The following is a 50,654-nucleotide window of genomic DNA, read 5'->3' as shown; positions in this document are numbered from 1 at the left end:
ACGACAAGGCCCGCCCCTTCGGGACGGGCCTTTCGCCTTTGGCGACGCGGGATCGCTCCCGCGTGCGTCAGATCACTTCAGGATCTTCGCGACCACACCGGCACCCACGGTGCGGCCGCCTTCGCGGATGGCGAAGCGCAGCTTCTCTTCCATCGCGATCGGCGCGATCAGCTCGACCGTGAACTTCAGGTTGTCGCCCGGCATCACCATCTCGGTGCCCTCGGGCAGCTTCACCGTGCCGGTCACGTCCGTCGTGCGGAAGTAGAACTGCGGGCGGTAGTTCGCGAAGAACGGCGTGTGACGGCCACCCTCTTCCTTGGTCAGGATGTAGGCTTCGGCTTCGAACTCGGTGTGGGGCGTGACCGAGCCGGGCTTGGCCAGGACCTGGCCGCGCTCGACGCCGTCGCGTTCCACGCCGCGCAGCAGCGCGCCGATGTTGTCGCCGGCTTCCCCGCGATCGAGCAGCTTGCGGAACATCTCGACGCCGGTGCAGGTCGTCTTCTTCGTCGGACGGATGCCCACGATTTCCAGTTCGTCGCCCACGTTGACCGCGCCACGCTCGACCCGGCCGGTGACCACGGTGCCGCGACCCGAGATCGAGAACACGTCCTCGATCGGCATCAGGAACGGCTGGTCCACGGCGCGCTCGGGCGTCGGGATGTATTCGTCGACGGCCGCGATCAGCGCGCGGATCGAGTTCTCGCCGATCTCGGGATCACGGCCTTCCATCGCGGCCAAGGCCGAGCCCTTGATGATCGGGATGTCGTCGCCCGGATAGTCGTAGGACGACAGCAGCTCGCGCACTTCCATCTCGACCAGTTCCAGCAGCTCCTCGTCATCCACCTGGTCGACCTTGTTGAGGTAGACGACCATGTAGGGGATGCCCACCTGACGACCCAGCAGGATGTGCTCGCGCGTCTGCGGCATCGGGCCGTCGGCGGCGTTCACGACCAGGATCGCACCGTCCATCTGGGCGGCACCGGTGATCATGTTCTTCACGTAGTCGGCGTGGCCGGGGCAGTCCACGTGCGCATAGTGGCGGCTGTCGGATTCGTATTCGACATGCGCCGTCGAGATGGTGATCCCGCGCGCCTTTTCCTCGGGGGCGCCGTCGATCTGGTCGTAGGCGCGGAAGTCGCCGAAATACTTCGTGATCGCAGCCGTCAGCGTCGTCTTGCCGTGGTCAACGTGACCGATCGTCCCGATGTTCACATGCGGCTTCGTGCGTTCGAATTTTGCCTTTGCCATGACGGCCTCCTGTCGTGGGGCATGGCGAATTTCTGGCCCCGATTGATGCTGGGCCGCGATGTATTCGGCGGGCCCGGAAAAATCAAGGGCACGCGGCGTCTTGGCAGGGTTTCGTGTCTCTATCACGTGACGGTGCGCGGCATGGCGTCGAGCGGAACCCGGAAACCGTTGATCGCGTTCGCAATCCGGACGTTGCCGCACATCCCGCGGCACCGATGTTGATCGATGTTGGAGGATGAGATGAGCCTGATGAAAACCCTCGCGCGTGTCGCCGCTGGTGTGGTGCTGGCGAAAGGAGTCGGCGCCGTGATGAAAAACCAGCAAAGCGGATCGCGCAGCAGCTCTGGCCGTCAGACTGGCGGTGGGATTCTGGGCGACCTGCTGGGCAACAACATGGGCCGCGACGGCAATCGGTCGTCGGGCTCTGGCGGTCTGAGCGAAATGCTTGGTCAGGTGCTTGGCGGCGGAAATACGGGGGGCGGAAGCCGGTATGGCGGCGCGCATTCGACCGGTGCGCGCGGGGGTCTTGGCGGACTGCTCGACCAGCTGACCAACTCGTCGAGCAGCACTCGCGGCGGGTCCGGCTCCGGCGGACAACTTGGCGGACTGCTTGACCAGATGCGCGGCGGCACCCGCAGCGACAACGCAAGCGCGGGCGGTGGTCTGGGTGATGTGCTGGGCGGCCTTTTGGGCGGTGCAGCGGCCGGTGGCGCGGCCGATCGGTTGGCACGCAAGGACTCTCAGCCTCAAAACGAAGCGAGCTTTGGCGAGTTGTTCAACGACGCCATCGTCCGCGGCGACGAACCGGAAGTTGCGCCGACGCCCGAACAGAATGCGGTTGCCGGTCTGATGCTGCGCGCCATGATCCAGGCGGCCAAGTCCGACGGCAAGATCGACGATGCCGAGAAAGAGCGTCTGATGGGTGAGTTCGGTTCGCTCGACGAGGAAGAGCGACAGTTCATCCGCGACCAGATGGCCGCGCCGGTCGATCCGCAAGGTCTGGCGCGTGAAGTGCCGTCCGGTCTTGAGGCGCAGGTTTACATGATGTCGCTGATGGCGATCGACTTCGACAGTCGCGCCGAGGCCGAGTATCTGCACGCGTTAGCCCAGGCCATGGGTCTGAATCAGCAGGTCGTGAACCAGATCCACGATCAGGTCGGCGTGCAGAATCTTTACGCCTGACAAGGATCGGGCCGCCAACCCCATGAAGATCAACCAAATGTGTGGTCGGCGGCTCGCTGGCAGATTGAATTAGATCGCGTCCGTGGCATTCTTGCCCCGTCAGAAACCCAGCCAAGGAGTGTGCCGGATGAAGATCCTGCTTGCCGCCGCAGCCATCATGTCGATGCCCGTGATCGTTCATGCGCAGTCGGTCGAGGACGCGATCGAAGCGCGTCACGGCTTTTACAAGATGCTTTCGATCAACATGGGCACCCTTGCCGGGATGGCGAAGGGAGAGATCGAGTACGACGAGGCTGCGGCCTCGCGCGCTGGCGCCAATATCGAGGCGCTGGTCGGCTACGATCTGCCGAGCCTGTTCGTCGAGGGATCGTCGATGGACGACAATATGGAAAGCGCGGCGAAACCCGAAATCTGGGACAATCCCGACGATTTCGCAGCCAAGTTTGAGGATCTTCGCAGCGCAGCGGCAGGCGCATCCGACGCAGTGATGGGCGGACAGGAAAACGTCGGTCCCGTGGTTCAGAAACTCGGCGCCGCCTGCAAGGCGTGCCACGACGAATATCGTCAACCCGAGACATGAGCCGGTCCGACCCTGCATCGACGCCCGTGCAGCCGGTCGAAGTGAGATTGTGGGACCCGCTTCTGCGCGGGTTCCACTGGTGTCTTGCCACCCTGGTCGTGACGAACCTTTTTCTGGGACATTTCGGGCCGGCCGTCATGACCCTGCATTTCTGGGTTGGATACGGGATTATCGCCCTTCTGGCGTTCCGGTTGGTCTGGGGTTTCGTCGGGCCTGCCGAGGCTCGGTTCTCGAACTTTCTGCGGGGACCCGGTGCGGTCACTCGCTACGCCAGCCACATGTTCCGCAGAGAGCCGAGCTATTGGCCGGGCCATAACCCGATGGGGGCCCTGTCGGTTATCGCCATGTTGGCGTTGCTCGCCGCGCAAGTGTCGACCGGCCTGATCTCGGACCCCGAAGACTACATCAATGTCGGACCGCTGGCCGGTGAGGTTGCAAGCGCCACCAGCCGCAAGGCGGTCGGATGGCATCACCTGGGTGGCACACTGATCCTGATCCTGGTGATCCTGCACATCGGGATCGTGCTGTTCTATCGCTTCTGGAAGCGAGAGGACCTGATCATGCCGATGATCACCGGCCGCAAGGACGTCATCCGGCGCGGCTAGTCGAATCGGTTGTCCTTCGGAAAGCCGCGCGGAACCGTCCGTCCTACCGATGCGCGGCGGCCCAGCCACTCATCCAGCACCGTTTCGGTGCGCGTCCGTCCGGCGGGGTCCAGCCACGACAGGCCTTCAGCCAACGTGATGCAGCGCGCGTCAGACAGGCGATCGTCGGGGACAAGGCCGCCTCCGCCCGGATATTTCTGCAGACGCACACCCTTGCCCCGAGCCATCTCTGGCAGCTCGGTCAAGGGGAAGATCAGCAGTTTGCGGTTGCTGCCGACCACGGCAACGTGGTCGCCCGCGACGGATCGACACACCGCAGCCTCGCCGTTCAGGACCTGCTTGCCGCTTCGCGTCTGAGCAAGGATGTCGCCTGCGCCCACGACGAAACCGTCACCGGCCTTGGAGGCGATCAGATAGCGTTCGCCCTCGCGCCACGGAAACAGCGCGACGACCTCGGCCTCGTTCGGAAGATCGACCATCAGGCGGACGGGCTCGCCGGTGCCGCGTCCGCCGGGAAGCGTGCTGGCCGGCAGGGTATAGAAGCGACCGTTCGACGCGAAGAGCATGACCTTGTCGGTGGTTTCGGCATGCAGGGCGAAACCGGGTCCGTCGCCGTCCTTGAACTTCTGCTCGCCGTCCAGCGGCTGATGGCCCTTCATCGCCCGGATCCAGCCCATCTTCGACAGGATCACCGTGATCGGTTCACGCTCGATCATCGCATCCATGTCGATGGGCTGGACATCCTCAACCTGGGTGATCGCTGTGCACCGCTCGCCTTCCGGTTTGGATTTGCCGAAGAGGCCGCGCACCTCGCGCAACTGCTCGGCGATACGGGACCATTGCGCATCCTCATCCGACAGCATCGCTTCCAGCGCGGCGCGTTCGTCGATCAGCGCATCACGCTCGGCACGCAACTCGATCTCTTCCAGCTTGCGCAACGCGCGCAGGCGCATGTTCAGGATCGCTTCGACCTGCACGTCCGACAGTCCGAACTCGGCCATCATGGTGGCCTTGGGATTGTCGTCGTAGCGGATGATCTCGATCACGCGGTCAAGGTTCAGATAGGCGACGAGATAGCCTTCCAGCACCTCGAGCCGCGCCGCGATCTTGGCCAGCCTGTAGTTTGCACGACGCACCAGAACCTCGCGACGGTGGTCGAGGAAAGCGCGCAGAACTTCCTTAAGCGAGCAGACCTTGGGCACGCGCCCGTCGATCAACACATTCATGTTTAGGCTGAAGCGGCTTTCCAGATCGCTCACGCGGAACAGCGCGGCCATCAGTTGATCGGGATCGACGGCCCTCGTCTTCGGCTCAAGCACGATCCGGATATCTTCGGCGGATTCGTCACGCACATCGGCGAGGATCGGAACCTTGCGGGTCTGGATCAACTCGGCCAGACGCTCGATAAGCTTGGATTTCTGGACCTGATAGGGGATCTCGGTGACGACGATCTGCCATCCGCCGCGGCCCAAATCCTCGCGTTCCCACCGTGCACGGATGCGGAAGGCGCCGCGACCCGTGCGATACGTCTCGGCGATGCTTTCCGGGCTTTCAATGATGATGCCGCCGGTCGGGAAATCGGGTCCCTTGACGAGGTTCGCGATGGTGTCGTCGCGTGCATCGGGCGTTTTGATCAGATGCAGACAGGCGTCCAGGACTTCGTGCAGGTTATGCGGCGGAATGTTCGTAGCCATGCCGACCGCGATGCCCGAAGCGCCGTTGGCGAGCAGATTCGGAAAGGCGGCCGGCAGCACAACCGGTTCGTCCAGCGTGCCGTCGTAGTTGGGGCGGAAATCGACCGCGTCTTCGGCCAACCCCTCCATCAGCGCCTCGGCCGCCAGTGTCAGGCGTGCCTCGGTGTAGCGTTCGGCGGCCGGATTGTCGCCGTCGATGCTGCCGAAATTGCCCTGCCCGTCGACGAGCGGATAGCGCATGGCAAAATCCTGGGCGAGCCGCGCCATCGCATCATAGATCGCGGCGTTGCCGTGCGGATGATAATTGCCCATCACGTCGCCGGTGATCTTGGCGGATTTGCGGAACCCGCCCGTCGGCGCCAGGCGCAACTCGCGCATCGCATAAAGGATCCGTCGATGCACCGGCTTCAATCCGTCACGCGCATCGGGCAGCGCGCGGTTCATGATCGTCGACAGCGCATAGGTCAGATACCGCTCGCCGATTGCGCGCGACAGCGGCTCGGGGATCAGGTTCGTGGGCGCGGGTTCGCCGGCAGGGTCTGCGCCCGGGACATCGTCGGGATCGATCTCGTCTGACATGGCCCCGGCATAGGACGCGACGCAGTTTCGGTCCAGCGCGAAAAACGGACACAAGCTCATGTCGTCGCAGGAACGCAGGTTCGCCAAATGCGTTAACAGGCCGGGCCTGCCGACGAATCCGTGGTGCGAGGGACATGATCCGGTTGATACTTCTGACCCTTGTGGGTCTGTTCGGCGCGTTCATCCTGTGGGGTGAACCGGGCGCGCGAGACGCTCAGCGTGCAACTGACGCCGAGGTCGCGGCCTCCTCCGAACCCGCCTCACCCGAGGCAACGGAGGCCGAAGAAGAGGCCGTCGATGACTCGGCCGTTAGCGCCGAGACGGCCGAGCCTATCGTCGCAGCAGAAGCGCAGACCCCCGAGCAGGTTCAGGACTACCCGGGTCCGCCCCTGCGCCCATCTCCCGAGCACGAAGGTGAAGGGGAGGAGGCAGTAGCCGATCTCGCCCCAGCCAACGCCGGGGCAGTGCTGTATGTCACCGGCACGCGTGTGAACTTCCGCGCCGGTCCCTCGACGAATGATGCGGTGATCGGAGCATTGAATGGTGGCAGCCCGGTCGAGGCTTTGGGCGAGCCAAGCGGGGGCTGGATCAACATCCGCGACGCTCAAGGGCGCACGGGCTACATGTCGGCTGACTTCCTCTCCGCAGAGCGCCCGAACTGACCGTGCGGGGCCGCGTTCTCATCACCGGTTGCTCGTCCGGGATCGGTCTGGATGCCGCGCGGCACCTTTCCACGAGGGGCTGGCAGGTGGTCGCCTCGTGCCGAAATCCCTCTGACGTGGTAGCGCGGCGATCCGAAGGATTGCAGAGCATCGTTCTGGATATCGCGGATCCCGACAGCATCACTGCCGCGGTCGGTGCGCTGCTGGCCGACGGGCCGTTGGACGGTTTGGTGAACAACGCGGCCTTCGCCCTGCCCGGGGCGGTCGAGGATATCCCGCGCGACGCGCTCCGCTCGATCTTTGAGACCAATCTCTTCGGCACGCATGATCTGACAACGCGCTTGATCCCGCATTTTCGCAAGCGCGGGGCAGGTCGGATCGTCAACATCTCGTCTGTTCTCGGCCTTGCCGGCATTCCGTGGCGCGGGCCGTATGTGGCGACCAAGTTCGCGATGGAGGGTCTGACCGATGTCCTGCGGCTGGAGATGGCTCACACCGGCGTCGAGGTGATTCTGATCGAACCGGGACCGATCACGTCGAAGATACGGCAGAACGCGATCCCGCATTTCGAACGCTGGGTGGACTGGCGCGCCAGCGCGCGGGCCGACCAGTATCGCGAAACGCTGCTGAAGCGGCTTTACGAACCAAAGGGGCGCGATCGGTTCGAATTGCCCGCGCGCGCTGTCAGCACGCGTATCGCCCATGCGCTGGAAAGCCCGCGTCCGCGCGCCCGATATTACGTGACCACACCAACATGGGCGATCGGCGTCGCGCGGCGGGTGCTGTCCTCGCGCGCACTGGACTGGCTCACCCGGCGGGGATAGGGTGGCCGCCTCACCGGAAAACCCCGGAGACGATCATGAGCACCGAACCCCTCTTCCTCCTTGCCGTCATCGCAGTCCTTGCCGTGACGATCATCCTGGCCACCGGCATCGGCGGCTTCGCCAAGGGTGGCGAGTGGAACCGCAAACACGGCAACAGGATGATGCGCTGGCGGATCATCGCACAGGCGGTCGCCGTGGCGATCATGCTTCTGGTGCTGTGGTCGCGGGGTCAGTGATGGTCGTCCTGAACCGCATCTACACCCGCACCGGCGATGGGGGTGACACTGCGCTGTCCGATGGCAGCCGCGTCGCCAAGCACGATCCGCGGGTCGAGGCTTACGGCACGGTGGACGAACTCAATTCGGTTCTGGGGATCGCGCGGCTTCATGCCGAAGGTGATCTGATCCAGCGGCTCTCGACGATCCAGAACGACCTGTTCGACCTGGGCGCCGATCTGGCCCGTCCGAACATGGCGGCGGATGGCGAGGCGGGCTACGAGGTCCTGCGCATCGTCCAGTCGCAGGTCGAACGCCTGGAGGCCGAGATCGACGCGATGAATGCGGACCTGAACCCGCTGCGCAGTTTCATCCTGCCCGGCGGTTCGACCATTTCAGCGCACCTGCATCACGCCCGCACCGTCGCGCGCCGGGCCGAACGCCGCGCGACCGAGCTTGCCGCCTCGACCGGCGATGCCAATCCCGCGGCCGTTCGATACCTGAACCGTTTGTCGGATTGGCTCTTCGTTGCGGCGCGTTCCGTCAATGACGGCGGACGGGCCGACATATTGTGGGTGCCGGGCGCCAGTCGTTAGCTTGACGTGCGCGTAAACGCAGCGTCAGTTCTTTTGACCCTGTAAAACTTGGGCGACGCTGGCTAATTGAAGGTCGAGATGTGATGACGCAATTGAGGGAGAAGGACGCATGAAGGTACTCGTGCCGGTCAAGCGTGTGATCGACTACAACGTGAAGGCGAAGGTGAAGTCCGACGGCTCCGGCGTCGATCTGGCGAACGTGAAGATGTCGATGAACCCTTTCGACGAGATCGCTGTGGAAGAGGCGATCCGGCTGAAGGAGAAGGGCGCGGCAGAGGAAGTGATCGTCGTCTCCGTCGGCGTCAAGCAGGCGGCCGAGACGATCCGCACGGCGCTGGCGATGGGGGCCGATCGGGGCATCCTGGTTGTGGCGGCCGATGACGTGCATCAGGACATCGAACCCCTCGCGGTGGCGAAGATCCTGAAGGCGGTGATCGATCAGGAACAGCCGGGCCTGGTCATCACGGGCAAGCAGGCGATCGACAACGACATGAACGCCACCGGCCAGATGCTGGCGGCATTGCTGGGCTGGGGTCAGGCGACGTTTGCCAGCAAGCTGGACATCGATGGCGACGCCGCCAAGGTCACGCGCGAGGTCGATGGCGGCCTGCAGACGATCAGCGTGAAGATGCCCGCCATCGTGACCGCCGATTTGCGCCTGAACGAGCCTCGCTACGCGTCGCTTCCGAACATCATGAAGGCCAAGAAGAAGCCGCTGGACGAAAAGACCGCGGCCGATTTCGGCGTCGATGTCTCGCCGCGGCTTGAAATCGTCTCGGTCAAGGAGCCCGAAGGCCGCAGCGCCGGGATCAAGGTCGGGTCGGTGGACGAGCTGGTCAGCAAACTGAAAGAAGCGGGGGTCGTGTGATGGCTGTTCTTCTGCTGGGTGAAGTCACGAATGGTGAACTGAACGGCGACGCGACCGGCAAGGCTGTCGCCGCGCTGAAATCCCTGGGCGATGTCACGGTTCTTTGTGCCGGTGCGTCGGCGAAGGCCGCAGCCGGGGATGCGGCGAAGATCGACGGCGTGGCCAAGGTTCTGGTCGCCGAGGATGCGCGCTATGGCCATCGTCTGGCCGAGCCGACGGCGGCGCTGATGGTCGCGCTGGCCGGCGATTACGATCACATCGCGGCCCCTGCCACGACCGACGCCAAGAACGTGATGCCTCGTGTGGCGGCGCTTCTGGACGTGATGGTGATCCCCGATGTCTCGGCGGTGATCGATGCCGACACGTTCGAGCGCCCTGTCTATGCGGGCAACGCGATCCAGACGGTGAAATCGAAGGACGCCAGGAAGGTTCTGACCGTTCGCACGACCAGCTTCGATGCGGCGGGCGAGGGTGGTGGCGCGCCGGTCGAGGATGCGACGCTGGCCGACGATCCGGGTCTGTCGTCCTGGATCGCCGACGAGGTCGCGGAAAGCGATCGGCCGGAACTGACCTCGGCGGGGCGTGTGGTCTCTGGCGGACGCGGCATCGGCTCGAAGGAGAATTTCGAGATCGTCGAGAAGCTGGCCGACAAGCTTGGCGCCGCGGTCGGCGCCTCACGCGCGGCGGTCGACAGTGGCTACGCGCCGAACGACTGGCAGGTCGGCCAGACCGGCAAGGTCGTGGCGCCTGAACTTTACGTCGCGGTGGGTATCTCGGGCGCGATCCAGCACCTCGCCGGCATGAAGGACAGCAAGGTCATCGTCGCGATCAACAAGGACGAGGAAGCCCCGATCTTCCAGATCGCGGATTATGGCCTGGTGGGCGATCTCTTCACGCTTGTGCCGGAACTGACCGAGAAGCTGTAAGGCGCAATTGGCAAAGCACAGGACCGCCCGGGCTTCCGTCCGGGCGGTTTTCATTTGGCGGCGGGGCCGGGGATGCGGATTGATCCTGCCGTCTGACGGCCCTATCGTCCCGGGCGCAAGCCCTACAACGGAAAGCGGACAGATGACGATTCAATCGGTTGGCGTGATCGGCGCGGGACAGATGGGCAACGGCATCGCACATGTCTTTGCGCTGGCGGGCTATGACGTCCTGATGACCGACATCAGCCAGGAGGCGATGGACAAGGCCCTGTCGCTGATCGAGAGAAATCTGGATCGTCAGGTCAGTCGTGAACGCATCAGCGAAGACGACAAGAAGGCCGCGATGGGCCGGATCCGGACGACGAAGCAGCTCTCTGATCTTGGCCAGACCGATCTGGTGATCGAGGCCGCGACAGAGCGTGAATCCGTCAAGCAGGCCATCTTCGAGGATCTGGTTCCGCATCTGAAACCCGAGACGATCCTGACCTCGAACACATCCTCAATCTCGATCACGCGGTTGGCCAGCCGGACCGATCGACCCGAAAAGTTCATGGGCTTTCATTTCATGAACCCGGTCCCCGTGATGCAACTCGTCGAGCTGATCCGCGGCATCGCGACCGATCAGAAGACCTATGATCTGATGCACGGGGTGGTCGAGAAACTTGGCAAGACCGCGGCCACGGCCGAGGATTTTCCGGCCTTCATCGTGAACCGCATCCTGATGCCGATGATCAACGAGGCGGTCTACACGCTCTACGAGGGCGTCGGGTCGGTGAAGTCGATCGACGAGTCGATGAAGCTCGGGGCCAACCATCCGATGGGACCGTTGGAGCTTGCGGATTTCATCGGGCTGGACACCTGTCTGGCGATCATGAACGTGTTGCATGACGGGCTGGCCGACACGAAATACCGGCCCTGTCCGCTGCTGACGAAATACGTCGAGGCCGGATGGCTCGGTCGGAAGACCGGACGCGGCTTCTACGATTATCGGGGCGAGACGCCGGTTCCGACGCGCTGACCCTACTTCGTCGCTGCATCCCACGCGGCGACGATGTCGCTGGCTTTCGCGGCCACGGCGTCTGCACTGTCACCCGGCTTGTAGAGCGACGAGCCGATGCCGAACCCTGCCGCTCCCGCCTCGATCCATGTGGCCATGTTGTCCGCACTGACGCCGCCGACCGCGTAGAGTGGCATCGTAGACGGCAGCACGGCGCGCATCGCCTTCAAGCCTGCAGGGCCGATCAACTCCCCCGGAAACAGCTTCAGCGCGGTCGCCCCTGCCGCGGCGGCGGCGAAGGCTTCGGTCGGGGTCATGACGCCGGGATAGCTTTCCAGTCCCGCTGAAACGGTCGCGGCGATCACCGCCGGGTCGCAATTCGGGGAAACGATCATCCGTGCGCCGGTAGCCGCCACCGCCGCGACCTCGGACGGACGCAGCACTGTCCCGGCGCCGATTCGGGCGACGTCGCCGAAACGGTTCTGCAGCGTGGTGATGCTGGCCAGCGGATCGGGGGAATTCAGCGGCACTTCGATCATCGTGACGCCGGCATCGACTAGCGCTTGGCCGACAACTTCGACCTCGGGTGGGGTGATGCCACGCAGGATGGCGATCAGGGTACGGCTCATGACGTGCCTCCGGTGTTTTTCCAAAGCGCGTGAAGGCCGGCCAGCGTCACGGCCTCGGCGTCTGCCTCGACGACCTCGACACCCTGCGCGCGCAAGGCCCGCGCATAGAGCGCGGCAAGGCGTGAACTGCCCACGATGGCGACCTGCTGGCCCAGCCAGTAGGGTTTGGCGGCGGCAAGCTCCAGCCCCAGAAGCGCACCGGACAGGCGCGCGCCGGCAGAGCCCGGGGCAAGATCGGTCAGCAGGCTTTCGGCGCGCAGACGGAACAGGCCACCGAAGGCGCGGTGAGGCTGCGACAGGGCATCCGACAGGGCGGCATCGAAACCCGCATCGTCGTCCGGATCGCCGACGCTGTGACGCAGGACCGACTGCCGCGACAGAAGCGCAAAGATCTCGCCGGTCATCACGGTCTGGAAATGGCAGATCTCACCGGCTGATACGCGGACCCATTTCGTATGCGTGCCCGGAAGGCAGACCACACCGTCGAAATCGGGTCGCGCGGCAAGAAGTCCGGCAATCTGCGTTTCCTCGCCCCGCATGACGTCGGCCGGATCTGCCTGCGAGACGCCGCAGGCGATCCAGACGCGGTGACCTGGAACCCGCACCATCGCCGGCGTCGCTGCGACAGGTGCGGGGGCGTAGGGCGCCTCGATCCAGCCCTGCCGCGCGCCGACCATGCCGCAGGCGATGACAGTCGCGTCGCCCCAGCCTTCGGTCGCCTGCGCCAATGCCGGTGCAAATCCCTCGCGGTCGAGGACCCCCATGCCGCGATCGGTTTCGCGCCGGTCCAGCACCTCGGCGCCGCGCATCGCCCATACGCGCAGGTTCGTCGTCCCCCAGTCGGCGGCGATCCATTCGGGTTCGATCATCGGCACCTCCATGACTGTCACCAAATGCCCCACCGCGTCGTCCGCTTCAAGCTGCGCTCAGCGGTGAGTGCTGGTCCAGGTTCGCGTCGTGTCGCCCGCCGCATGATGTAACAACGCCTCGCGCAGCCGCAGGGCCAGCGCGGACAGGGGGCGTCGACGCAGGCTCAGCAGATAATAGGGTGAGACGCGCAGTTCGCGCGCGACCTTCAACCGTGCCATTCGCGCCATGACCGGCGGACCGATCAGCAGGTCGGCCACCTCGTCCGACAGCGGCGCGATGGCATCGCCCTGGGCCAGATAGGCGATGGTGAACAGAAGCGAAGGGCTGTTCAAGATATTGCCCGGCTCGGGCAAGCCGACGCTGCCGAAGGCGGCGATCGTCGCCTCGCGGATCGGCGAGCCGCGCTGCTGCATGATCCATTCCGACTCGGCCAGTTCGGTCAGCGTGACCGAGGGCGAACGCGCCAATGGATGATCGGCGCGCACCACGAAGCTGACCTTCTCGTCGCGCAACGGCACGATGTCGAAATCGCGGCTGTCGAATTCGGGCAGGATCCGGCCCAGCACGAAATCCATCTCACCCGCCGCCAGCTGGCCCAGCAACTCCCGCGAGGGCATGACATCGACGTTGATCTCCGCGCGCGGGGCCAACGCCTTCACCTCGCGCACGGCTGCGACGACATGGCTGACGGCAGGACCCGTCACGGCGCCAAGACTGACCGAGCCCGCCAACCCACCACGCAGCGCGTCGACCTCGGCGCCCATGCTGGCCATTTCGCGCAGGATCACGCGGGCGCGGCGCAGAACGGACCGGCCGATCTCTGTCGGCTCCATCCCGGTGGGTTGGCGCAGGAAGATCGGGGTGCCGATCTGCGCCTCGATCCCCGCCAGCATCCGCGACGCGGCGGGCTGGGTCATCGCGCAGGCATCGGCGGCCGCCTGAAGCTTGCCGTGGTCCGCGATGGCGCGAAGAAGTCGCAGCTGCGCGGGTTTCATCATCAGACGCTGAAGCGACGGCATACCACTTCCGTTATGCCAAAGGGCGAAGATGTAATTTTACGATTATCTCGCAGTCTTGCTAGCCTCTTGTTGCGGCCGGACCCGGCGGCAGGAGGACATGGCGGCACCGCGCCGTCGCAGGATGACGGGCGGCCAGGTCGCCTTTGGGGAGGACAGCATGAAACTGAGCAAGGCAGCCGTCGCGCTGGCGATCGGCGCATCCTTTTTCGCATTCGGGGCGGCGGCGAAAACCGTCGGGATCTCGATGCCCACGAAATCGTCGGCGCGCTGGATCGACGACGGTAACAACATGGTCAAGCAGTTCCAGGAAGCGGGCTACGAGACTGACCTGCAATATGCCGAGGACGACATTCCGAACCAGCTTGCCCAAGTCGAGAACATGATCACAAAAGGTGTCGACGTGCTGGTGATCGCGGCGATCGACGGCACCACGCTGTCGAATGCGCTGGCCAACGCGGCCGCCGCCGACATCAAGGTGATCGCCTATGACCGACTGATCCGCGACACGCCGGACGTCGATTATTATGCGACCTTCGACAACTTCAAGGTCGGCGTCGAGCAGGCCAATTCACTGGTCGCGGGCCTGAAGGAACGATTCCCGGACCAGAAGCCATGGAATGTCGAATTGTTCGGCGGCAGCCCCGACGACAACAACGCTTACTTCTTCTACGACGGCGCGATGTCGGTGCTGCAACCGCTGATCGACGACGGCTCGATCGCGATCCCTTCCGGTCAGATGGGTATGGACACGGTCGGCACGCTGCGCTGGGACGGCGCGGTGGCGCAGGCGCGGATGGATAACCTACTGTCGGCCAACTACACCGATACGCAGGTTCACGGCGTGCTGTCCCCCTATGATGGTCTGTCGATCGGGATCCTGTCTTCGCTGAAGGGCGTCGGCTATGGCTCGGGCGACATGAAGATGCCGATCGTGACCGGGCAGGATGCCGAGGTGCAATCGGTCAAGTCGATCCTCGCAGACGAGCAGTATTCGACTGTGTTCAAGGACACCCGCGAACTGGCCCGCGTCACAGTCGGCATGGTCGATGCGATGCTGAAGGGCGGCGAGCCCGAGATCAACGACACCGAAACCTACGACAACGGCGTCAAGGTCGTGCCGTCCTACCTGCTGGAGCCGGTGCCGGTCGACAAGTCGAACTGGGAACAGGTGCTGATCGAGTCCGGGTATTACACCAAGGACCAGATCGAGTGATCGGAGAGGGCCGCCCCCGCAAAGGGGGGGCGGTCCGTCCGGGGGAAGCCGATGACCGCACTTCTTGAAATGCGCCACATCACCAAGACCTTCCCCGGCGTGAAGGCCCTGGACGACGTCAGCTTGCAGGTGGCCGAGGGAGAGATCCACGCCATCTGCGGCGAGAACGGCGCCGGCAAGTCCACGCTGATGAAGGTGCTGTCGGGCGTCTATCCCGCCGGCAGCTACGACGGCGAGATCGTCTATGCCGGCGAGACGATGCAGTTCACCGGCATCCGCGACAGCGAGGATCGCGGCATCATCATCATCCACCAGGAACTGGCGCTGGTGCCGCTGCTGACCATCGCCGAAAACATCTTCCTGGGCAACGAGCGCGCGACCCGTGGCGTGATCGACTGGCCGGAAACCTTCCAGCAGACCGAAGCGCTGCTTTCGAAGGTCGGTTTGCGCGAAGCGCCGGGCACCCGCGTCGAAAGCCTCGGCGTCGGCAAGCAGCAACTGGTCGAGATCGCCAAGGCGCTGTCCAAGAACGTGCGTCTGCTGATCCTGGACGAGCCGACCGCCGCGCTGTCGGAAAGTGACAGCCAGGCGCTGCTGGACCTGCTTCTGGAACTGAAGGCGCAGGGCGTCACCAGCATCATCATCAGCCACAAGCTGAACGAGGTGCGCCGCATCGCCGACAGTGTGACGGTGATCCGTGACGGCGCCACGATCAGCACCATCGACGCGCGCGGCGGCGACCTGACCGAGGACCGGATCGTCCGCGATATGGTCGGCCGCAGCATGGAGAACCGTTTCCCGGATCGCGAGCGCCGCGCAGGCGAGGTCGTTTTCGAGTTGCAGGACTGGAATGTCTGGCATCCCGAACAGGCCGAGCGTCAGGTGATCCGGAACCTGTCCATGCAGGTCCGCGCCGGGGAGGTCGTGGGCATCGCCGGCCTGATGGGCGCGGGCCGGACCGAGCTTGCGATGAGCATCTTCGGGCGCAGCTATGGCCGCAACATCTCGGGCGAGGCTCTGGTGCGCGGCCGGCCGGTCGACGTGTCGACGGTGGACCGCGCGATCAATGCTGGCCTCGCCTACGTCACTGAGGACCGCAAGACGCTGGGCCTGATCCTTGAAGACACGATCCGCCGCAATACGGTCCTCGCCAATCTGGGCGCGGTCTCGCAGCGCGGCATCGTCGAGGAGCGGCGAGAGACGGAGGTGGCAGAGAAATACCGCCGCGCGCTGAACATCCGCACGCCATCCGTCTTCCAGAAGGTGCTGAATCTCTCGGGCGGTAATCAGCAGAAGGTGGTGCTGGCCAAGTGGCTGTTTACCGAACCCGAGGTGCTGATCCTCGACGAGCCGACGCGCGGCATCGATGTCGGTGCGAAATACGAGATTTACAACATCATCAACGATCTCAGCCGCGCCGGGAAGGCCGTCGTGATGATCTCGTCCGAGATGCCCGAGCTGTTGGGCATGTGCGACCGGATCCACGTGATGAACGAAGGTCGCTTCGTGGGCGAACTGGACGCCGAGGAGGCAAGCCAGGAAGCCATCATGTCGCTGATCGTGAGGGAGTAGGGCATGGCCGTGGAAACGACCGACCAGCACGCCGGAATCGGCATCGGCGCTTATGTCGCGCGCCATATCCGGGAATACGGGCTTCTCTTCGCCCTGATCGCGATCATGGTGTTCTTCCAGATCGTGACCGGCGGGGTGCTGCTGAAGCCCGTCAACATCACCAACCTGTTCCTGCAGAACAGCTACATCATCATCATGGCGCTGGGCATGCTGCTGGTGATCGTCGGGGGCAACATCGACCTGTCGGTCGGCTCGGTGATGGGTTTCATCGGCGCGCTGGCGGCGGTGATGATCGTCAGTTGGGACCTGCCGGTCGTCGTCGCGGTGATCGGCTGCCTGGTTTGCGGCCTCGCCATAGGCGGGGTGCAGGGCTATTTCGTAGCATATTGGAAGATCCCGTCCTTCATCGTGACGCTGGCTGGGATGCTTGTCTTCCGCGGGCTGTCGCTGTGGCTCTTGGCCGGGCAGTCGATCGGACCCTTCCCAAACAGCTTCCAGCTGCTCTCGACCGGATTCATCCCTGACGTCTTCGGCATCGGGCGCCCGAACGCGCTGGCGCTGACGGTCGGCGTGATCGCGGTCGCGGTCCTGATCTGGCTCGGCCTGCGCAACCGCGCCCGTGCCGCGCGCTACGGGATGGAGGACGAACCCTGGGGGCTGTTCGTCGTGCGCAACGCCATCGTCGCGGCGGCGCTTTTGTTCGTGACCTGGAAGCTCGCCTGGTTCCGAGGCATGCCCAACGTGCTCGTCTCGATGGTGATCCTGACGATCATCTATGTCTTCCTGACCGAGCGGACGATCATCGGTCGTCGCGTCTATGCGGTCGGCGGCAATGCCAAGGCGGCGAAGCTGTCGGGCATCCGGACCGAACGTCTGACCTTCCTGACCTTCGTCAACATGGGGCTGCTCGCCGCACTGGCCGGGCTGATCTTCGCCGCACGACTGAACACAGCGACCCCCAAGGCCGGCTTCGCGGTCGAACTGGACGTGATCGCGGCCGTCTTCATCGGCGGTGCGTCGATGGCGGGCGGGTCCGGCAAGATCGTCGGCGCGGTCGTCGGTGCCTTCATCATGGGGGTGATGAACAACGGCATGTCGATCATGGGCATCGGCATCGACTACCAGCAGGTCATCAAGGGACTGGTGCTTCTCGCTGCCGTCTTCTTCGACGTCTACAACAAGAACAAGGAAGCCTGACATGTGGCTCTCGCAACTGGCACTGACCGATGGCAGCCGCGCCGTGGCCTTCCGAACGGAAGATGCCGCGCGGATCGTCCCCGGGGCGACATCGACGCGTGATCTGGCACTGGATGCGATCGCCGCCGGTCGCGACCTTGCCAGCGAGATCGCATCGCGGGGCGAGGGTGAGTCCGTCCATCTGCAGGCCGCGCTGACCGAGGGGCGGATGCTCGCCCCCATCGACCACCCCGATCCCGCGCATCTGCATCTGACGGGCACCGGATTGACGCATCTGGGCTCGGCATCGACCCGCGACGCGATGCATCAGAAGGCGACCGAGGACGACGATCCGACCGACAGCCTCAAGATGTTCCGCATGGGCCTCGAAGGCGGGAAGCCTGCGCAGGGTCAGGTCGGCGTTCAGCCTGAATGGTTCTACAAGGGCAATGGTCATTCCATCACGGCGCCCGGTGCGGACCTGGAATCACCCGGCTTCGCGCTCGACGCGGGCGAGGAACCGGAACTGGCCGGGATCTACCTGATCGCCGACGACGGGCATCCGTTCCGGCTGGGCTTCGCGCAGGCGAACGAATTTTCGGATCACGTCCTGGAACGCGCGAACTATCTGTGGCTCGCCCATTCCAAGCTGCGTCCCGCAAGTTTCGGGCCGGAAATCCGTGTCGGTCCGCTGCCCGCCCATGTCGAGGGGCAAAGCAGGGTGATCCGCGACGGCGCCGTGATCTGGGAAAAGCCGTTCCTGTCGGGCGAGGACAACATGTCCCACACGATCGCTAATCTGGAACACCATCACTTCAAGTATGGTCTGTTTCGTCAGCCGGGCGATGTCCACGTCCACTTTTTCGGGACGGCGACGCTGTCTTTTGCCGATGGCATCGCGTCGCATCCCGGCGACGAGTTCGAGATCACCTGCCCGGATTTCGGCCTGCCGCTACGCAACCGCCTGCGTCAGCATGGCGACGAGGCAACGCCGCATGCCGTCCAGATGCTCTGAGGTTTATTGATGACGTTCAAACCCGCCCCTTGGCCGCGCAAGTTGCGTTCGCAGGAATGGTACGGCGGTACCTCGCGCGACACGATCTACCATCGCGGCTGGATGAAGAATCAGGGCTATCCGCACGATCTATTCGACGGTCGGCCCGTCATCGGGATCATGAATACCTGGTCCGATCTGACGCCCTGCAACGGCCATCTGCGCGAACTGGCCGAGAAGGTGAAGGCGGGCGTGTGGGAGGCCGGCGGTTTTCCGGTCGAGGTGCCGGCGTTCTCAGCGTCGGAGAATACATTTCGCCCCTCTGCGATGATGTTCCGCAATCTCGCAGCGCTCGCGACCGAGGAACAGATGCGCGGCCAGCCCATCGATGGTGCGGTGCTGCTGGTCGGCTGCGACAAGACGACGCCCAGCCTGATGATGGCGGCGGCATCCACCGATATCCCATCTATCGTCGTCACCGGCGGGCCGATGCTGAACGGCTATTTCCGGGGCGAGCGCGTGGGATCGGGCACCCATCTGTGGAAGTTTTCCGAAGCCGTGAAGGCGGGCGAGATGACGCAAGAGGAATTCGTCGAGGCGGAGGCGTCGATGAGCCGCTCGTCCGGCACCTGCAACACGATGGGCACCGCTTCCACGATGGCCAGCATGGCCGAGGCGCTGGGCATGGCGCTGTCAGGCAATGCCGCGATCCCGGCCGTGGACAGTCGCCGCCGGGTGATGGCGCAGCTGTCGGGGCGGCGGATCGTGCAGATGGTCAAGGACGACCTGAAGCCCTCGGACATCCTGACGAAGAAGGCTTTCGAGAACGCGATCCGCACCAATGGTGCCATCGGAGGTTCGACCAACGCGGTCGTGCATTTGCTGGCGCTGGCGGGACGGGTCGGCGTCGATGTGACACTGGACGACTGGGACAGGCTGGGTCGCGACGTCGCGACCATCGTGAACCTGATGCCTTCGGGCGAATACCTGATGGAGGAATTTTTCTACGCCGGTGGTCTGCCCGTGGTCCTGAAGCGGCTGGGCGAGGCCGGGCAATTGCACAAGGATGCGCTGACCGTCAGCGGCGGCTCGATCTGGGATGAGGTCAAGGATGTTATCAACCACAACGAGGACGTGATCCGCCCCGCCGACCGCGCGCTGACCGATCACGGCGGCATTGCGGTCCTGCGCGGCAACCTCGCGCCCAAGGGGGCGGTGCTGAAACCTTCGGCCGCGTCGGCACATCTGCTGACCCATCGCGGCCGTGCGGTCGTCTTCGAGGATATCGATGACTATAAGGCGAAGATCGTCGACGACGCGCTGGACATCGACGAGACCTGCGTGATGGTGCTGAAAAATTGCGGCCCGCGCGGCTATCCCGGCATGGCCGAGGTCGGCAACATGGGTCTGCCCGCGAAGGTGCTGAAGAAAGGTATCACCGACATGGTGCGGATCTCCGACGCGCGCATGTCGGGCACCGCCTATGGCACGGTCGTGCTGCACACCGCGCCCGAGGCAGCGGCGGGCGGACCGCTGGCCGTGGTTCGCGACGGCGACATGATCGAACTCGACGTACCGAACCGCCGCCTGCATCTGGACATCAGCGACGAAGAACTGGCCGCGCGGCTGGAGGCGTGGGTTCCCGCGCATGAAAGGCCGGAAAGCGGCTATGCCTGGCTGCACCAGGCGCATGTGATGGGTGCGGACACGGGTGCCGATCTGGACTTCCTGCTCGGCTGTCGGGGCCGAGACGTGGGCAAGGACAGCCATTGATAAAACTCGCGCTCGCAGGCATCGGCAAGATCGCGCTGGACCAGCACGTCCCGGCGCTGTCGGCCAGCCGGGATTGGGAGCTTGCGGCCACCGTCTCGCGCCACGGCACGGTGGAGGGCGTCGAGGCGTTCACCGAGATCGAGGCGATGCTGGACACCCGCCCCGACATCGAAGCCGTCAGCCTGTGCCTGCCGCCTGTGCCCCGGTTCGAGGTTGCGAAGGCTGTGCTGCGTGCCGGCCGCCACCTGATGCTGGAAAAGCCGGCGGGCGCGACCCTTGCCGAAGTCCATCGACTGCAGGCTATGGCCGATGCAGCGGGCGTCACGATCTACGCGACGTGGCACAGCCGCATGGCCGAAGGCGTCGCGGCCGCGAAGGCGTGGCTGGCGGACAGGAAAATCCACGAGGGCCGCATCACCTGGCGCGAGGACGTGCGCAAGTGGCATCCCGGTCAGGACTGGATTTTCGAGGCGGGCGGCATGGGCGTCTTCGATCCCGGCATCAACGCGCTGTCGATCCTGACCGAGATCCTGCCGATGCCGGTGCATCTGACCGCCGCGCGGCTGGCTGTTCCCGGCAACCGTCAGGCGCCCATCGCTGCAGAACTGACGCTGACCGGCGGCATCGCCGCCGATTTCGACTTCCGGCAGGAAGGCCCGCAGACTTGGGACATGGAGTTCGCGACCGACGCCGGGACAATGGCGTTGCGCATGGGCGGCAACGTGCTGGAGATCGACGGCGCTCGGAGAGAAGGCGCGGACAGCATCATGGGCGAATACCCGGCGCTTTATGCGCGGATGGCCGAACTGGTGCGGAACGGCGAGTCCGAGGTCGATCTTCGGCCGATGGTGCTGGTTGCCGACGCCTTCACGCTGGGTCGTCGCGAGACCGTGGAAGCTTTTGAATTTTGAAGGACAACGCATGACCTGGACACCCAAAGGCAAGCATCTGATCGCGGGCGAGTGGATCGGCGGGGGCGCGAGCTTCGCGTCCGATCCGGCCAGCGGGCCGTCGCATCGCTTCGCCTCGGGCAGCGCCGAACTTGTGGATCGCGCGGCGAATGCGGCCGAGGATGCGTTCTGGGATTATGCCGCGACCAGCCGCGCCGACCGCGCCACCTTTCTTGAGGCGATCGCGGACGAAATCGAGGCGCGGGCCGAGGCGATCACTGCGATCGGCACGCAGGAGACCGGCCTGCCGGAGGCACGATTGCAGGGCGAGCGTGGTCGCACCACCGGCCAATTGCGTCTGTTCGCGGACCACATCCGCCAAGGCGACTATCTGGACCGCCGCCATGATGCCGCGATGCCAGACCGCCAGCCGCTGCCGCGTCCCGATCTGCGAATGATCCAGCGACCCATCGGGCCGGTCGCGGTCTTCGGCGCCTCGAACTTCCCGCTCGCCTTCTCGACCGCCGGGGGTGACACCGCCTCGGCGCTGGCGGCGGGCTGCCCGGTCGTGATCAAGGGCCACCCGGCGCATCCTGGCACCGGTGAAATCGTGGCCGAGGCCATCGATGCCGCGATCCGCAGGACCGGCATGCCTGCGGGCGTCTTCAGCTTCATCCACGGCGACCGGCACGAGGTCGGCCAGGCGCTGGTCGAGCATCCCGCGATCAAGGCGGTGGGTTTCACCGGCAGCCTGCGCGGGGGTCGCGCGCTTTACGATCTGTGCGCAGCGCGACCCGAGCCGATTCCGTTCTATGGCGAGTTGGGCAGCATCAACCCCTGTTTCGTACTGCCCGAGGCTCTGGCCGCGCGCGGCGCCGAGATCGCCAAGGGCTGGACCGCCAGCCTGACCATGGGCGCGGGCCAGTTCTGCACCAACCCCGGACTTCTGGTTCTGCGCAGCGAGAATGCCGACGCATTTGCACAAGCCGCCGGCGCTGCGCTGACCGATGCGTCCGAGCAGGTCATGCTGACCGGCGGCATCGCGGACGCCTATCGCGACGGGGCGGCGCGCATCGCGGATCGTGCGAGTCCCATCCTCGAAACCGAGACGGAAGGCCGCAATGCGCGGCCCGCGATCTATCGCACCACTGCCGAGGATTTCATTGCCGATGAAACGCTGGGCGAAGAAGTGTTCGGCCCGCTGGGCCTGATCGTCACCACACGCTCGGACGACGAGATGTTGGACCTGGCGCGCTCGCTTCAAGGACAGCTGACCGCGACGCTACAGATGGACGGCCGCGACACGCCGCTCGCGGCGCGGCTGATGCCGATCCTTGAACGCAAGGCCGGGCGCATCCTCGCCAACGGCTGGCCCACCGGGGTCGAGGTCGCGGACGCGATGGTCCACGGCGGCCCGTATCCGGCATCCACGAATTTCGGCGCGACCAGCGTCGGCACGCTGGCGATCCGCCGCTTTCTGCGTCCGGTTTCGTTCCAGAACATGCCGGACGCTCTGCTGCCGGAAGATCTGCGGGACTGAGGAGGTCCCGTTTACCAAGGTCATACATCCAGGGAGGAAACCATGACCGCGAAGACACTGCTTACCACCGTCGCCGCGCTGGCGCTGACAGCCACCGCCGCCATGGCCGACGGAGAGACGATCGGCTTTTCGCAGATCGGCTCGGAATCCGGCTGGCGCGCGGCCGAGACGACGTTGACCCGCAACCAGGCCGAAGAGCGGGGCTATCAGCTGCAATTCTCGGATGCCCAACAGAAGCAGGAAAACCAGATCGCCGCGATCCGGTCCTTCATTGCCCAGGGTGTCGATGCGATCCTGCTGGCCCCGGTCGTCGCGACCGGGTGGGACTCGGTCCTGGCCGAGGCGAAGGAGGCAGAGATCCCGGTGGTCCTGCTGGACCGTCAGGTCGACAGCAGCGATGACATGTATCTGACCGCGGTCGGCTCGAACCTCGTGCATGAAGGCGAAGTTGCAGGACAATGGCTGGTCGACAATGTTGGCGATGAGGAATGCCGCATCGTCGAGCTGCAGGGCACGACCGGATCCAGCCCGGCAATCGATCGCAAGACAGGTTTCGAGAACGCGATCAAGGACCACGCGAACCTGGAGATCGTGCGCAGCCAGACCGGCGACTTCACCCGTGCGCAGGGCAAGGAGGTGATGGAGAGCTTCCTGCAGGCCGAGAATGGCGGCCAGGATATCTGTGCGCTTTACGCCCACAACGACGACATGGCGGTCGGCGCGATCCAGGCGATCAAGGAAGCCGGGCTGAAGCCGGGCGAGGACATCCTGATCGTATCCATCGACGGCGTGCCGGACATTTTCCAGGCGATGGCTGCGGGCGAGGCCAATGCCACGGTCGAACTGACGCCGAACATGGCCGGTCCTGCCTTTGACGCGCTGGAAGCCTATTGGGCGGATGGCACCGAGCCCGAAAAGTTCATCCAGACGGAATCGAAGCTGTACACGCAGGCCGACGATCCCGCCGGAGAATACGAAGCCCGCAAGGGTCTGGGTTACTGACAGGCATGACCCGGGCCGCGTCGCAGCCCGGGTCATCTGAAGGAGAAGCCGATGCTGCTGACGGTCCGCACGCTCACCAAAGCCTTTCCCGGCACACTGGCGCTGGACGGTGTGGATTTCGATCTAGCTGCCGGAGAGGTCCACGCGCTTCTGGGCGAGAACGGCGCGGGAAAGTCCACCCTGATCAAATGTCTAACGGGTGCCTATCTGCGCGACGGAGGCGCGATGGCGCTGGACGGCCAGCCGATTGACCCGCGATCTACGGTCGAGGCGCAGGATCTCGGCATCGGCACCGTCTATCAGGAGGTGAACCTGCTGCCCAACCTGACGGTGGCGCAGAACCTGATGTTCGGGCGCGAGCCGCGACGCTGGGGGCTGATCCACACGGCCGCGCTGCGGACCGAGGCGCGGGCGCTGCTGACACAATACGGGCTGGATATCGACGTCGATCGTGATCTGGGCAGCTATTCCGTCGCGATCCAACAGATCATCGCCATCGCCCGGGCCGCTGCTCTGTCGGGAAAGGTGCTGATCCTCGACGAGCCGACCGCCAGCCTCGATGCGCGAGAGGTCGAAATGGTCTTCGACGTGGTGCGCGGCCTCCGGGAACGCGGGTTGGGGATCGCCTTCGTGACCCATTTCCTTGATCAGGTCTACGCGCTGAGCGACCGGATCACCGTTTTGCGCAATGGCCGGAAGGTCGTGACCGAACGGACCGCCGATCTGGGACGGATGGCGCTTATCGAGCACATGCTGGGACGCGCGCTTGAAAGCGAGGTCGTCGGGCAATCGGCCGAAGGGGCAGGGGCGACAACCCAGCCGATGCTGCATTTCTCGGGTACCGGCAGAGCCGGCGCGATCGAGCCCTTCGATCTGGACGTAGGCCGGGGCGAGGTAGTGGGCCTGGCCGGGCTTTTGGGGTCGGGCCGCACCGAAAGCGCCGAACTGATGTTCGGCGTTCGTCCCGCACAGACCGGCGCGGCGCGCGATGCTGATGGTCCGTTGGACCTGTCCAGCCCCCGTGCGGCGATTGCGGCGGGTTTCGGGTTTGCCCCCGAAGATCGCAAGACAGATGGGATCGTCGCCGACCTGTCGATCCGCGAGAACATCATCCTGGGGCTGCAGGCACGGCAGGGCTGGGCGAAACCGATCCCGCGATCGGAACAGAACCGGATTGCCGACGATTACATCCGCCGTCTCGATATCCGGACCTCGGGCCGCGAAAAACCGATCGGCGATCTGTCGGGCGGCAATCAGCAGAAGGTGGTTCTCGCCCGCTGGCTGGCGATGAACCCGCGCTTCCTGATCCTGGACGAACCGACGCGCGGTATCGATGTCGGCGCCCATGCAGAGATCCTGCGCCTGATCCACGATCTGACCGATGCAGGGCTGTCGGTCCTGATCATCAGTAGCGAGATCGACGAACTGGTGGCCGTGGCCGATCGGGTGATCGTGGTCCGCGACCGGCGCCATGTCGCGGAATTGTCGGGCGAGCGCGTCACCGCCGATCAGATCATGCGCGCCATCGCCGCAACCGACGCGGACGGGGCCGCGGCATGAGCCTTTTGCGCCGCATAGCGCCGCAACTGGTCGCGCTGCTGATCCTTTTCGCGCTGGTCTCTGTGGTGTTTCCGGGGTTTCTCAGTGTCTCGCTGAACGACGGGCGGCTTGTCGGGCCGGTTATCGACGTGCTGAAGCGCGGCGCGCCCGTCGCGCTGCTTTCCATCGGCATGACGCTGGTCATCGCCACCCGCGGGATCGACCTGTCCGTCGGCACCACCATGGCCATCTGCGGTGCCGCGGCCGCGGCCGTGATTGCCGCAGGCTGGGGTTTGCCTGCGGCGCTGGCGGTTGCGCTCGCGGCTGGCGCTGCGGCCGGGCTGTGGAACGGGGTGCTGGTCGCCATCGTCGGCATCCAGCCCTTCGTTGCCACGCTGATCCTGATGACGATGGGGCGCGGTATCGCACAACTGATCACCGAGGGATGTATCCTCACGTTCAGCGATGCGGGGCTCGCCTTTTTCGGATCGGGCACGCTACTGGGTTTGCCGGTTCCGGCCTGGCTGTGGATTGTGGGCGGGCTAGGTGTCGCTGCTCTGATGCGGCGCACGGCGCTGGGCCTGCTGATCGAGGCCATCGGGATCAATCGCCGCGCCAGTGCGCTTGCCGGTGTCAACGCGACCGTGCTGGTGATCGCGGTCTATGTCGCAGCGGGCCTCTGCGCTGCGCTGGCAGGGATCGTCGTGACCGCCGACATTCGTGGCGCCGACGCCAACAATGCCGGCCTGTGGCTGGAGTTGGACGCGATCCTTGCCGTGGTGATCGGGGGCAATTCGCTGTTGGGCGGACGGTTCTCGGTCATCGCGTCGATATTGGGTGCGATGATCATCCAGACCATCGATACCGGCGTGCTGCTGGCGGGGTTTCCGCCTGAATACAACCTCGTCATCAAGGCGGTGCTGGTGCTGATGATCCTGGTGCTTCAATCGCCGCGCATCGCCGCCGAATGGCGTCTCTGGCGCGACAGTCAGCGCGCCAGCCGCGCGGCGGCGGAACGGAGGCAGGCGTCATGAATACGCGCGCGCTCCCGCTCTATGCCACCATCGCCATCTTCCTGATCGCCTACCTGCTGTGCTGGCTGCAATTCCCGAACATCTTGTCGACGCGGGTGATCGGCAACCTGCTGACCGACAATGCGTATCTTGGCATCGTCGCGGTCGGGATGACGCTGGTGATCCTGTCTGGAGGGATCGACCTGTCGGTCGGCTCGGTCATCGCCTTCTCGGGCGTCTTCATCGCGGTCCTGCTGCGCGACACCGGTCTCCACCCGATGATCGTCTTCGTCCTTCTGCTGTTACTGACCACAGCCTTCGGCGCGGCAATGGGCTTTCTGATCCACCGGCTGATGATGCCGGCCTTCATCGTGACGCTGGCCGGCATGTTTCTTGCGCGCGGGGCGGCCTATATGCTGACGATCGACTCCGTTCCGATCAACGATCCGTTCTACCAGACGCTGCAATCCGCATACTGGCTGATGCCCGGCAAAGGGCGGCTGACATTGATCGGGGTGCTGATGCTGTTGACGGTGATGGCTGGCATGGTCATTGCGCACCGCACGCGTTTCGGCACATCTGTCTACGCGATGGGTGGGGGAGAGGCGACCGCGCGGCTGATGGGCGTTCGTCAGGGGCGCACGATAGTGCTGGTCTATGCATTCTCGGGCTTGATGGCAGGGCTGTCGGGGATCGTCTTCTCGCTCTACACCGGATCGGGTTATCCGCTGGCGACCGTCGGAACAGAACTGACCGCGATCGCGGCCGTGGTGATCGGCGGCACGTTGCTGACTGGCGGCGCAGGCTACATGTTCGGTACGCTGATCGGCGTGCTGACGATGGGATTGCTTCAAACCTACATCGTCTTCGACGGCACGCTGTCGAGCTGGTGGACCAAGATCGTGATCGGCATCCTGCTGCTGGCCTTCATCCTTTTGCAGAAAGGCCTGTTGCGACTGACCCGCGGTCGGCTGCAAGGGGCCGCCTCATGAAGGTTTTCGACGACCGCATCTGCGAATTGGGGGAGGGGCCGATCTGGCACCCGGAACGGCGGCAATTCTTCTGGTTCGACATCCTGGCCGGTCGTTTGCTGACACGCGAGGACGACAAGCCTCGCGAATGGAGTTTGGGCCGCATGGCGTCTGCCGCCGGATGGGTGGATCGCGACCGGCTGCTGCTCGGGACCGAGACCGGGCTGGCGCTTTTCGACTTGCGCGATGGAAGCCTTGCCGAAATCGCCCCGATCGACGCGGACGATCCGACGATGCGGTCCAACGACGGACGCGCGGATCGACAGGGCGGGTTCTGGTTCGGAATGATGGGCAAGGGCGGCGTGACAGGCCGCGGTGCGATCCATCGTTTCTATCGCGGGGAGACACGTCCGCTGATCACGGGCATCTCGATCCCGAACGCGATCTGCTTTTCCGCGGACGGTCGCCTCGCCCATTACGCGGACACGCCTACGGGAAAGGTCTGGCGGCTGGTGCTGGACGCCGATGGCTGGCCTGAGGGCGAGCCGATGCCTTACCTCGATCTCTCGAACCAAGGGTTGAACCCTGACGGTGCGGTCATCGATGCCGAGGGCGCGTTCTGCGTCGCCTGCTGGGGCGCGGGCCGCGTCATCCGCTTCGCGCCCGACGGACGGCGGCTGGACGATCAGCCCATCGGCGCCTTGCAGGGCAGTTGTCCCGCCTTCGGCGGCGAGGACCTGCGCGACATGCTGGTGACCAGCGCATATGAAGGGATGGATCAGCCGGCCGCCGACGATGGCAAGACCTGGATCATCCGGTCTCGCATCCCCGGCTTGCCGGAACCGCAGGTCAAGCTGTGAGCCTGGAGCATTTCGGCAAGTTGCCGGACGGACGGGAGATTCATCGCGTCACGCTTTCCGACGGCGACCTGAAGGCGCAGGTCCTGACCCTGGGCGCGACGGTTCAGTCGCTATACCTCAACGGCGTCGATCACTCGCTGATGGTGGGCTTGCCCAATCTGACATCCTACGTGCAGGCGACGCTGCCCTATTGCGGCGCGATCGTGGGCCGATTTGCCAACCGGATCGGGCGCGCCCGCTTCCGTCTTGACGGAATGGACTTCGAAACAGATCCCAACTTTCGCGATCGCCATACGCTTCACGGCGGACGCGACGGCACTGACCGTCAGGTCTGGGCGATCCAGGACCTTGAACCGGATCGCGTCACCCTGGCACTGACCCTGCCTGATGGTCACATGGGCTTCCCAGGCGAACTGGCTATCAGTGTGACGATCGGTCTGAGCGATGGGGCACTTTCGTTCGATCAGCGCGCGACGACGACGGCGCCGACGCCGTGCAGTCTGGCGCATCACGGCTATTTCGATCTGGACGGGACCGGCGACATTTGCCGGCATCGATTGCAGATCGAGGCCGACCACTATCTTCCAGTCGATGATGACCTGATCCCGACAGGGCATGTGGAACTCGTCGCCGGCACATCGTTCGACTTCCGTGCTGAGCGCCCGATCGGCGATCATCCCTACGACCACAATTTCTGCCTGTCCGATGGTCCGCGTCCGAGTCGCGCGGTGGCCCAGCTGACTGGTGCGTCAGGCGTGTCGATGCAGATCGAAACAACCGCCTGCGGGCTGCAATTCTACGCCGGTGCCGGCATTCCGCGCGTTACTGCCCAAGGCGGCCGCCAGCTTGGTGCCTTCGCCGCGCTCGCACTTGAGACCCAGCATTGGCCTGACGCGATGAATCATGCACATTTCCCTGACCCGATCCTGCGGCCGGGTGACACCTACAGGGAAAGCACGGTCTATCGGTTCAGAACGCGCATCTAGCAAGCAGGCGGTCGGTCGGCTGGCCCCGATGCGGCATCGTCTTTTTCACCCTTCCACGCCTTCCAGAGCGATGGCGATCCCCTGGCCGACGCCGATGCACATGGTGGCGAGTGCCTTCTGACCAGCCTTCAGTTCCAGCGCCGCCGTTCCAGTAATGCGCGCACCCGACATGCCGAGCGGGTGTCCAAGTGCAATCGCCCCTCCATTCGGGTTCACCCGCGTATCGTCGTCGGCGATCCCGAGTTCGCGCAGGGCCGCAAGACCTTGGGCCGCGAAGGCCTCGTTCAGCTCGATCACCGCGAAGTCCTGCTGCGACAGGCCAAGACGCGCCATAAGTTTGCGGGAGGCCGGCACCGGGCCGATGCCCATCACGCGCGGCGCGACGCCAGCCGTGGCGCCGCCCAGCACCTTCGCGATGGGCGTCAGGCCATGCTTTTGCGCTGCCTCGAGCGTGGCGAGGATCAGCGCCGCCGCGCCGTCGTTCACGCCCGAGGCGTTCCCGGCCGTGACTGAGCCGTTCGGAAACAGCGGCCGCAGCTTGGCCAGCGCGTCGGCCGTCGTTTCTCGCGGATGTTCGTCGCGGTCCACCACAATAGGATCGCCCTTGCGCTGTGGGACGCTGACGGCCGTGATCTCGCGTGCGAGCCGTCCGCTGTTTTGCGCGGCTGCCGCCTTCCGCTGGCTCGCCAGCGCCATCGTGTCCTGCGCTTCGCGAGAGACGCCGAATTCGTCGGCGACTTTCTGGCCAGTCTGCGGCATGGAATCGATGCCGTAGGCCTGTTCGATCGCCGGATTGACGAAGCGCCAGCCGATGGTCGTGTCATGGATCTCGGCGGTGCGGCCAAAGGCGGCATCGGCTTTCGGCATCACGAAGGGCGCGCGCGACATCGATTCGACCCCGCCCGCGACGATCAACTGTGCCTCACCGGTCGCGATGGCGCGAAATGCGCTGATGACAGCATCCATCCCGGATCCACACAGGCGGTTCAGCGTCACACCCGGCACGGTCTCGGGATAGCCTGCCAGCAGCAGCGACATACGTGCGACGTTGCGGTTGTCCTCACCCGCCTGGTTGGCACAGCCGAGGATCACCTCGTCCACGGCGGCGGGGTCGAGACCAAAATTGCGATCCAGAAGCGCGCGCAGCGGAACGGCGCCCAGATCGTCCGGACGTACGGAAGACAGCACCCCGCCGTACCGCCCGATGGGCGTGCGGATATAATCGCAGATGTAGACGTCAGGCATAACGATCCTCCTCGGCCGGGTCGGGCGTCTTCATCGCATAGCGGAGTCGTGACGCGAGTTCGACCGATTGCAGGTTGCGGTCCGCACGTCACGAGTAAAGCGGGACCCTGACGCAGGCGGGTCAAGAAAGCAGCTACCGTCGCTTGCGCAGCTTGACGGCCCTTCGCGCAAACCCTATCAGGGGCGCCGACCTCAGGGGTTTAGCTCAGTTGGTAGAGCATCGGTCTCCAAAACCGAGGGTCGTGGGTTCGAGTCCCCCAACCCCTGCCAGGTCCTTCCCGCAATTCATATCGCTGGCGTAGGCTGCATGCTTCGAATGAAGGCGTTGCACGCTTTGCCAAATTCCATTTGATCCAGATGAAAAGGCCCGCGCCGGAACGCGGGCCTTTCCGTAAGCTTTCGACGCGAGATCCTACGCAGCCTTGCGCTTGTGGCGGACCAGTCCCAGCCCACCCAAAGCCGCGATCAGCAGCGGAAAGCCGGCCGGAAGCGGGACCGGTGCAGGCGAGGTGAACGGCCCAGGCCCAGCTTGGATCCCTTTGCCGGCCTCGGTCTCATAGGCGAAGTCGAACAGGGTCAGCCCGGCAAGGCGTGCGAAGCCGAAATGCACGCCGTCCTGCAGCATGAACCGCAAGGCGATGAAGCTGTCCCGCTCCGAAAGCCTGATCGTCGCCGGGTCATCATAGGATCGGTAGGTTGTGAACAGGTTGTCATCGACGAACGGCGCACGCGACGGGTCGGTGAAATACACTGACGGGCTTCCAAACGTGCTGCCAACCATGGCATTTCCCGTCGTCTCGACCGCAGCCAAGCCGAAGCCGAAAGATCCGCCTTCGCCTGAATTGCTGAACGTGTAGGATGTCGAGTCGTCCAGACCGACGGTGTAATCTTGGTTTCTCAGGTCGATCGACGGGCTGAAACCGACCACCGCGGCAGAGGCTTCACCGCCGATCAGGGCGACTGCGAAGACGAACGGTATCATTCCCGCAATGCGGGTTTTCGAAAACATGTCACTCTCCAATTGAACTTTGACGTTGAGCCGCGGAGGCGTTCACGACAGGGTGACCCTAGGTCAGTTAATGGACCATGTCCGCTCACGTCTGGGTGATGCGGGCCGACGCATCCTGTAGCGCTGGATGGAACCAAGGCTTGAAGTGCGACGGTCCAGGCGTTATCTGGGCCGCTGCAGCAAGAGGATACCGCCCGTGGCAACCAACCCCGTCCAGTTCTTCGGTCAGGTCCGTGCCGAAGTCGCCAAGATCACCTGGCCGACCCGGCGCGAGGTGGTGACGACGACGATAATGGTCTTCGTGCTTTCGGCGCTGGCAAGCGTGTTCTTCTTCCTCGTCGATCTGGCCATCCGCACTGGCATGACCTTCGGCCTTCAGGCAATCGGCGGCTAGGCCGGGCGGCCCTCGGGGCCTTGCAATCGTGTGGGTGCGGCGGTATGTCGCCCCGACTTCCCGGTCAGCGGCGTGCAACGATTCGGATTGCGCGCCGATTTCACTTTGGCCGGAACCATTGGAATTCAACGGGATGACGATGCGCCTTGTGCGATGTGTCCCGTCGCGAAACAGGGATCGATCGACAGATGGCAAAACGTTGGTATTCGGTCAGCGTCCTGTCCAACTTTGAAAAGAAGGTCGCCGAGGCGATCCGTCAATCCGTGGCCGAAAAGGGCCTGGAGGATGAGATCGACGAAGTTCTGGTCCCCACCGAAGAGGTGATCGAGATCCGTCGCGGCAAGAAGGTGACGTCTGAACGGCGCTTCATGCCGGGTTACGTGCTGGTCCACATGGACATGTCCGACAAGACTTATCACCTGGTGAACTCGATCAACCGCGTCACCGGATTCCTCGGCGCGCAGGGCAAGCCTCAGCCGATGCGCGACGACGAGGTGAATCTCATGCTGCACCGCACCGGCGACGGTGAGGTTGCAGCACCGCGCAACCTGATCCGCTTCGATGTGGGCGAGAAGGTCAACGTGACCGACGGTCCGTTCGAGGGTTTCTCGGGCATGGTCGAAGAGGTCGACGAGATCTCGTCGCGGATCAAGGTCACTGTCTCGATTTTCGGCCGGCCGACGCCGGTCGAACTGGAATTCACGCAGGTCGCCAAGACCGCGTGATTGGTCGCGGGAGGTTGCAGTCCTTGAAGGCTGCGCCGGACCGCTAAATCGGCCCTGACAGGCCCGATGATAAGGAGAAGGCCAGATGGCCAAGAAAGTTGTTGGCAGCCTCAAGCTGCAGATCAAGGCGGGTCAGGCGAACCCGTCGCCCCCCGTCGGCCCCGCACTGGGTCAGCGCGGGATCAACATCATGGAATTCTGCAAGGCATTCAACGCCCGCACGCAGGAAATGGAACAGGGCGCGCCCGTCCCCGTGGTGATCACCTATTACGCCGACAAGTCATTCACCTTCGAGACCAAGACGCCCCCAGCGTCCTTCCTGCTGAAAAAGGCTGCCGGTCTCAAACCGGTGGGCAAGCGCAACCGCGCCAAGGGTTCGGAAAAGCCCGGCCGTGCGACCGCAGGTTTCGTCACCGTCAAGCAGGTGCGCGAGATCGCCGAAGCGAAGATGAAGGATCTGAGCGCGAACGACGTCGATGAAGCGATGAAGATTATCGTTGGTTCGGCCAAGTCGATCGGCATCGAGGTTCGGGGGTAATCATGGCCAAGATCGCGAAGAAAAAAGCCGCGGCCCGCGCCGCCTTCGAGGGCAAGTCCAACCTGACGGTCGAGGACGCCGTCAAGCTGGTCAAGGACAACGCCAGCGCGAAATTCGACGAGACCGTCGAGATCGCAATGAATCTGGGCGTGAACCCGCGCCACGCGGACCAGATGGTCCGCGGCGTTGTGACGCTACCCGCAGGCACCGGCAAGGACGTTCGCGTCGCCGTGTTCGCGCGTGGTCCGAAGGCCGACGAAGCCAAGGAAGCCGGAGCTGACATCGTTGGTGCCGAAGACCTGATGGAGACGATCCAGGGCGGCAAGATCGATTTCGATCGCTGCATCGCCACCCCGGACATGATGCCGCTCGTCGGCCGTCTGGGCAAAGTTCTGGGTCCGCGCAACCTGATGCCGAACCCGAAGGTCGGAACGGTCACCATGGACGTCGCTCAGGCCGTGAAGGCTGCCAAGGGCGGTGAAGTCCAGTTCAAGGCCGAGAAGGCCGGCGTTGTCCATGCCGGCATCGGCAAGGCAAGCTTTGACGCCGACAAGCTGGCTGAAAACCTGCGTGCCTTCGTCGAGGCGGTGAATCGCGCCAAGCCGTCGGGCGCGAAAGGGACCTACATGAAGAAAGTCTCGATCAGCTCGACCATGGGTCCGGGCGTCTCGGTGGATGTCGGATCGGCGACCGGCTCGGCCTGATCGGCCTGCAACTGATGTAACGATGGCCTCAAGCGGAGACGCTTGGGGCTTTTTCTTTTGATTATGGCTAAGCTGCAGTCTTTTCTAAGCTTCGCACCGCTTTACCCCCATTTGACTGCAAGGGCGGTTAACCTGATGCTATCCTGAACAACCAACATGAGACGAAGGGAACTTCGCCCAATGAGCGGTCAATGCCTTGCCGGATCGGAAGATTATCTGATCACGTTGCACCGAGCGCCTTGCGACGATGGATTGCGGCGAGACAGTCCCTTGGTCGTGACGTTCGGCGGCCAGCCGTCCAATTGCAAGCCGCACGGGTTCAGGACAAGCTGGTCGCTGCAGCAGGGATGGGACACCATATACGTGGCGCAGCGCCACGGGTCGCAATATCAAGGGCTTTCTCTCGAGGCCTTTGCAGATGCGGTCCTTCCTGCGACGGAAGGGCGCGATGTGGTCTGCTACGGTTCGAGCCTTGGGGGATATGCTGCGATCTATTACGCAGGCGCCATTGGTGCTCGTATGCTTGCGGCATCTCCTATGCTCCCAGCATGGCCGCCCTTGGGGCGCGTGGTGCATCAAGTGCCCATTCTGCATGGCGACATTGCGGAAGGCCCTCTATCACCGCACAATCCTATCATCATCTTTGACCCGCTGGTGAAATCGGACAAGAAGCTCATTGAGGAAATGGTGCTGCCGGCCTATCCCGATGCGCGGCTAGTGCCACTTGAATTCGCCGGCCACACTGTCCTGCAGGTTCTACGAGCATCAGGTCAGTTGAAGGCCTTCGTCAAAACCGCCATCGTTGACGACGACGTGCATCCGATCCAGCGTGACACCGAGAATGACTCGATCTGGCACTTTCAGAAAGGTCGTCTTCTCAGGGATTCCGAGCCGGAAATGGCCCGCTCCCATTTCGAACGCAGCTTGGAAATTCGTATGTCGTCGCATGTCGGAGGCAATCTTCTCGCCCTGCTTCTACGCATGGGCGAACGTGACTCGGCACCGAGGCTGCTTGATCGTTTTCGCGACAATCCCGACGTCGCCATGCCAGCGCATTCACGTCGGAACGCCGAGAGGCTTGGACTGTCGCCATAGGCAATATCGGCTCTTTCAACCTGCTTCGCGTTCCTTTATGTCGAAGCCCTTGGCGCCTGAAGCGATTCGTTTCGGGTGTCATTCTCTGTCCGAGATGGAGGGCTGGTCCAAAGCCAATAAGTCCTTCCTGAGATGGGGCCAGAATTACGTCAGATCAGGGGCCATGCGCCGTTGCTCGTCATCTGGATCCTTCAAGCGGACTGAAAGTGTTGCCGGCGGCCAAGATGCCGGTGACGGAAGTGAGCCGGGGGAGCTTTCCCCCAACTTGGAGTGAAACCGTGGATAGAGCGCAAAAAGAACAGGTGGTCGAGGAACTCGGCCAGATCTTTGAGAGCTCTGGCGTCGTGGTGGTTGCCCACTACGAAGGGATGACGGTTGCGCAGATGCAGGACCTTCGCGCGCGGATGCGCGCCGAGGGTGGTGCCGTGCGCGTTGCCAAGAACAGGCTTGCGAAGATCGCCCTGGAAGGAAAGCCCTGCGCAAGCATCGGCGACTACCTGACAGGCATGACCGTGCTGACCTACTCGGAAGACCCCGTGGCTGCTGCCAAGGTCGCCGAGGCCTATGCCAAGGACAACGAGAAATTCGTGATCCTCGGCGGGGCAATGGGTGACACGGCGCTGGATCCGGCCGGTGTCAAATCCGTGGCCGCCATGCCCTCGCGTGAAGAGCTTATCGCTTCGATCGTGGGTTGCATCGGTGCCCCGGCTGCGAACATCGCCGGTGCGATCGGCGCACCTGCTTCGAACATCGCGGGCATCCTCAGCACTCTGGAAGAGCGCGAGGCTGCCTGAGGCAACCCAATCCCGTCGTGGACTTGAAGCCCGACGTTGGAACACCTTTATGAGAGAACGGAACAATGGCTGATCTGAAAAAACTCGCCGAAGAAATCGTGGGCCTGACCCTGCTGGAAGCCCAGGAACTGAAAACCATCCTCAAGGATGAATACGGCATCGAGCCCGCCGCCGGCGGCGCGGTGATGATGGCTGGTCCGGCTGCCGGTGCTGGCGCCGAAGCGGCTGAAGAAAAGACCGAATTCGACGTCGTCCTGACCGAAGCCGGCGCCAACAAGATCAACGTGATCAAGGAAGTCCGCGCGATCACCGGTCTGGGCCTGAAAGAAGCCAAGGACCTGGTGGAAGCCGGTGGCAAGGTCAAGGAAGGCGCTGCCAAGGACGAAGCTGAAGAGCTGAAGAAGAAGCTCGAAGCGGCTGGCGCCAAGGTCGAACTGAAGTAATCGGCCGGATGGTCGTGTGAGAAAGGGCAGGGTCCGGGATTTCCCGGTCCCTGCCGAACCTGTCTTGAAGGGTGGTCTGTCGCGGCAGACCCGCCAGACCACCCTTCAGGGCATGTTCGAGGTTCGGGAGCCGCGCGGTGGGACGTGCGGCACGAATGGAACCTCACCCCTGCATTCGCAGCCCGCAGTCCAGGGGCCCCGACCTGGACCGCGCGCGATGACGAAAGGTGCAAGACCCCATGGCGCAAGCTTATGTCGGCCAGAAGCGCATCCGGCGCTATTACGGCAATATCCGCGAAGTTCTGGAGATGCCGAACCTCATCGAGGTTCAGAAATCCTCGTACGACCTGTTCCTGAGCTCGGGCGACCAGCCCCAGCACACGGATGGCGAAGGCATCCAGGGTGTCTTCCAGTCGGTTTTTCCGATCAAGGACTTCAATGAGACTGCCACGCTCGAATTCGTGAAGTACGAGCTGGAGAAGCCGAAATACGACGTCGACGAGTGCCAGCAGCGCGACATGACCTACTCGGCGCCGCTGAAGGTCACGCTGCGTCTGATCGTGTTCGATGTCGATGAAAATACCGGCGCGAAGTCGGTGAAGGACATCAAGGAGCAAGACGTCTACATGGGCGACATGCCCCTGATGACGCCGAACGGCACCTTCATCGTCAACGGGACCGAGCGTGTCGTCGTCAGCCAGATGCACCGCAGCCCCGGGGTGTTCTTCGACCACGACCGCGGCAAGACGCACAGCTCGGGCAAGCTGCTGTTCGCATGTCGGATCATCCCCTATCGCGGCTCGTGGCTGGATTTTGAATTCGACGCCAAGGATCTGGTTTTCGCGCGGATCGACCGTCGCCGGAAGCTTCCGGTGACGACCCTGCTCTATGCGCTCGGCATGGATCAGGACGCGATCATGGACGCGTTCTACGACACCGTGGACTACACGATGTCGAAGAAGAGCAAGGGCTCGGACCGGGCCTGGGTCACGAAGTTCTTCCCGGAACGCGTGCGTGGCACCCGGCCGTCTTATGACCTCATCAATGCCGATACGGGCGAAGTCATCACCAAGGCCGGCGAGAAAGTCACGCCGCGCCTGGTCAAGCAGCTGATGGACAAGGGCGAGCAGGTGAACCTGCTGGTTCCGTTCGAACGCATCGTCGGCCGCTTCGTCGCCCGTGACATCGTGAACGGCGAGACCGGTCTGATCTACGCCGAAGCCGGCGAGGAGATCACGGCGGAATACGACAAGGAAGGCCAGCTTTCGGGCGGTCTGCTGAAGTCGCTGCTGGACAACGACATCACTGACATCCCGGTGCTCGACATCGATCATGTCAACGTCGGCCCCTACATCCGCAACACGATGGCGGCCGACAAGAACATGAACCGCGACGGCGCGCTGATGGACATCTATCGCGTGATGCGCCCCGGTGAGCCGCCCACGGTCGAGGCTGCCTCGACCCTGTTCGAAAGCCTGTTCTTCGACAGCGAGCGCTATGACCTTTCGGCCGTCGGCCGGGTCAAGATGAACATGCGCCTGGATCTGGATGCGCCGGACACCCAGCGGACGCTGCGCCCCGAGGATATCGTGGCCTGTGTCCGCGGTCTGGTCGAACTGCGCGACGGCAAGGGCGAGATCGACGACATCGACCACCTCGGCAACCGCCGGGTGCGCTCGGTCGGTGAACTGATGGAAAATCAGTACCGCGTCGGTTTGCTGCGCATGGAACGTGCAATCCGCGAGCGCATGTCGGGTGTCGAGATCGACACCGTCATGCCGCAGGACCTGATCAACGCGAAACCCGCAGCGGCGGCGGTGCGTGAATTCTTCGGCTCGTCGCAGCTGTCACAGTTCATGGACCAGACCAACCCGCTGTCCGAAGTGACGCACAAGCGTCGCCTGTCGGCCCTTGGGCCGGGCGGTCTGACGCGCGAGCGTGCGGGCTTCGAAGTGCGCGACGTTCACCCGACCCATTACGGCCGGATGTGCCCGATCGAGACGCCGGAAGGTCAGAACATCGGCCTGATCAACAGCCTCGCGACCTTCGCGCGGGTCAATAAGTACGGCTTCATCGAGACCCCGTATCGCAAGGTCGAGGACGGTCGCGTCACCGATGACGTGGTCTACATGTCCGCGACTGAGGAAATGCGTCACACCGTGGCGCAGGCCAACGCGACGCTGGATGACAAGGGCAACTTTGTCGACGAGCTGATCTCGACCCGTCAGGCGGGTGACTTCATGCTGAACCCGGTCGATGCCGTCGATCTGATCGACGTGTCGCCCAAACAGCTGGTCTCGGTCGCCGCGGCGCTGATCCCGTTCCTGGAAAATGACGACGCCAACCGCGCGCTGATGGGTTCCAACATGCAGCGTCAGGCGGTTCCGCTTCTGCGGGCCGAGGCACCGTTTGTCGGCACCGGGATGGAGGCGATCGTTGCCCGCGATTCCGGCGCCTCGATCATGGCGCGCCGTGGTGGCGTCATCGACCAGGTCGATGCGCAGCGGATCGTTGTGCGGGCCACGGAAGACATGGGCGCGGGCGATGCCGGCGTCGATATCTACCGTCTGCGCAAGTTCAAGCGCTCGAACCAGTCCTCGACCATCAACCAGCGTCCCATCGTCAAGGTGGGCGACAAGGTGTCCAAGGGTCAGGTCATCGCGGACGGTCCTTCGACCGACCAGGGTGAACTGGCGATCGGCCGCAACGTGGTCGTCGCGTTCATGCCTTGGAACGGGTACAACTACGAGGACTCGATCCTGATCTCCGAGCGGATCCACCGCGACGACGTCTTCACCTCGATTCATATCGACGAATACGAAGTGGCGGCGCGCGACACCAAACTTGGGCCGGAAGAGATCACCCGCGACATCCCGAACGTGGGCGAGGAAGCCCTGCGCAATCTGGATGAAGCCGGCATCGTCTACATCGGCGCCGAATGCGGACCGGGCGATATCCTGGTGGGCAAGATCACCCCCAAGGGCGAAAGCCCGATGACGCCGGAAGAAAAACTTCTGCGCGCCATCTTCGGTGAAAAGGCGTCCGACGTGCGCGACACCTCGCTGCGTCTGCCGCCGGGTGCCTACGGCACGATCGTCGAGGTCCGGGTGTTCAACCGCCATGGCGTCGACAAGGACGAGCGCGCCCTGCAGATCGAACGCGAGGAAGTCGAGCGCCTGGCGCGCGACCGCGACGACGAGCAGGCGATCCTGGACCGCAACATCTATGCCCGGCTGAAGACGCTGATTTCGGGCAAGAAGGCGGTGAAGGGTCCCAAAGGCGTCAAGGCCGGGTCCGAGATTAACGACGAGCTGCTGGGCACGCTGAGCCGTGGTCAATGGTGGCAGCTGGCCGTGGGCGAGGAAGACACCGCCAAGGAAGTCGAGGCGCTGAACCAGCAATACGATAACCAGAAGAAAGCGCTGGAAGCCCGTTTCGAGGATAAGGTCGAGAAGGTCCGTCAGGGCGACGACCTGCCGCCGGGCGTCATGAAGATGGTCAAGGTCTTCGTGGCGGTGAAGCGCAAGCTTCAGGCCGGTGACAAGATGGCTGGCCGTCACGGCAACAAGGGCGTCGTGTCCAAGGTCGTTCCGATGGAGGACATGCCGTTCCTGAAGGACGGCACCCCCGTCGATATCGTGTTGAACCCGCTGGGCGTGCCGTCGCGGATGAACGTCGGCCAAATCCTTGAAACCCATATGGGCTGGGCGTCGCGCGGTCTGGGCATCAAGATCGACGAGGCGCTGGAGGAATACCGGCGCAAGGGCGACATGAAGCCAGTCCGCGAGGCGATGAAGATCGGCTACGGCGACGACATCTACGCCGACAGTTTCGATGGTATGGATGACGACCAGTTGGTCGAGCATGCCGAGGCGGTCCGCCACGGCGTTCCGATCGCGACGCCGGTCTTCGACGGTGCCAAGGAAGCGGACGTCGACGACGCGCTGATGCGCGCGGGCTTCGATACGTCGGGCCAGTCGGTGGTCTTCGATGGCCGCACGGGCGAGCAGTTCGCGCGTCCGGTCACCGTGGGCATGAAGTACATCCTGAAGCTGCATCACCTTGTCGACGACAAGATGCACGCACGCTCGACCGGGCCCTACAGCCTCGTCACCCAGCAGCCGCTGGGCGGTAAGGCGCAGTTCGGTGGTCAGCGTCTGGGTGAGATGGAGGTCTGGGCGCTTGAAGCCTACGGCGCCGCCTACACCCTGCAGGAGATGCTGACGGTCAAGTCGGACGACGTCGCCGGCCGCACCAAGGTCTACGAGTCCATCGTCAAGGGCGAGGACAACTTCGAGGCCGGTGTCCCGGAAAGCTTCAACGTGCTGGTCAAGGAGGTCCGGGGTCTGGGCCTCAACATGGAACTCCTGGATGCGGAGGAAGAGGAGTGAGGGCGCAGGCCCTCCTCACCTTCCCTCGTGCCCTTCATTAGGAATTAGCAATGAACCAGGAACTCGCCACCAATCCGCTGAACCCGCTGGCTGCGCCGCGGCAGTTCGACGAAATCAAGATCTCGCTCGCCAGCCCCGAGGAAATCCTCGCCTGGTCGTTCGGCGAGGTGAAGAAACCAGAAACCATCAACTACCGCACGTTCAAGCCGGAACGTGACGGCCTGTTCTGCGCGCGCATCTTCGGTCCGATCAAGGACTACGAATGCCTGTGCGGCAAGTACAAGCGGATGAAGTATCGCGGCCTCGTCTGCGAGAAATGCGGCGTCGAAGTGACGCTGCAGAAGGTCCGTCGTGAGCGGATGGGCCATATCGAACTGGCAGCGCCCGTCGCTCATATCTGGTTCCTGAAATCGCTGCCGTCCCGCATCGGCCTGATGCTGGACATGACGCTGCGCGATCTGGAGCGGATTCTCTACTTCGAGAATTGCGTCGTGATCGAGCCCGGTCTGACGGACCTTACCTACGGTCAGTTGATGACCGAGGAAGAGTTCATGGACGCGCAGGACCAGTTCGGCGCGGACGCCTTTACCGCCGATATCGGTGCCGAAGCGATCCGGGCGATGCTGTCGAACATCGATCTGGCGACCACCGCCGAGACGCTTCGCGAGGAGTTGAAGGAAGCCACCGGTGAACTGAAACCGAAGAAGATCATCAAGCGGCTGAAGATCGTCGAAAGCTTCCTGGAATCGGGAAACCGTCCGGAATGGATGGTGCTGACGGTCATTCCGGTCATCCCGCCAGAACTGCGCCCGCTGGTCCCACTGGACGGCGGCCGGTTCGCGACGTCCGACCTGAACGACCTCTATCGTCGCGTCATCAACCGCAATAACCGTCTGAAGCGTCTGATCGAGCTTCGTGCGCCCGACATCATCGTTCGCAACGAAAAGCGGATGCTGCAGGAATCGGTCGATGCTCTGTTCGACAACGGCCGTCGCGGCCGCGTCATCACCGGCAACAACCGTCGCCCGCTGAAGTCGCTGTCCGACATGCTGAAGGGCAAGCAGGGCCGCTTCCGCCAGAACCTTCTGGGCAAGCGCGTCGACTTCTCGGGCCGCTCGGTCATCGTGACCGGCCCCGAGCTGAAGCTGCACCAGTGCGGCCTGCCCAAGAAGATGGCCTTGGAGCTGTTCAAGCCGTTCATCTATTCGCGGCTTGAGGCGAAGGGTCTGTCGTCCACCGTCAAGCAGGCGAAGAAGCTGGTCGAGAAAGAGCGTCCCGAGGTCTGGGACATCCTCGACGAGGTGATCCGCGAGCACCCGGTCCTCCTGAACCGTGCGCCCACGCTGCACCGTCTTGGCATCCAGGCGTTCGAGCCAATCCTGATCGAAGGCAAGGCGATCCAGCTTCACCCGCTGGTCTGCTCGGCCTTCAACGCCGACTTCGACGGCGACCAGATGGCCGTGCACGTTCCGCTTTCGCTGGAAGCCCAGCTGGAAGCGCGCGTCCTGATGATGTCGACCAACAACGTCCTGTCGCCCGCAAACGGCAGCCCGATCATCGTGCCGTCGCAGGACATGGTTCTGGGCCTTTATTACGTCTCGATGATGCGCGAAGGCATGCCCGGCGAGGGCATGGTCTTCTCCAACATCGAGGAGGTCGAGCACGCGATGGCCTCGGGCGCGTTGCATCTGCACGCCAAGATAACCGCGCGCCTGAAGCAGATCGACGAGAACGGCAACGAGGTGATGCAGCGCTTCGAAACCACGCCCGGCCGCCTGCGGCTTGGCGCGCTGCTGCCGCTGAACGCCAAGGCTCCGTTCGAGCTGGTCAACAAGCTTCTGCGCAAGAAGGACGTGCAGACCGTCATCGACACCGTCTACCGCTACTGCGGTCAGAAGGAATCGGTCATCTTCTGCGACCAGATCATGGGTCTGGGCTTCCGCGAGGCGTTCAAGGCCGGCATCAGCTTTGGCAAGAACGACATGGTGATCCCCGACAACAAGTGGGACATCGTGGGCGAGGTCCAGGATCAGGTGAAAGAGTTCGAACAGCAGTATCTGGACGGTCTCATCACCCAGGGCGAGAAGTACAACAAGGTCGTCGACGCATGGTCGAAGTGCAACGACCGTGTGACCGACGCCATGATGAAGACGATCTCGTCGGCCAAGAAGGACGATAACGGCGCCGAAGCCGAACCGAACAGCGTCTACATGATGGCTCATTCCGGTGCGCGGGGTTCGGTCAACCAGATGAAACAGCTTGGCGGGATGCGCGGCCTGATGGCCAAACCGTCGGGCGAGATCATCGAGACGCCGATCATCTCGAACTTCAAGGAAGGTCTGACCGTTCTTGAATACTTCAACTCGACCCACGGCGCCCGGAAGGGTCTGTCGGACACCGCGTTGAAGACCGCGAACTCGGGCTATCTCACCCGTCGACTGGTGGACGTGGCGCAGGACTGCATCGTGCGCGAGCATGATTGCGGCACCGACCGTGCCATCACCGCCTCGGCTGCCGTCAATGACGGTGAGGTGATTTCGCCCTTGTCAGAGCGTGTTCTGGGTCGCGTCGCGGCCGAGGACGTGCTGGTCCCGGGTGGCGATGAGATCGTTGTCCGCGGCGGTGAGCTGATCGACGAGCGCAAGGCCGACGAGATCGAGGCGGCGGGCATTCAGTCCGTTCGCATTCGCTCGGCGTTGACCTGCGAGGCCGAAGACGGCGTTTGCGCGCTGTGCTACGGTCGCGATCTGGCACGGGGCACGCTGGTCAACATCGGCGAAGCGGTGGGTATCATCGCGGCCCAGTCGATTGGTGAGCCCGGCACGCAGTTGACGATGCGGACCTTCCACATCGGCGGTATCGCGCAGGGTGGCCAGCAATCGTTCCAGGCGGCGGCGCAGGAAGGCACCGTGCAGTTCCGCAACGAGAACGTGCTGACCAACGCCAACGGCGAACAGGTCGTGATGTCGCGCAACATGCAGCTGATCATCATGGATGATCAGGGGCAGGAGCGCGCCAGCCATAAACTGTTCTACGGCAGCAAGCTGTTCGTGAAGGAAGGCGAGCGGGTCATCCGCGGTGCCAAGCTTTACGAATGGGACCCCTACACTTTGCCGATCATCGCCGAGAAGGCCGGTGTCGCGAAATACGTCGATCTGCTGGGCGGCATCTCTGTCCGTGACGAGACCGACGACGCGACAGGGATGACGCAGAAGATCGTGACCGACTGGCGTTCGGCGCCCAAAGGCAATGATCTGAAGCCGGAAATCATCATCGTCGGCGAAGATGGCGAGCCGGTTCGCAACGATCAGGGCAACCCGGTCACCTATCCGATGTCGGTCGACGCGATTCTTTCGGTCGAAGATGGGCAGGAAATCAAGGCCGGCGACGTGGTGGCGCGGATCCCGCGCGAAGGTGCGAAGACCAAGGACATCACCGGGGGTCTTCCTCGCGTGGCGGAACTGTTCGAGGCTCGTCGTCCCAAGGATCACGCGATCATCGCCGAGATCGATGGCTATGTGCGCTTTGGCAAGGACTACAAGAACAAGCGCCGCATCGCGATCGAGCCGTCGGAAGAGGGGCACGAACCCGTCGAGTACATGGTGCCGAAAGGCAAGCACATCCCGGTGCAGGAAGGCGACTTCGTGCAGAAGGGTGACTACATCATGGACGGCAACCCGGCTCCGCACGATATCCTTCGGATCATGGGGATCGAGGCGCTGGCCGACTACTTGATCGACGAAGTGCAGGACGTCTATCGCCTGCAAGGCGTTAAGATCAACGACAAGCACATCGAGGTGATCGTGCGGCAGATGCTGCAGAAGATCGAGATCCTCGACAGCGGCGACACCACGCTGCTGAAGGGCGAGCACGTTGATCGTGACGAGTTCGATGAGGAGAACGCCAAGATCGAGGCCAAAGGTGGCAAGCCCGCGTCGGGTGAGCCGGTCCTGCTGGGCATCACCAAGGCGTCGCTGCAAACCCGCAGCTTCATTTCGGCCGCATCGTTCCAGGAAACGACCCGCGTGCTGACCGAGGCTGCCGTTCAGGGCAAGCGCGACAAGCTGGTCGGCCTGAAGGAGAACGTCATCGTCGGCCGTCTGATCCCGGCCGGGACCGGTGGCGCCACCTCGCGCGTCAAGCGGATCGCAACCGATCGCGACAACGTCGTGATCGAAGCCCGCAAGGCAGAGGCGGAAGCCGCTGCGGCGCTGGCCGCGCCCGAGCCCGAAGAGGTCGAAATCACGACCTCGAACGAAGAGGTCTCGACCGAGGAGTGATCCTCGCACAGAACGGATGGAAAGGGCCCGGCATCGCGCCGGGCCCTTTGCGTTTCGGCCCGTTTCCAAGCCTCGCATCGGCCTTGACGCCTCACGCGGGCAGGTCTAGCCCGGTCAGGAAACCACCTGTCGGAGCGCGACCATGGTCGAGGCCGTCAATCAACAAACGCGCATCGCCATTTTGCGCCTCGGCTTTCTGGCCATGCTGCCTGTGCTGATCCTGATCAAGCCGCACATGGCGTTCGATTCACTTGGACACGAGATCATCGAAGCGGCGGGCGCCCTGATCCTGATCGCTGGAGTGCTGGGTCGATTCTGGTCGATCCTTTACGTCGGTGGTCAGAAAAACGCGCGGTTGACCGTGGATGGGCCATATTCGGTAACGCGCAACCCACTTTATGTCGCATCGACGGTCGCCGCCTTTGGCATCGGGCTGATGATGGGCGCATTCGGCTTTGCGCTGCTGGTTGGCGGGGCGGTCGGGTTGGTCCTCTACATCACTGCGCTGCGCGAAGCGCGTTATCTGGAAGCTGAGTTCGGGGCCGAGTACCGGGCCTATGCCGCGCGCGTGCCCTTCTTCATACCCAACCCGAGCCTGTTCTACACGCCACCCGAAGCGGTGTTCCGAACCGGACCGCTGCGTCGCAACCTGTTCGATGCGATGGTGTTTTTGTCCTTCATCCCGCTGGTCGAGTTTCTCGATCTTTTCAAGACGAGTTTCGGGCTGAGCGGCTGGTCGCTTTGGTGAACGTGCGCACCGCCCGGCCCTGCTTTCAACCGTATCGCGCGTTCTGAGCCGGCCGGATGCGCACACCCCTCATCTCTGCCAGCCGCCGGGTCAAGCCTGCCTCGCTGCCGCCCGCATCGGTCGCGCCGGGCGACAATCTGCGCGGGGCCACGTTGATGACCCTGTCGATGGTCGTGTTTGCCTGCAACGACACGATCATCAAGTTCGTCGCGCGCGAGATGCCGCTGTTCCAGGCCGTGACGCTGCGCGGGCTGTTCGTTCTGATCGGGGTCGCTCTTGTCGCTCAGCGTGCGGGCGGTCTGCGCTTGCGGATCGATTCCGCCGCCCGCGGACCAATGATCCTGAGGTTGATCGGCGAAGTCGCGTCGACCGTCCTGTTTCTCAGCGCGTTGACGCATATGGCGATCGGGGACCTGTCGGCGGTGATGCAGGCGTTGCCGCTGACGGTGATGCTGGGCGCCTCGATCTTCTTCGGCGAGCGCATGGGCTGGCGGCGCACACTGGCGGTTCTGGTCGGGTTGATGGGCGTCCTGATGATCCTGCGGCCGGGCAGCGGCACGTTCGGAATCTGGTCCTTGGTCGCGCTGGCCGCGATGCTCATGGTTGCGTTGCGCGATCTGTCAACGCGGCGTTTCGGTCGCCATGTCAGTTCAGAAACGATTGCATTCTACGCCGCATTCTTCGTGACCCTGACCGGCTTCGTTCTCAGCCTGCCCGACGGGTGGGTGATGCCGACCGTGGCGCAGGTGCTGCTGTTGATGCTGGGCGCGTGCTTCCTAACGGTGGGCTATGTCACGGCGGTGTCGTCCATGCGGGTGGGCGAGATCGGTGCCGTCGCGCCGTTCCGCTATACCTCGCTGGTTGCGGCGATCATCCTTGGACTGATCGTCTTCGGTGAATGGCCAGACCTTTGGACGTGGACCGGATCCGGCCTGGTCGTGGCGGCTGGCGTCTATTCGATCTGGCGCGAGAGGCGGCTCGCTGCGCGAGGCAAGCTTTGATGCGGATCCAGATGCTGGGTCTATGCCGCTTTTCCTATCTTGGTCTGCGGGGATTTCAGAAGGACCATGCCTCGTTCGAGGAGCGGCGTGCATTTCTCTACGACCCTGACCGGTTGGAACGGCGCTGGTTCTGGTTCCAGCACGTGATGCTGCCGGCCTGGCTTGCACAAACCGATCCCGATTTCACCTTGGTGGTCATGACCGGGCCCGACCTGCCGCAGCCATGGCTGGACCGGCTGCACGAGCTGGCAGCGCAGGTGGCGCAGTTGCGCGTGTCCTTGGTCCCGCCGATGGAGCGTCATCTGCCGGCCTGCATGGCGGCGGTCGCGCCGCATATCGATGCCAGCGCCGATGTCGTCGGCCACTTCCGCCACGACGACGACGATGCCGTAGCGGTGGACTTCATCGCTCGCGCCAAGGCTGACTTTGGCGACGCCCATGGGGTCTGGAAGCGCCACGGCATCCTTTGCCTCGATCACATGCGGGGAGTGATGGCGCAGGTCGCGAAGGGCGATCTGCGCGTCCAGCCACGGATGTGCTACAACATGGGCGTGGCTCAGACGATCTTCCTGCCGCCGAACGTCCAGCGGACCGCGCTGCATTATGAGCACTGGAAGATCGGGCTGTGGATGCCCGGGGTCTCGATCGGATCGCCGCTGATGTTTCTGCGGCTGATCCATGGCGACAGCGATTCCGGCGATACCGGTCCCGGCTTTCCGTGGTCGATGCCCCAGACCGAAGTTTCGGCGATCCTGCTGGATCGTTTTCGTATCGAGATTACCCGACTGGAAGAGGGCGCGCACCGCTTCGGCTGACGCAGAGAGGCGCCGGGGGCGCTGTTGACAGCCCATCCGATTCCCCATATACGCCCGTCACCCGGCGGGTCCGCCTGCCGGATGCCAGACCTGGTTGGTCACGATCCGGGCAGGATCTGCCCCGATCTTCTGGACAGATTGCCGCGTCCTCCCCCGTCAAGGGGTCGGGTGCGGTTTGGCATTTCGCGATGGGCGCTAGATGCCGTCGAGAAGCAGTGCACCCGGGCGGGTGCGAGTATTGACACGAGCAAGACGGGGAACCGAATGCCGACGATTCAACAGCTGATCCGCAAGCCGCGGCAGCCCAAGGTGCAGCGGAGCAAGTCCCAGCACCTGCAAGGATGCCCGCAGAAGCGCGGCGTCTGCACGCGCGTCTACACCACGACGCCGAAGAAGCCGAACTCGGCCATGCGGAAGGTTGCCAAGGTGCGCCTGACGAATGGTTTCGAGGTCATCTCCTACATCCCGGGCGAAAAGCACAACCTGCAGGAACACAGCGTCGTGCTGATCCGTGGCGGTCGTGTGAAAGACCTTCCGGGTGTCCGTTACCACATCCTGCGCGGTGTGCTGGATACCCAGGGCGTCAAGGATCGTCGCCAGCGTCGTTCGAAATACGGCGCGAAGCGTCCGAAGTAAGGAGAGACACAGATGTCCCGTCGTCACGCCGCTGAGAAGCGCGAAGTCCTGCCCGACGCCAAATATGGCGATCGCGTGCTGACCAAATTCATGAACAACCTGATGGTTGACGGCAAGAAGTCCGTCGCCGAACGCATCGTCTACAACGCGCTGGAGCGCGTCGAGGGCCGCCTGAAGCGCGCCCCCGTCGAGGTCTTCCACGAAGCGCTGGACAATGTGAAACCCTCCGTCGAGGTCCGTTCGCGCCGCGTTGGTGGTGCGACCTATCAGGTCCCCGTCGAGGTCCGCCCGACCCGCCGTGAGGCGCTGGCGATCCGCTGGCTCATCACTGCTGCCAAGGCGCGCAACGAGAACACGATGGAAGAGCGCCTTGCGGGTGAACTGGCCGATGCGGTCCAGGGCCGCGGCACCGCCGTGAAGAAGCGCGAAGACACGCACAAGATGGCCGACGCCAACAAGGCGTTCAGCCACTACCGCTGGTAAACGGAAGGATCACCCATGGCACGCGATTATCCGATTCAGCGTTACCGCAACTTCGGCATCATGGCTCACATCGACGCCGGCAAGACCACCACGACGGAACGCATCCTCTATTACACCGGCAAGTCGCACAAGATCGGCGAAGTCCATGATGGCGCCGCCACCATGGACTGGATGGAACAGGAAGCCGAGCGCGGCATCACCATCACCTCGGCCGCGACGACCACTTTCTGGCAGCGTCAGGAAGATCCGACCACCGAGGGTACGTCCGACACCAAGTACCGCTTCAACATCATCGACACCCCGGGCCACGTCGACTTCACCATCGAAGTCGAACGTTCGCTGGCTGTGCTTGATGGCGCGATCTGCCTGCTGGACGCCAACGCCGGCGTCGAGCCGCAGACCGAAACGGTGTGGCGTCAGGCCGACCGCTACAAGGTCCCGCGGATCGTCTTCGTCAACAAGATGGACAAGATCGGCGCGGACTACTTCAACTGCGTCAAGATGATCAAGGATCGCACCGGCGGCCAACCTTGCCCGATCGCACTGCCGATCGGCGCTGAGGACAAGCTGGAAGGCATCATCGACCTGATCAAGATGGAAGAATGGACTTGGCGCGGCGAGGATCTGGGCGCGTCCTGGACCCGTCAACCGATCCGGGCCGATCTTCAGGCGCAGGCGGACGAATGGCGTTCGAACATGATCGAGCTTGCCGTCGAGCAGGACGATGATGCGATGGAACAGTACCTCGAGGGCAACGAGCCCGACGAGGCGACCCTGCGCAAGCTGATCCGCAAGGGCACGCTGTCGCTGTCGTTCTTCCCGGTCATGGCCGGCTCGGCGTTTAAGAACAAGGGTGTCCAGCCGCTGCTGAACGCGGTCATCGACTTCCTGCCCGCGCCGATTGACGTTCCCGTCCTGAAGGGCTTCAGCCCCGACGACGAAAACGAAGAGCGCAACATCGAGCGTCCCGCCGACGATTCTGCGCCCTTCTCGGCGCTGGCGTTCAAGATCATGAACGACCCCTTCGTCGGTTCGCTGACCTTCACCCGGATCTATTCCGGCGTGATCGGCAAGGGCGACCAGATGATGAACTCGACCAAGGGCAAGCGCGAGCGCGTCGGCCGCATGATGCTGATGCACTCGAACAACCGCGAGGAAATCGAGAACGCCTATGCAGGCGACATCATCGCGCTGGCGGGGCTGAAGGAAACCACCACGGGTGACACGCTGTGCGACCCGAACAAGGCGGTGGTTCTGGAAACCATGACCTTCCCCGAACCGGTGATCGAGATCGCCGTGGAGCCGAAGTCGAAAGCCGACCAGGAAAAGATGGGCCTCGCCCTTCAGCGCCTGGCAGCCGAAGACCCCTCGTTCCGCGTCGAGACCGACATGGAATCGGGGCAGACGATCATGAAGGGGATGGGCGAACTTCACCTCGACATTCTCGTCGATCGCATGAAGCGCGAGTTCAAGGTCGAAGCCAACATCGGTGCGCCACAGGTGGCTTATCGTGAAACGATCTCGACTCAGGCCGACATCGACTACACGCACAAGAAGCAGACCGGTGGTACCGGCCAGTTCGCGCGCGTGAAGCTGACGATCACCCCGACCGAACCGGGCGAGGGCTATTCGTTCGAAAGCAAGATCGTCGGTGGTGCGGTGCCGAAGGAATACATCCCGGGCGTCGAGAAGGGCATCAAGTCGGTCATGGATTCCGGTCCGCTGGCAGGCTTCCCGGTCATCGACTTCAAGGTCGCGCTGACCGACGGTGCGTTCCACGACGTCGACTCCTCGGTTCTCGCGTTCGAGATCGCGTCGCGTGCCGCAATGCGTGAAGGTCTGCGCAAGGCCGGCGCGAAGCTGCTGGAACCGATCATGCGCGTCGAGGTCGTCACGCCCGAGGAATACACGGGTTCGATCATCGGTGACCTGACCAGCCGTCGCGGCATGGTTCGGGGGCAGGACAGCCGGGGCAACGCGAACGTCATCGACGCTTTCGTGCCGCTGGCCAACATGTTCGGCTACATCAACAACCTGCGTTCGATGTCTTCGGGCCGCGCAGTGTTCACGATGCAGTTCGACCATTACGACGCCGTGCCGCAGAACATCTCGGACGAGATCCAGAAGAAATACGCCTGATTGCGCGGGGCGGGCGCTGCCGCCCGCCCGCACCCCTGACATAAGCTTTTGAGGAGCCAAACATGGCAAAGGCAAAATTCGAACGCACGAAGCCGCATGTGAACATCGGGACGATCGGTCACGTTGACCACGGCAAGACGACGCTGACGGCTGCGATCACGAAGTATTTCGGCGACTTCCGCGCCTACGAC

General features: G+C 63.7%; 46 protein-coding genes and 1 tRNA gene. 40 read left to right on the top strand and 7 right to left on the bottom strand.

Annotated elements, in window-relative coordinates; translation table 11 throughout:
• Positions 1 to 72: 72 nt before the first annotated feature.
• On the bottom strand, positions 73 to 1,248 hold the full coding sequence (gene tuf / locus MLD63_RS17455; protein WP_255331190.1) for an elongation factor Tu: 1,176 nt from the start codon (positions 1,246 to 1,248) through the stop codon (positions 73 to 75).
• 240 nt (positions 1,249 to 1,488) lie between these two features.
• Here tuf and MLD63_RS17450 point away from each other — a divergent pair, with 240 nt between their 5' ends.
• From MLD63_RS17450 to MLD63_RS17440, 3 genes are all read left to right on the top strand, one after another.
• Positions 1,489 to 2,430, top strand: coding sequence for a tellurite resistance TerB family protein (locus MLD63_RS17450; protein WP_255331189.1), 942 nt, complete (start codon positions 1,489 to 1,491; stop codon positions 2,428 to 2,430).
• A gap of 127 nt (positions 2,431 to 2,557) precedes the next feature.
• Entirely contained in the window at positions 2,558 to 3,010 is a 453-nt protein-coding gene (locus MLD63_RS17445) for a c-type cytochrome (protein ID WP_255331188.1), read from the top strand.
• Positions 3,007 to 3,615, top strand: a complete 609-nt coding sequence (locus MLD63_RS17440; RefSeq protein WP_255331187.1) for a cytochrome b/b6 domain-containing protein — start codon at positions 3,007 to 3,009, stop codon at positions 3,613 to 3,615. Before MLD63_RS17445 ends, MLD63_RS17440 begins: the two co-directional genes overlap by 4 nt.
• On the opposite strand, the gene parC is transcribed toward MLD63_RS17440, so the two are convergent.
• A complete protein-coding gene (gene parC, locus MLD63_RS17435) occupies positions 3,612 to 5,888 on the bottom strand; it encodes a DNA topoisomerase IV subunit A (RefSeq protein WP_255331186.1) in 2,277 nt (758 codons plus the stop codon). The genes MLD63_RS17440 and parC overlap by 4 nt on opposite strands.
• A gap of 134 nt (positions 5,889 to 6,022) precedes the next feature.
• On the opposite strand from parC, the gene MLD63_RS17430 reads away from it, so the two are divergent.
• From MLD63_RS17430 to MLD63_RS17400, 7 genes are all read left to right on the top strand, one after another.
• Positions 6,023 to 6,550: an SH3 domain-containing protein gene (locus tag MLD63_RS17430; RefSeq protein WP_255331185.1), complete on the top strand. Its 528-nt coding sequence runs from the start codon at positions 6,023 to 6,025 to the stop codon at positions 6,548 to 6,550.
• Between the two features lie 2 nt (positions 6,551 to 6,552).
• Entirely contained in the window at positions 6,553 to 7,374 is an 822-nt protein-coding gene (locus tag MLD63_RS17425; protein WP_439957689.1) for an SDR family NAD(P)-dependent oxidoreductase, read from the top strand.
• Positions 7,375 to 7,409: 35 nt separating this feature from the next.
• Entirely contained in the window at positions 7,410 to 7,610 is a 201-nt protein-coding gene (locus MLD63_RS17420) for a twin transmembrane helix small protein (protein ID WP_255331184.1), read from the top strand.
• Positions 7,610 to 8,185 carry a cob(I)yrinic acid a,c-diamide adenosyltransferase gene (locus tag MLD63_RS17415; RefSeq protein WP_255331183.1) on the top strand — a complete coding sequence of 192 codons (576 nt, stop codon included), beginning with the start codon at positions 7,610 to 7,612 and terminating at the stop codon, positions 8,183 to 8,185. The genes MLD63_RS17420 and MLD63_RS17415 overlap by 1 nt, the downstream gene beginning before the upstream one ends.
• 109 nt (positions 8,186 to 8,294) lie before the next feature.
• Positions 8,295 to 9,053 carry an electron transfer flavoprotein subunit beta/FixA family protein gene (locus MLD63_RS17410; RefSeq protein ID WP_255331182.1) on the top strand — a complete coding sequence of 253 codons (759 nt, stop codon included), beginning with the start codon at positions 8,295 to 8,297 and terminating at the stop codon, positions 9,051 to 9,053.
• A complete protein-coding gene (locus MLD63_RS17405) occupies positions 9,053 to 9,979 on the top strand; it encodes an electron transfer flavoprotein subunit alpha/FixB family protein (protein ID WP_255331181.1) in 927 nt (308 codons plus the stop codon). Before MLD63_RS17410 ends, MLD63_RS17405 begins: the two co-directional genes overlap by 1 nt.
• 142 nt (positions 9,980 to 10,121) lie before the next feature.
• Positions 10,122 to 10,997 (top strand): 3-hydroxybutyryl-CoA dehydrogenase, encoded by an 876-nt coding sequence (locus MLD63_RS17400; RefSeq protein WP_255331180.1) that lies wholly within the window; start codon positions 10,122 to 10,124, stop codon positions 10,995 to 10,997.
• A 2-nt stretch (positions 10,998 to 10,999) separates the two neighbouring features.
• Here the strand turns inward: MLD63_RS17400 and MLD63_RS17395 are convergent, their stop codons facing one another.
• From MLD63_RS17395 to MLD63_RS17385, 3 genes are read right to left on the bottom strand one after another with little or no spacing between them, the layout of a single operon-like run.
• A complete protein-coding gene (locus MLD63_RS17395) occupies positions 11,000 to 11,605 on the bottom strand; it encodes a 2-dehydro-3-deoxy-6-phosphogalactonate aldolase (RefSeq protein ID WP_255331179.1) in 606 nt (201 codons plus the stop codon).
• Entirely contained in the window at positions 11,602 to 12,474 is an 873-nt protein-coding gene (locus MLD63_RS17390; RefSeq protein ID WP_255331178.1) for a 2-dehydro-3-deoxygalactonokinase, read from the bottom strand. Before MLD63_RS17390 ends, MLD63_RS17395 begins: the two co-directional genes overlap by 4 nt.
• 57 nt (positions 12,475 to 12,531) lie before the next feature.
• The gene (locus MLD63_RS17385; RefSeq protein ID WP_255331177.1) at positions 12,532 to 13,473 is read right to left on the bottom strand and encodes a LysR family transcriptional regulator; all 942 of its coding nucleotides are present in this window, start codon (positions 13,471 to 13,473) and stop codon (positions 12,532 to 12,534) included.
• 178 nt (positions 13,474 to 13,651) lie between these two features.
• Between MLD63_RS17385 and chvE the strand changes: the two genes are divergently transcribed.
• The 13 genes from chvE to MLD63_RS17320 are packed head-to-tail and all read left to right on the top strand — an operon-like array spanning position 13,652 to position 29,023.
• Positions 13,652 to 14,707 (top strand): multiple monosaccharide ABC transporter substrate-binding protein, encoded by a 1,056-nt coding sequence (gene chvE / locus MLD63_RS17380; protein ID WP_255331176.1) that lies wholly within the window; start codon positions 13,652 to 13,654, stop codon positions 14,705 to 14,707.
• A 51-nt stretch (positions 14,708 to 14,758) separates the two neighbouring features.
• Positions 14,759 to 16,279 carry a multiple monosaccharide ABC transporter ATP-binding protein gene (gene mmsA / locus MLD63_RS17375; RefSeq protein ID WP_255331175.1) on the top strand — a complete coding sequence of 507 codons (1,521 nt, stop codon included), beginning with the start codon at positions 14,759 to 14,761 and terminating at the stop codon, positions 16,277 to 16,279.
• A gap of 3 nt (positions 16,280 to 16,282) precedes the next feature.
• Entirely contained in the window at positions 16,283 to 17,476 is a 1,194-nt protein-coding gene (gene mmsB / locus MLD63_RS17370; protein WP_255331174.1) for a multiple monosaccharide ABC transporter permease, read from the top strand.
• Position 17,477: 1 nt separating this feature from the next.
• Positions 17,478 to 18,470 (top strand): AraD1 family protein, encoded by a 993-nt coding sequence (gene araD1 / locus MLD63_RS17365; protein WP_255331173.1) that lies wholly within the window; start codon positions 17,478 to 17,480, stop codon positions 18,468 to 18,470.
• A gap of 9 nt (positions 18,471 to 18,479) precedes the next feature.
• Positions 18,480 to 20,222: an L-arabinonate dehydratase gene (gene araD / locus MLD63_RS17360; protein ID WP_255331172.1), complete on the top strand. Its 1,743-nt coding sequence runs from the start codon at positions 18,480 to 18,482 to the stop codon at positions 20,220 to 20,222.
• Positions 20,222 to 21,133 (top strand): Gfo/Idh/MocA family protein, encoded by a 912-nt coding sequence (locus MLD63_RS17355; RefSeq protein ID WP_255331193.1) that lies wholly within the window; start codon positions 20,222 to 20,224, stop codon positions 21,131 to 21,133. Before araD ends, MLD63_RS17355 begins: the two co-directional genes overlap by 1 nt.
• Before the next feature lie 10 nt (positions 21,134 to 21,143).
• A complete protein-coding gene (locus MLD63_RS17350; protein WP_255331171.1) occupies positions 21,144 to 22,652 on the top strand; it encodes an aldehyde dehydrogenase (NADP(+)) in 1,509 nt (502 codons plus the stop codon).
• 42 nt (positions 22,653 to 22,694) lie between these two features.
• Positions 22,695 to 23,654, top strand: a complete 960-nt coding sequence (gene ytfQ, locus MLD63_RS17345; protein ID WP_255331170.1) for a galactofuranose ABC transporter, galactofuranose-binding protein YtfQ — start codon at positions 22,695 to 22,697, stop codon at positions 23,652 to 23,654.
• Positions 23,655 to 23,705: 51 nt separating this feature from the next.
• A complete protein-coding gene (locus tag MLD63_RS17340; protein WP_255331169.1) occupies positions 23,706 to 25,214 on the top strand; it encodes a sugar ABC transporter ATP-binding protein in 1,509 nt (502 codons plus the stop codon).
• Positions 25,211 to 26,227 (top strand): ABC transporter permease, encoded by a 1,017-nt coding sequence (locus MLD63_RS17335; protein ID WP_255331168.1) that lies wholly within the window; start codon positions 25,211 to 25,213, stop codon positions 26,225 to 26,227. The genes MLD63_RS17340 and MLD63_RS17335 overlap by 4 nt, the downstream gene beginning before the upstream one ends.
• Complete coding sequence (yjfF, locus tag MLD63_RS17330) at positions 26,224 to 27,198, top strand: galactofuranose ABC transporter, permease protein YjfF (protein WP_255331167.1); 975 nt, start codon at positions 26,224 to 26,226, stop codon at positions 27,196 to 27,198. Before MLD63_RS17335 ends, yjfF begins: the two co-directional genes overlap by 4 nt.
• Positions 27,195 to 28,037 (top strand): SMP-30/gluconolactonase/LRE family protein, encoded by an 843-nt coding sequence (locus MLD63_RS17325; RefSeq protein ID WP_255331166.1) that lies wholly within the window; start codon positions 27,195 to 27,197, stop codon positions 28,035 to 28,037. Before yjfF ends, MLD63_RS17325 begins: the two co-directional genes overlap by 4 nt.
• On the top strand, positions 28,034 to 29,023 hold the full coding sequence (locus MLD63_RS17320) for an aldose epimerase family protein (RefSeq protein ID WP_255331165.1): 990 nt from the start codon (positions 28,034 to 28,036) through the stop codon (positions 29,021 to 29,023). The genes MLD63_RS17325 and MLD63_RS17320 overlap by 4 nt, the downstream gene beginning before the upstream one ends.
• A 45-nt stretch (positions 29,024 to 29,068) precedes the next feature.
• Here MLD63_RS17320 and pcaF read toward each other — a convergent pair whose 3' ends face one another.
• Positions 29,069 to 30,268 (bottom strand): 3-oxoadipyl-CoA thiolase, encoded by a 1,200-nt coding sequence (gene pcaF / locus MLD63_RS17315; RefSeq protein WP_255331164.1) that lies wholly within the window; start codon positions 30,266 to 30,268, stop codon positions 29,069 to 29,071.
• Between the two features lie 194 nt (positions 30,269 to 30,462).
• Here pcaF and MLD63_RS17310 point away from each other — a divergent pair.
• Positions 30,463 to 30,538, top strand: a tRNA-Trp gene (locus tag MLD63_RS17310).
• Between the two features lie 142 nt (positions 30,539 to 30,680).
• Here MLD63_RS17310 and MLD63_RS17305 read toward each other — a convergent pair.
• Positions 30,681 to 31,277, bottom strand: coding sequence for a VPLPA-CTERM sorting domain-containing protein (locus MLD63_RS17305; RefSeq protein ID WP_255331163.1), 597 nt, complete (start codon positions 31,275 to 31,277; stop codon positions 30,681 to 30,683).
• 196 nt (positions 31,278 to 31,473) lie between these two features.
• Here MLD63_RS17305 and secE point away from each other — a divergent pair, with 196 nt between their 5' ends.
• The 16 genes from secE to MLD63_RS17225 form a co-directional block, all read left to right on the top strand.
• Positions 31,474 to 31,671, top strand: a complete 198-nt coding sequence (gene secE / locus MLD63_RS17300; protein WP_255331162.1) for a preprotein translocase subunit SecE — start codon at positions 31,474 to 31,476, stop codon at positions 31,669 to 31,671.
• Positions 31,672 to 31,859: 188 nt separating this feature from the next.
• Complete coding sequence (gene nusG, locus MLD63_RS17295; RefSeq protein ID WP_255331161.1) at positions 31,860 to 32,396, top strand: transcription termination/antitermination protein NusG; 537 nt, start codon at positions 31,860 to 31,862, stop codon at positions 32,394 to 32,396.
• Positions 32,397 to 32,481: 85 nt separating this feature from the next.
• Complete coding sequence (gene rplK / locus MLD63_RS17290) at positions 32,482 to 32,934, top strand: 50S ribosomal protein L11 (RefSeq protein ID WP_255331160.1); 453 nt, start codon at positions 32,482 to 32,484, stop codon at positions 32,932 to 32,934.
• A gap of 2 nt (positions 32,935 to 32,936) precedes the next feature.
• Positions 32,937 to 33,638 carry a 50S ribosomal protein L1 gene (gene rplA / locus MLD63_RS17285; protein ID WP_255331159.1) on the top strand — a complete coding sequence of 234 codons (702 nt, stop codon included), beginning with the start codon at positions 32,937 to 32,939 and terminating at the stop codon, positions 33,636 to 33,638.
• 180 nt (positions 33,639 to 33,818) lie between these two features.
• Positions 33,819 to 34,733 carry a hypothetical protein gene (locus tag MLD63_RS17280; RefSeq protein ID WP_255331158.1) on the top strand — a complete coding sequence of 305 codons (915 nt, stop codon included), beginning with the start codon at positions 33,819 to 33,821 and terminating at the stop codon, positions 34,731 to 34,733.
• A 278-nt stretch (positions 34,734 to 35,011) separates the two neighbouring features.
• On the top strand, positions 35,012 to 35,527 hold the full coding sequence (rplJ, locus tag MLD63_RS17275; RefSeq protein WP_255331192.1) for a 50S ribosomal protein L10: 516 nt from the start codon (positions 35,012 to 35,014) through the stop codon (positions 35,525 to 35,527).
• A 65-nt stretch (positions 35,528 to 35,592) separates the two neighbouring features.
• Positions 35,593 to 35,970 (top strand): 50S ribosomal protein L7/L12, encoded by a 378-nt coding sequence (gene rplL / locus MLD63_RS17270; protein ID WP_255331157.1) that lies wholly within the window; start codon positions 35,593 to 35,595, stop codon positions 35,968 to 35,970.
• Between the two features lie 239 nt (positions 35,971 to 36,209).
• The gene (gene rpoB, locus MLD63_RS17265) at positions 36,210 to 40,361 is read left to right on the top strand and encodes a DNA-directed RNA polymerase subunit beta (RefSeq protein WP_255331156.1); all 4,152 of its coding nucleotides are present in this window, start codon (positions 36,210 to 36,212) and stop codon (positions 40,359 to 40,361) included.
• Between the two features lie 50 nt (positions 40,362 to 40,411).
• Complete coding sequence (gene rpoC, locus MLD63_RS17260; RefSeq protein WP_255331155.1) at positions 40,412 to 44,641, top strand: DNA-directed RNA polymerase subunit beta'; 4,230 nt, start codon at positions 40,412 to 40,414, stop codon at positions 44,639 to 44,641.
• Positions 44,642 to 44,783: 142 nt separating this feature from the next.
• On the top strand, positions 44,784 to 45,389 hold the full coding sequence (locus MLD63_RS17255) for a methyltransferase family protein (protein ID WP_255331154.1): 606 nt from the start codon (positions 44,784 to 44,786) through the stop codon (positions 45,387 to 45,389).
• Positions 45,390 to 45,445: 56 nt separating this feature from the next.
• Entirely contained in the window at positions 45,446 to 46,390 is a 945-nt protein-coding gene (locus MLD63_RS17250) for a DMT family transporter (protein ID WP_255331153.1), read from the top strand.
• Positions 46,390 to 47,205, top strand: coding sequence for a glycosyltransferase (locus MLD63_RS17245; protein ID WP_255331152.1), 816 nt, complete (start codon positions 46,390 to 46,392; stop codon positions 47,203 to 47,205). Before MLD63_RS17250 ends, MLD63_RS17245 begins: the two co-directional genes overlap by 1 nt.
• Positions 47,206 to 47,469: 264 nt before the next feature.
• Entirely contained in the window at positions 47,470 to 47,841 is a 372-nt protein-coding gene (gene rpsL, locus MLD63_RS17240; protein ID WP_022705687.1) for a 30S ribosomal protein S12, read from the top strand.
• Positions 47,842 to 47,853: 12 nt separating this feature from the next.
• On the top strand, positions 47,854 to 48,324 hold the full coding sequence (gene rpsG / locus MLD63_RS17235; protein ID WP_255331151.1) for a 30S ribosomal protein S7: 471 nt from the start codon (positions 47,854 to 47,856) through the stop codon (positions 48,322 to 48,324).
• A gap of 15 nt (positions 48,325 to 48,339) precedes the next feature.
• A complete protein-coding gene (fusA, locus tag MLD63_RS17230) occupies positions 48,340 to 50,463 on the top strand; it encodes an elongation factor G (protein ID WP_255331150.1) in 2,124 nt (707 codons plus the stop codon).
• Positions 50,464 to 50,525: 62 nt separating this feature from the next.
• Positions 50,526 to 50,654: GTP-binding protein (locus MLD63_RS17225; RefSeq protein ID WP_255331191.1), on the top strand; the 129-nt coding region annotated here is incomplete at its 3' end.

This window comes from Paracoccus albicereus (assembly GCF_024359525.1).
Taxonomy (GTDB): domain Bacteria; phylum Pseudomonadota; class Alphaproteobacteria; order Rhodobacterales; family Rhodobacteraceae; genus Paracoccus; species Paracoccus albicereus.
This window is presented reverse-complemented; position numbering and strand designations above follow the sequence as displayed.

Bases quoted from the DNA above. Each gene is read 5' to 3' on its own strand.
- tuf (WP_255331190.1), bottom strand. From the start codon at position 1,248: ATGGCAAAGGCAAAATTCGAACGCACGAAGCCGCATGTGAACATCGGG.
- MLD63_RS17450 (WP_255331189.1), top strand. From the start codon at position 1,489: ATGAGCCTGATGAAAACCCTCGCGCGTGTCGCCGCTGGTGTGGTGCTG.
- MLD63_RS17445 (WP_255331188.1), top strand. From the start codon at position 2,558: ATGAAGATCCTGCTTGCCGCCGCAGCCATCATGTCGATGCCCGTGATC.
- MLD63_RS17440 (WP_255331187.1), top strand. From the start codon at position 3,007: ATGAGCCGGTCCGACCCTGCATCGACGCCCGTGCAGCCGGTCGAAGTG.
- parC (WP_255331186.1), bottom strand. From the start codon at position 5,888: ATGTCAGACGAGATCGATCCCGACGATGTCCCGGGCGCAGACCCTGCC.
- MLD63_RS17430 (WP_255331185.1), top strand. From the start codon at position 6,023: ATGATCCGGTTGATACTTCTGACCCTTGTGGGTCTGTTCGGCGCGTTC.
- MLD63_RS17420 (WP_255331184.1), top strand. From the start codon at position 7,410: ATGAGCACCGAACCCCTCTTCCTCCTTGCCGTCATCGCAGTCCTTGCC.
- MLD63_RS17415 (WP_255331183.1), top strand. From the start codon at position 7,610: ATGGTCGTCCTGAACCGCATCTACACCCGCACCGGCGATGGGGGTGAC.
- MLD63_RS17410 (WP_255331182.1), top strand. From the start codon at position 8,295: ATGAAGGTACTCGTGCCGGTCAAGCGTGTGATCGACTACAACGTGAAG.
- MLD63_RS17405 (WP_255331181.1), top strand. From the start codon at position 9,053: ATGGCTGTTCTTCTGCTGGGTGAAGTCACGAATGGTGAACTGAACGGC.
- MLD63_RS17400 (WP_255331180.1), top strand. From the start codon at position 10,122: ATGACGATTCAATCGGTTGGCGTGATCGGCGCGGGACAGATGGGCAAC.
- MLD63_RS17395 (WP_255331179.1), bottom strand. From the start codon at position 11,605: ATGAGCCGTACCCTGATCGCCATCCTGCGTGGCATCACCCCACCCGAG.
- MLD63_RS17390 (WP_255331178.1), bottom strand. From the start codon at position 12,474: ATGATCGAACCCGAATGGATCGCCGCCGACTGGGGGACGACGAACCTG.
- MLD63_RS17385 (WP_255331177.1), bottom strand. From the start codon at position 13,473: ATGATGAAACCCGCGCAGCTGCGACTTCTTCGCGCCATCGCGGACCAC.
- chvE (WP_255331176.1), top strand. From the start codon at position 13,652: ATGAAACTGAGCAAGGCAGCCGTCGCGCTGGCGATCGGCGCATCCTTT.
- mmsA (WP_255331175.1), top strand. From the start codon at position 14,759: ATGACCGCACTTCTTGAAATGCGCCACATCACCAAGACCTTCCCCGGC.
- mmsB (WP_255331174.1), top strand. From the start codon at position 16,283: ATGGCCGTGGAAACGACCGACCAGCACGCCGGAATCGGCATCGGCGCT.
- araD1 (WP_255331173.1), top strand. From the start codon at position 17,478: ATGTGGCTCTCGCAACTGGCACTGACCGATGGCAGCCGCGCCGTGGCC.
- araD (WP_255331172.1), top strand. From the start codon at position 18,480: ATGACGTTCAAACCCGCCCCTTGGCCGCGCAAGTTGCGTTCGCAGGAA.
- MLD63_RS17350 (WP_255331171.1), top strand. From the start codon at position 21,144: ATGACCTGGACACCCAAAGGCAAGCATCTGATCGCGGGCGAGTGGATC.
- ytfQ (WP_255331170.1), top strand. From the start codon at position 22,695: ATGACCGCGAAGACACTGCTTACCACCGTCGCCGCGCTGGCGCTGACA.
- MLD63_RS17340 (WP_255331169.1), top strand. From the start codon at position 23,706: ATGCTGCTGACGGTCCGCACGCTCACCAAAGCCTTTCCCGGCACACTG.
- MLD63_RS17335 (WP_255331168.1), top strand. From the start codon at position 25,211: ATGAGCCTTTTGCGCCGCATAGCGCCGCAACTGGTCGCGCTGCTGATC.
- yjfF (WP_255331167.1), top strand. From the start codon at position 26,224: ATGAATACGCGCGCGCTCCCGCTCTATGCCACCATCGCCATCTTCCTG.
- MLD63_RS17325 (WP_255331166.1), top strand. From the start codon at position 27,195: ATGAAGGTTTTCGACGACCGCATCTGCGAATTGGGGGAGGGGCCGATC.
- pcaF (WP_255331164.1), bottom strand. From the start codon at position 30,268: ATGCCTGACGTCTACATCTGCGATTATATCCGCACGCCCATCGGGCGG.
- MLD63_RS17305 (WP_255331163.1), bottom strand. From the start codon at position 31,277: ATGTTTTCGAAAACCCGCATTGCGGGAATGATACCGTTCGTCTTCGCA.
- nusG (WP_255331161.1), top strand. From the start codon at position 31,860: ATGGCAAAACGTTGGTATTCGGTCAGCGTCCTGTCCAACTTTGAAAAG.
- rplK (WP_255331160.1), top strand. From the start codon at position 32,482: ATGGCCAAGAAAGTTGTTGGCAGCCTCAAGCTGCAGATCAAGGCGGGT.
- rplA (WP_255331159.1), top strand. From the start codon at position 32,937: ATGGCCAAGATCGCGAAGAAAAAAGCCGCGGCCCGCGCCGCCTTCGAG.
- MLD63_RS17280 (WP_255331158.1), top strand. From the start codon at position 33,819: ATGAGCGGTCAATGCCTTGCCGGATCGGAAGATTATCTGATCACGTTG.
- rplL (WP_255331157.1), top strand. From the start codon at position 35,593: ATGGCTGATCTGAAAAAACTCGCCGAAGAAATCGTGGGCCTGACCCTG.
- rpoB (WP_255331156.1), top strand. From the start codon at position 36,210: ATGGCGCAAGCTTATGTCGGCCAGAAGCGCATCCGGCGCTATTACGGC.
- rpoC (WP_255331155.1), top strand. From the start codon at position 40,412: ATGAACCAGGAACTCGCCACCAATCCGCTGAACCCGCTGGCTGCGCCG.
- MLD63_RS17255 (WP_255331154.1), top strand. From the start codon at position 44,784: ATGGTCGAGGCCGTCAATCAACAAACGCGCATCGCCATTTTGCGCCTC.
- MLD63_RS17250 (WP_255331153.1), top strand. From the start codon at position 45,446: ATGCGCACACCCCTCATCTCTGCCAGCCGCCGGGTCAAGCCTGCCTCG.
- MLD63_RS17245 (WP_255331152.1), top strand. From the start codon at position 46,390: ATGCGGATCCAGATGCTGGGTCTATGCCGCTTTTCCTATCTTGGTCTG.
- rpsL (WP_022705687.1), top strand. From the start codon at position 47,470: ATGCCGACGATTCAACAGCTGATCCGCAAGCCGCGGCAGCCCAAGGTG.
- rpsG (WP_255331151.1), top strand. From the start codon at position 47,854: ATGTCCCGTCGTCACGCCGCTGAGAAGCGCGAAGTCCTGCCCGACGCC.
- fusA (WP_255331150.1), top strand. From the start codon at position 48,340: ATGGCACGCGATTATCCGATTCAGCGTTACCGCAACTTCGGCATCATG.